The organism is Archangium sp. (assembly GCF_036277355.1).
GTDB lineage: Bacteria > Myxococcota > Myxococcia > Myxococcales > Myxococcaceae > Archangium.
Window position 1 is genome coordinate 1 of sequence record NZ_DASUNC010000077.1, and the last position, 56907, is coordinate 56907.

51 protein-coding genes (1 of these 51 only partly in view) are annotated in these 56907 nt (G+C 68.9%); 25 read left to right on the forward strand and 26 right to left on the reverse strand.

Annotation, left to right across the window (positions count from 1 at the left end; genetic code table 11):
* From VFZ09_RS20985 to VFZ09_RS21005, 5 genes are all read right to left on the reverse strand, one after another.
* Nucleotides 1-205 (reverse strand): transposase (locus VFZ09_RS20985; RefSeq protein WP_329729408.1); only part of this gene is annotated, 205 nt, incomplete at its 3' end.
* 36 nt (nt 206-241) lie between these two features.
* Nucleotides 242-730, reverse strand: coding sequence for a hypothetical protein (locus tag VFZ09_RS20990; protein ID WP_329729409.1), 489 nt, complete (start codon nt 728-730; stop codon nt 242-244).
* A gap of 6 nt (nt 731-736) precedes the next feature.
* Nucleotides 737-1321: an imm11 family protein gene (locus tag VFZ09_RS20995; RefSeq protein ID WP_329729410.1), complete on the reverse strand. Its 585-nt coding sequence runs from the start codon at nt 1319-1321 to the stop codon at nt 737-739.
* A gap of 77 nt (nt 1322-1398) precedes the next feature.
* Nucleotides 1399-1809 (reverse strand): hypothetical protein, encoded by a 411-nt coding sequence (locus VFZ09_RS21000; RefSeq protein WP_329729411.1) that lies wholly within the window; start codon nt 1807-1809, stop codon nt 1399-1401.
* A gap of 655 nt (nt 1810-2464) precedes the next feature.
* Nucleotides 2465-2920, reverse strand: a complete 456-nt coding sequence (locus tag VFZ09_RS21005) for an SRPBCC family protein (RefSeq protein WP_329729412.1) — start codon at nt 2918-2920, stop codon at nt 2465-2467.
* 217 nt (nt 2921-3137) lie between these two features.
* Here VFZ09_RS21005 and VFZ09_RS21010 point away from each other — a divergent pair, with 217 nt between their 5' ends.
* Nucleotides 3138-4853: a DUF885 domain-containing protein gene (locus VFZ09_RS21010; RefSeq protein WP_329729413.1), complete on the forward strand. Its 1716-nt coding sequence runs from the start codon at nt 3138-3140 to the stop codon at nt 4851-4853.
* Here the strand turns inward: VFZ09_RS21010 and VFZ09_RS21015 are convergent.
* Entirely contained in the window at nt 4834-5283 is a 450-nt protein-coding gene (locus VFZ09_RS21015; protein WP_329729414.1) for an inorganic diphosphatase, read from the reverse strand. The genes VFZ09_RS21010 and VFZ09_RS21015 overlap by 20 nt on opposite strands.
* Before the next feature lie 160 nt (nt 5284-5443).
* On the opposite strand from VFZ09_RS21015, the gene VFZ09_RS21020 reads away from it, so the two are divergent.
* From VFZ09_RS21020 to fliB, 4 genes are all read left to right on the forward strand, one after another.
* Nucleotides 5444-7141, forward strand: coding sequence for a S8 family serine peptidase (locus tag VFZ09_RS21020; protein WP_329729415.1), 1698 nt, complete (start codon nt 5444-5446; stop codon nt 7139-7141).
* Nucleotides 7142-7905: 764 nt separating this feature from the next.
* Nucleotides 7906-8754, forward strand: a complete 849-nt coding sequence (locus tag VFZ09_RS21025; protein ID WP_329729416.1) for a hypothetical protein — start codon at nt 7906-7908, stop codon at nt 8752-8754.
* Nucleotides 8748-9104, forward strand: coding sequence for a DUF2019 domain-containing protein (locus VFZ09_RS21030; RefSeq protein ID WP_414640724.1), 357 nt, complete (start codon nt 8748-8750; stop codon nt 9102-9104). Before VFZ09_RS21025 ends, VFZ09_RS21030 begins: the two co-directional genes overlap by 7 nt.
* A gap of 313 nt (nt 9105-9417) precedes the next feature.
* Nucleotides 9418-10659 (forward strand): flagellin lysine-N-methylase, encoded by a 1242-nt coding sequence (gene fliB / locus VFZ09_RS21035; protein ID WP_329729417.1) that lies wholly within the window; start codon nt 9418-9420, stop codon nt 10657-10659.
* A gap of 5 nt (nt 10660-10664) precedes the next feature.
* On the opposite strand, the gene VFZ09_RS21040 is transcribed toward fliB, so the two are convergent.
* The 11 genes from VFZ09_RS21040 to VFZ09_RS21090 form a co-directional block, all read right to left on the reverse strand.
* Nucleotides 10665-13787, reverse strand: a complete 3123-nt coding sequence (locus tag VFZ09_RS21040; protein WP_329729418.1) for a poly(A) polymerase — start codon at nt 13785-13787, stop codon at nt 10665-10667.
* Between the two features lie 93 nt (nt 13788-13880).
* Entirely contained in the window at nt 13881-14375 is a 495-nt protein-coding gene (locus VFZ09_RS21045; protein ID WP_329729419.1) for a hypothetical protein, read from the reverse strand.
* A gap of 36 nt (nt 14376-14411) precedes the next feature.
* Nucleotides 14412-15107: an ABC transporter ATP-binding protein gene (locus VFZ09_RS21050; protein ID WP_329729420.1), complete on the reverse strand. Its 696-nt coding sequence runs from the start codon at nt 15105-15107 to the stop codon at nt 14412-14414.
* Nucleotides 15104-15853, reverse strand: coding sequence for an SH3 domain-containing protein (locus VFZ09_RS21055; protein ID WP_329729421.1), 750 nt, complete (start codon nt 15851-15853; stop codon nt 15104-15106). The genes VFZ09_RS21050 and VFZ09_RS21055 overlap by 4 nt, the downstream gene beginning before the upstream one ends.
* On the reverse strand, nt 15850-17742 hold the full coding sequence (locus tag VFZ09_RS21060; protein WP_329729422.1) for a BatD family protein: 1893 nt from the start codon (nt 17740-17742) through the stop codon (nt 15850-15852). Before VFZ09_RS21060 ends, VFZ09_RS21055 begins: the two co-directional genes overlap by 4 nt.
* Nucleotides 17726-18721: a tetratricopeptide repeat protein gene (locus tag VFZ09_RS21065; protein ID WP_329729482.1), complete on the reverse strand. Its 996-nt coding sequence runs from the start codon at nt 18719-18721 to the stop codon at nt 17726-17728. Before VFZ09_RS21065 ends, VFZ09_RS21060 begins: the two co-directional genes overlap by 17 nt.
* 11 nt (nt 18722-18732) lie before the next feature.
* Entirely contained in the window at nt 18733-19782 is a 1050-nt protein-coding gene (locus tag VFZ09_RS21070) for a VWA domain-containing protein (protein ID WP_329729483.1), read from the reverse strand.
* A gap of 35 nt (nt 19783-19817) precedes the next feature.
* Nucleotides 19818-20828 carry a VWA domain-containing protein gene (locus VFZ09_RS21075; RefSeq protein ID WP_329729423.1) on the reverse strand — a complete coding sequence of 337 codons (1011 nt, stop codon included), beginning with the start codon at nt 20826-20828 and terminating at the stop codon, nt 19818-19820.
* Complete coding sequence (locus VFZ09_RS21080; RefSeq protein WP_329729424.1) at nt 20803-21819, reverse strand: hypothetical protein; 1017 nt, start codon at nt 21817-21819, stop codon at nt 20803-20805. The genes VFZ09_RS21075 and VFZ09_RS21080 overlap by 26 nt, the downstream gene beginning before the upstream one ends.
* The gene (locus VFZ09_RS21085; RefSeq protein ID WP_329729425.1) at nt 21816-22697 is read right to left on the reverse strand and encodes a DUF58 domain-containing protein; all 882 of its coding nucleotides are present in this window, start codon (nt 22695-22697) and stop codon (nt 21816-21818) included. Before VFZ09_RS21085 ends, VFZ09_RS21080 begins: the two co-directional genes overlap by 4 nt.
* A gap of 30 nt (nt 22698-22727) precedes the next feature.
* Nucleotides 22728-23717, reverse strand: coding sequence for a MoxR family ATPase (locus VFZ09_RS21090; protein WP_329729426.1), 990 nt, complete (start codon nt 23715-23717; stop codon nt 22728-22730).
* Between the two features lie 245 nt (nt 23718-23962).
* Here VFZ09_RS21090 and VFZ09_RS21095 point away from each other — a divergent pair, with 245 nt between their 5' ends.
* The gene (locus VFZ09_RS21095; RefSeq protein WP_329729427.1) at nt 23963-24766 is read left to right on the forward strand and encodes an alpha/beta hydrolase; all 804 of its coding nucleotides are present in this window, start codon (nt 23963-23965) and stop codon (nt 24764-24766) included.
* A gap of 89 nt (nt 24767-24855) precedes the next feature.
* Entirely contained in the window at nt 24856-25896 is a 1041-nt protein-coding gene (locus VFZ09_RS21100; protein WP_329729428.1) for a retroviral-like aspartic protease family protein, read from the forward strand.
* Here the strand turns inward: VFZ09_RS21100 and VFZ09_RS21105 are convergent.
* Both VFZ09_RS21105 and VFZ09_RS21110 read right to left on the reverse strand, forming a co-directional pair.
* Nucleotides 25890-26519, reverse strand: a complete 630-nt coding sequence (locus tag VFZ09_RS21105; protein WP_329729429.1) for a hypothetical protein — start codon at nt 26517-26519, stop codon at nt 25890-25892. The genes VFZ09_RS21100 and VFZ09_RS21105 overlap by 7 nt on opposite strands.
* Before the next feature lie 11 nt (nt 26520-26530).
* Nucleotides 26531-28192, reverse strand: a complete 1662-nt coding sequence (locus VFZ09_RS21110) for a hypothetical protein (protein ID WP_329729430.1) — start codon at nt 28190-28192, stop codon at nt 26531-26533.
* 245 nt (nt 28193-28437) lie between these two features.
* On the opposite strand from VFZ09_RS21110, the gene VFZ09_RS21115 reads away from it, so the two are divergent.
* The 3 genes from VFZ09_RS21115 to VFZ09_RS21125 all read left to right on the forward strand — a co-directional run bounded on the left by VFZ09_RS21115 (nt 28438) and on the right by VFZ09_RS21125 (nt 31028).
* On the forward strand, nt 28438-28869 hold the full coding sequence (locus VFZ09_RS21115) for a hypothetical protein (RefSeq protein WP_329729431.1): 432 nt from the start codon (nt 28438-28440) through the stop codon (nt 28867-28869).
* Nucleotides 28870-28941: 72 nt separating this feature from the next.
* Complete coding sequence (locus tag VFZ09_RS21120; RefSeq protein WP_329729432.1) at nt 28942-30246, forward strand: DNA polymerase beta superfamily protein; 1305 nt, start codon at nt 28942-28944, stop codon at nt 30244-30246.
* The gene (locus VFZ09_RS21125; protein ID WP_329729433.1) at nt 30243-31028 is read left to right on the forward strand and encodes a nucleotidyltransferase domain-containing protein; all 786 of its coding nucleotides are present in this window, start codon (nt 30243-30245) and stop codon (nt 31026-31028) included. Before VFZ09_RS21120 ends, VFZ09_RS21125 begins: the two co-directional genes overlap by 4 nt.
* Here the strand turns inward: VFZ09_RS21125 and VFZ09_RS21130 are convergent.
* Complete coding sequence (locus VFZ09_RS21130; RefSeq protein ID WP_329729434.1) at nt 31017-31820, reverse strand: DNA alkylation repair protein; 804 nt, start codon at nt 31818-31820, stop codon at nt 31017-31019. The two genes, VFZ09_RS21125 and VFZ09_RS21130, sit on opposite strands and share 12 nt — an antisense overlap.
* A gap of 49 nt (nt 31821-31869) precedes the next feature.
* Between VFZ09_RS21130 and VFZ09_RS21135 the strand changes: the two genes are divergently transcribed.
* Genes VFZ09_RS21135 through VFZ09_RS21145 form a run of 3 tightly spaced genes read left to right on the forward strand, consistent with a single transcriptional unit; the run spans nt 31870 to nt 34483 of the window.
* The gene (locus tag VFZ09_RS21135; protein WP_329729435.1) at nt 31870-32862 is read left to right on the forward strand and encodes a DUF2157 domain-containing protein; all 993 of its coding nucleotides are present in this window, start codon (nt 31870-31872) and stop codon (nt 32860-32862) included.
* A 2-nt stretch (nt 32863-32864) separates the two neighbouring features.
* Nucleotides 32865-33938: a DUF4401 domain-containing protein gene (locus VFZ09_RS21140; RefSeq protein WP_329729436.1), complete on the forward strand. Its 1074-nt coding sequence runs from the start codon at nt 32865-32867 to the stop codon at nt 33936-33938.
* Nucleotides 33935-34483 carry a GDYXXLXY domain-containing protein gene (locus VFZ09_RS21145; RefSeq protein ID WP_414640725.1) on the forward strand — a complete coding sequence of 183 codons (549 nt, stop codon included), beginning with the start codon at nt 33935-33937 and terminating at the stop codon, nt 34481-34483. Before VFZ09_RS21140 ends, VFZ09_RS21145 begins: the two co-directional genes overlap by 4 nt.
* Here VFZ09_RS21145 and VFZ09_RS21150 read toward each other — a convergent pair.
* Genes VFZ09_RS21150 through VFZ09_RS21160 form a run of 3 tightly spaced genes read right to left on the reverse strand, consistent with a single transcriptional unit; the run spans nt 34476 to nt 39635 of the window.
* Entirely contained in the window at nt 34476-34997 is a 522-nt protein-coding gene (locus VFZ09_RS21150) for a DUF6484 domain-containing protein (RefSeq protein WP_329729438.1), read from the reverse strand. The genes VFZ09_RS21145 and VFZ09_RS21150 overlap by 8 nt on opposite strands.
* Before the next feature lie 17 nt (nt 34998-35014).
* On the reverse strand, nt 35015-37417 hold the full coding sequence (locus tag VFZ09_RS21155; RefSeq protein ID WP_329729439.1) for a type VI secretion system Vgr family protein: 2403 nt from the start codon (nt 37415-37417) through the stop codon (nt 35015-35017).
* A 4-nt stretch (nt 37418-37421) separates the two neighbouring features.
* The gene (locus VFZ09_RS21160; protein WP_329729440.1) at nt 37422-39635 is read right to left on the reverse strand and encodes a type VI secretion system Vgr family protein; all 2214 of its coding nucleotides are present in this window, start codon (nt 39633-39635) and stop codon (nt 37422-37424) included.
* Between the two features lie 279 nt (nt 39636-39914).
* On the opposite strand from VFZ09_RS21160, the gene VFZ09_RS21165 reads away from it, so the two are divergent.
* From VFZ09_RS21165 to VFZ09_RS21205, 9 genes are all read left to right on the forward strand, one after another.
* Nucleotides 39915-41030 carry a DUF2169 domain-containing protein gene (locus VFZ09_RS21165; protein WP_329729441.1) on the forward strand — a complete coding sequence of 372 codons (1116 nt, stop codon included), beginning with the start codon at nt 39915-39917 and terminating at the stop codon, nt 41028-41030.
* A gap of 44 nt (nt 41031-41074) precedes the next feature.
* Nucleotides 41075-42049: a beta-ketoacyl synthase N-terminal-like domain-containing protein gene (locus tag VFZ09_RS21170; protein ID WP_329729442.1), complete on the forward strand. Its 975-nt coding sequence runs from the start codon at nt 41075-41077 to the stop codon at nt 42047-42049.
* An 8-nt stretch (nt 42050-42057) separates the two neighbouring features.
* Entirely contained in the window at nt 42058-43134 is a 1077-nt protein-coding gene (locus tag VFZ09_RS21175; protein ID WP_329729443.1) for a DUF4150 domain-containing protein, read from the forward strand.
* A gap of 2 nt (nt 43135-43136) precedes the next feature.
* On the forward strand, nt 43137-44042 hold the full coding sequence (locus tag VFZ09_RS21180; RefSeq protein ID WP_329729444.1) for a hypothetical protein: 906 nt from the start codon (nt 43137-43139) through the stop codon (nt 44040-44042).
* A gap of 57 nt (nt 44043-44099) precedes the next feature.
* Nucleotides 44100-45410 (forward strand): TIGR02270 family protein, encoded by a 1311-nt coding sequence (locus tag VFZ09_RS21185; RefSeq protein ID WP_329729445.1) that lies wholly within the window; start codon nt 44100-44102, stop codon nt 45408-45410.
* A gap of 127 nt (nt 45411-45537) precedes the next feature.
* Entirely contained in the window at nt 45538-47007 is a 1470-nt protein-coding gene (locus VFZ09_RS21190; protein WP_329729446.1) for a hypothetical protein, read from the forward strand.
* A gap of 137 nt (nt 47008-47144) precedes the next feature.
* On the forward strand, nt 47145-50990 hold the full coding sequence (locus VFZ09_RS21195; protein ID WP_329729447.1) for a serine/threonine-protein kinase PknK: 3846 nt from the start codon (nt 47145-47147) through the stop codon (nt 50988-50990).
* A gap of 38 nt (nt 50991-51028) precedes the next feature.
* Nucleotides 51029-51523 carry a hypothetical protein gene (locus tag VFZ09_RS21200; RefSeq protein ID WP_329729448.1) on the forward strand — a complete coding sequence of 165 codons (495 nt, stop codon included), beginning with the start codon at nt 51029-51031 and terminating at the stop codon, nt 51521-51523.
* A 21-nt stretch (nt 51524-51544) separates the two neighbouring features.
* Nucleotides 51545-52597: a hypothetical protein gene (locus VFZ09_RS21205; RefSeq protein ID WP_329729449.1), complete on the forward strand. Its 1053-nt coding sequence runs from the start codon at nt 51545-51547 to the stop codon at nt 52595-52597.
* Here the strand turns inward: VFZ09_RS21205 and VFZ09_RS21210 are convergent.
* Nucleotides 52594-53013 (reverse strand): hypothetical protein, encoded by a 420-nt coding sequence (locus tag VFZ09_RS21210; RefSeq protein ID WP_329729450.1) that lies wholly within the window; start codon nt 53011-53013, stop codon nt 52594-52596. The genes VFZ09_RS21205 and VFZ09_RS21210 overlap by 4 nt on opposite strands.
* Nucleotides 53014-53114: 101 nt before the next feature.
* Here VFZ09_RS21210 and VFZ09_RS21215 point away from each other — a divergent pair, with 101 nt between their 5' ends.
* The gene (locus VFZ09_RS21215) at nt 53115-54638 is read left to right on the forward strand and encodes an ArnT family glycosyltransferase (RefSeq protein ID WP_329729451.1); all 1524 of its coding nucleotides are present in this window, start codon (nt 53115-53117) and stop codon (nt 54636-54638) included.
* 9 nt (nt 54639-54647) lie between these two features.
* Here VFZ09_RS21215 and VFZ09_RS21220 read toward each other — a convergent pair whose 3' ends face one another.
* Complete coding sequence (locus tag VFZ09_RS21220) at nt 54648-55082, reverse strand: hypothetical protein (protein ID WP_329729452.1); 435 nt, start codon at nt 55080-55082, stop codon at nt 54648-54650.
* A 45-nt stretch (nt 55083-55127) separates the two neighbouring features.
* Complete coding sequence (locus VFZ09_RS21225) at nt 55128-55694, reverse strand: hypothetical protein (protein WP_329729453.1); 567 nt, start codon at nt 55692-55694, stop codon at nt 55128-55130.
* A 349-nt stretch (nt 55695-56043) separates the two neighbouring features.
* Between VFZ09_RS21225 and VFZ09_RS21230 the strand changes: the two genes are divergently transcribed.
* Together VFZ09_RS21230 and VFZ09_RS21235 are read left to right on the forward strand one after the other, a co-directional pair.
* Complete coding sequence (locus VFZ09_RS21230) at nt 56044-56868, forward strand: hypothetical protein (protein WP_329729454.1); 825 nt, start codon at nt 56044-56046, stop codon at nt 56866-56868.
* A gap of 10 nt (nt 56869-56878) precedes the next feature.
* Nucleotides 56879-56907: the start of a hypothetical protein gene (locus VFZ09_RS21235; protein ID WP_329729455.1), read on the forward strand. 100 nt of this gene lie beyond the right edge of the window; the window shows 29 of its 129 coding nt (coding positions 1-29); the start codon lies at nt 56879-56881; the stop codon falls past the right edge of the window.

Below are 56907 nucleotides of genomic sequence, written 5' to 3' on the forward strand. Positions count from 1 at the left end.
CTCCCTCCTTCCCTTCACGCCTGCGCGTCCAGAAGCGCAGCCTCTCGCGCGGCAACCCGTGCTTGCGCATGAAGGCCGACTGCGTGCCTCCTTCCTCCTCCCACGCTCTCACCACCTCCGCCGCTATCTCCGGTGTCCACCGGGGCCGCCGTGCTGCTTCCAACCACGCTGGCTCCGCCTTCGTCGTCGCTGTGCTCGTCGTCATCGCGCCGCGCACTCTGCGGCTCCTCGAGCACCTGCACTACCTGGGCTGGATCGGACGCTTACGCTCCTGAAGCCTCGGAGTGGGGTCTTCACCGCGCGTCGCGTGCAGCACCAGCCCGGCCAGTGCGGAGGCCCAGGCGAACTCCGCCGCGTACTCCCCCGTGTCCTTCTGCCAGGACTTCGTCATCCGCTCCACCACCTGGGAGGCGAGCTCCCACTGTCCCGCGGCCACCACGCCGGACAGGGGGACGAGCCCCCACGATGCGGGCGGTGGCGGCAGGTTGCGCCGCTCCAGGTGGAGGAGGAGGCGGCGCCAGTTCTCCGCAGCCCGGCAGAGGTTGAGGAAGAACGGCTGCGGACGGCCCTCCAGCAGGAGCGTGGCCGCCGCGATGTTGACGAAGCAGCGGCACAGCTCACGCACCTCCTCCACCAGCCGGTCCCGTTCCCCATCCGGGTCAATGTGCGAGATGAGGACCGGCGCCGCCGCTCCCGCATTCTCCCGCAGTTGATGGAAGTCGATGTCCATGTGTCCTCAGCGGTACTTGCCGTTCCAGCCGTTGGCGGGGAGGAACTTCACCCCTGTCAGCTTCGCGGCGGTCAGGGCGGCTTGGACGGCCGGGTCCACCATCGTGTAGCTGCGCAGGTGTTGCGGCCGGAAGACCTTCGGGCCCTCGGGCGGAAGGTCTTCCTTGAGTATCAGCTCCGACACACGGCTGATGTTGTCCTTGAGGATATGGCTCATCCGGACAGTGGAGCGCTCAAGGTCGATGACGTCCCGGTCTGCGACGACGTTCATGATGAAGTAGTCGCGAGACACGACGTCCTTCTGATGGTCCACGAGAGTGACGGGGAGGAACTCCACGTCCTGTGGCGTCAGCTCCAGGATGATGCGTCGCACCCGGCCGGAGACAATACGGATGTCCAGGATGCTGTCCATGAAGTCATAGAGCTTCCGCCGGTCCGGGTAGTTGGGCGAGAAGCCCATGCTGAGGCCGTCGGAGGGGTACTCGGCTGCCAGGCGTTGGGACACCAGGTAGCGCCATCCTTCAGGGCCGCCCTGCGGGTAGGCATCGAGCAGGGCGCCGTCGTTTCGGTCACAAAGTAGCGAGAAGCTCACAGGTTCTCTCGAAGTCACGGCGCTCCATCGCCTGCCGGGCGGACTCCAGCGCGAGCGCGAAGCCCGCGGAGCCGCCGCTAAAGAACCTCCATCGATCTTCCGGCCAGGACACGCCGAGTCCCTCTAGCGCCCGTCCCAGCACGCGCCGTCCCAGCCGCCGCCGCCAGCTCCGCGGGCCCCGAGCCATCCGAGAAGTCGGGCAGGGACAGGAAGATGCCTGCCTTGCGGCCCAGGTCCTCCAGCGACACATACGTGCGCAGGTCTTCCAGCGCCTCCATCGCAATCGCCACGAGCCTGCCTTCACCCGAGAAGCCGAAGGTCGACCCCAGCACCTCGCGGACGAAGACCGGCTGCGGCTTATCGTCGCCAGGAGCGAAGGTGGTCACCGACTCGGAGGGCTTCGACCGGACGATGCCCGCGCGGAAGGCGGCGCAGGCGGTCGTCGTGGGACCGAGGCTGGAGCACATCCCCACAGCAACCACTCGCATCTGCGCGTCCTCCGGTTCGAGCAGCCTATGCTACACGAATGCCGCTACCGGAATCGACGCCGCGCCTCTCACATCCCTCCGAGCTGCGCCTCCGGCTGCGCCGCGCGTAGTTGCACCAGCGAAGCGAGGCGGCTCTGCCATTCGTCCTTGGCCAGTGAGCTGGTGAACTCGCCCAGCACGGGCGCCACCACCGCTCATCCCGGCGGTAGGCCGAAGAGCATTCTCCTCAAGAAGGTGCGCGGCGCGCCCACGTTGGCGAAGCGCCTCCGTGGCGGCCAGGGGGCCTCATTCGCGCCTGCGGGCTTCCAGCCATAGAGGAGCCATCAAGGGCAGTGCTTTCAAGCTGGCTTCGCTCATCTCGTTCATTGAAGAGCACAGGGCATTGTGACGGCTATTCCCTTACCATTCAGAGCCCCCGTGCCCGTTGAGAGCGGTGCAACTTGTGCTCGTTCCGCTCGTCGCATGGCCCGGCCCCTCGTGGCTTCGGCTCTGCCTGTTGCACGTATGTCGCAGGAGCCTGCGGAATGGGGTGGAACAGGACGGGACCACACGGGATGCGGCGGGATGACGAACCTGAATCCTTTAATAGCCCGGGGACGATGGAGATGGTTGTCGGAGGCTGGACAAGCTCGGGCTTCCGCGCCGGACCTGAACCTCACGTCACCTGGAGCGGCTGCGAGAAGGACGCGGACTCCAGCAGCCGCCGCAACTGCCCGAGGTCCTCCTCCAGGTGCTTCCTCGCGGTGCGGACGAAGATCGGCGTGGTGAGGGTGAACAGGCCACTGAGCCGGGCCTGCGTGCGGAACGTCACGCGCGTCCCGTCCGGCGCCGGCTCGAACAGGCGCCAGCCCACCACCTGGATGTGCGGGATGCTCGCCCGGAGCACCACGCGCGTGGGAGGCAGGTACTCGAGCACCTCGACGGGCACGTGCGCGCGCCGGCCGAGCAGGTGCACCCGCTGGATGAGGTGGACCCCGGCTCCCAGCGGCCCCGTCGCCTCCACCTGCTCGACCACCGCGCTCCAGTCCGGGTCGTTCTTCGGATCACTCGCCAGCGCGAAGACCTCGTCCAGAGGACGCCGGATGAGCACGCTCTGCTCCAGTTCGACCATCTCGCCTGCCTGCCTCCCCGAGCGGATCCGAGCCCCCGGAAAGATGGGCCGTCCGCCGTGTCCTGTCCGAGCGCCACGCCAGGTGGCCTCCTCGCATGGTGTGCATCCAGGCGCTCGTGGACCGGCGCGCACCGCCCGGGGAGCATGCAACGGCTCCCGGACCGTCCATGGGCCAACAGTCCACCCGCCCCCGGCGCGATGACTAACTTCAGGGGCCATGAACAAGGCCTCCTCGCCCGCTCTCGAGACCTTCCTGCGGCTCCGAGCCTCGTTCTTCGAGCGCTACCTCGAGACGCAGCCCGAGGAGGCCACCACGCTCGGGCTGCACCACCTGGATGACCGGCTGAAGGACCTCTCCCCTTCCGCGCTGGGCGACGAGTACGCCTTCCACCGCGAGGTCCTCGCACGGCTCGAGCACCTCGACCCCGGGGAGCTCCCTCCCGAGGCCCAGCTCGACCGATGGGCGATGCTCGACGTCACCCGCTTCCACGTCCACACCTACGAGGAGCTGCGCGGCCACCGGCGCAATGTCGAGCTGTCGACCTATCCGCACACCATGTTGCAGTACCAGATCGGCCAGGCCGAGTCGTCCGAAGACTGGTCCGCCATCGCCAGCCGGGCCGCGCGCATCCCCACCTTCCTCCAGCAGCAGGAGCAGCTGCTCGCCGAGGGGCTCGCCACCCGGGAGCCCCCGGACCCGCACATCGTCCACGACTTCGCGGAGGACCACCTCCCCGTCATCGAGCGCTACTTCGAGCACCTCCCCGCCCTGCCCGGCGCGCACCAGGTGACGCTCTCCCCCGCGGAGGCGCGGCAGCTCCAGCAGGCGTCCCGCGAGGCGCAGCGGGCCTTCGCCGCCCACCGCCAGTTCCTCCGCGAGCACGTCCTGCCGCACACGCATACGCCCGTGGTGCTCGGCGCGGACGAGTACCAGTGGCGGCTGCGGCACATGTTCGGCCTCACCGCCTCGCCCGAGGAGCTGGTGCGCCAGGCCGAGGACGTGCTGGAGCGGGCCCGGGAATCCATCCTCCAGCTCTCCGGCCCGCTCGCCCGCGAGCTCCCCGGCGCCCCGTCCACCCTCTCCAACCTGGGAGAAGCCCGGGCCCTGCTGCTCGGACTGGAGACGGAGCACCCGGAGCGGGACGAGGACGTCATCCCCCTGTACCGGGAGCTCATCGCGCGCGCCGAGCAGTTCATCCACGAGCGGGAGCTGTTCAACGTGCCCGAGGGCCTCCGGCTGGGCCTCAAGCCGCTCCCCCCGGGCATGGTGGACGTGCGGGGCACCAACTGGCCGGCGCCGCTGTTGGATCCGCGCAAGGTGGGCTGGTTCGTGCTGGCGCCCATGGCGGCGGAGCATCCCATCGTCTGGGCCACGCTGCTGGCGGTGCACGAGGGCATCCCCGGCCACTTCCTCCAGAGCATCGCCTGGCAGCGCGCCTTCTCCGGGCACCCCGCGCCCGTGCGCTTCCTCCTGGTGACGGACCACGTGGCCATGGCGCGCGGCCACTTCGGGCCCATGCTCAACATCGAGGGCTACGCCACCTACGCCGAGGAGCGGATGCGGCGCGCGGGCTTCTACACCGCCGCCGAGGCCCTCACCGCGCTCGTGGCCCGGGCCCTGCGCGCCGTGCGCGTGGTGGTGGACATCGGCCTGCACACCGGGCGCATGACGGACGAGGCCGCCGTGCGCTACCTCGTGCACCACGCCTGCATGCCGGAGCCCAACGCGCGCCGCGAGGTGCTCCGCTACAAGCGCATTCCCCTGCAGGCCATCACCTACCTGCTGGGCGCGCTCGACTTCGAGCGGCTGGAGGAGGACTGCCGGCGCGAGCGAGGCAGCCGCTTCGACGAGGCCCGCTTCCACGACGAGCTCTTCTCGTTCGGCCCGGTGGCCCCCGCGCTCCTGCGGCGCTTCATGCTGACGGAGGCGTGACGTCCGGGAGCCAGCCCAGGAAGCGCGTGTCCGCGCCCCGCCTGCCCCGCGCGAAGTGCAGCACCCGCTTGAAGAGGGCATAGACGCGGAAGAAGGTCTCCAGGCCCACCCGGTCCACCGGCCGCAGGGGCCGGGCACTGCAGATGACCTTGGGGTCCGCGCAGCCCGCGTCGAGGAAGGCGATCACCCCCACCACCGGCACACGCAGCCGCTCGCCCCGGCGCAGCCGCGGGCCGAGCACCACCACGTCCAGCGGATCTCCATCCCCCGAGCCCAGCCCCGGAATGCAGCCGTAGTTGTAGGGACACGGCAGCGGGGAGATGAAGTCCACGCCCCCGTCCGCGCGCCGCTTCACCACGGAGAAGCGGGGGGACTCGATGAGCACTTCCGGCTCGCGCGGGAGCTCCGGAGGGAGGGAGAAGTCGGCCACCCGCGCTGTGTAGCACGACGGGGCGGACCGCCCGTCCTGCAACCAACGTCGTGGACCGGACTCTGTGCACCCGGTCACTCCGTGGCACGGGAAAATCCAGGTTCCCCTGGCCGCGGGCCCCGCCCCTGCCCACCTCACCCCGAAGCGGCAAAGGAGGGCGATGATGAGGCGGGGGTGGGCATTTCTCGGGCTTCTGGCCCTGGCGGCGTGTACGGGCGAGGAGGACGTCTCGAAGTTGCAGAAGACCGCGTGCGGGGACGTGCAGGCGGGCGCCCTCCCCACCCGGCCCGAGACGAACGATGGCCGCGAGTCCTTCCTGGTGCGCTACCGCTCGGGCTCGCGGGTGAGCGCGGCCGCGGTGCGGCGCCTGGGCGGCCAGGTGACGGCGCAGTACCACTCCGTCCCGGCGGTGGCCGCGCGCCTGACGCCCGAGGAGCGGGCCCGGCTCGCCGCGGATCCAGACGTGGAGCGCATCGAGCCGGACGTGCAGCTCGAGGCCCTGCGCCTGCCCACGGCGACGGCGGGCTCCGTGGATGAGTACACCAGCTCGGTGCGCATGGTGCAGGCGCCGAAGGTGTGGGACGCCAACGAGGACGGCGTGCTCGACACGGGAGCGCCCGTGGGCGAGGGCATCCGGGTGTGCGTCATCGACAGCGGCCTGGACCGGCGGCACCCCGAGCTGACCATCCCCTACGCGGGCGGCTACGACTTCGTGGACAACGACGACGACCCGAGCGACGAGACGGACGGCGTGAGGGGCATCGGCCACGGCACGCACGTGGCGGGAATCATCGCGGCGCAGCTCTCCTCGGGAGGCACGACCCTGGCGGGCATGAGCCGGGGCGGCATGGTGGGCGTGGCGCCCGGCGTGGAGCTGCTGATCGCCCGGGTGCTCAACGTGCACGAGACGGCCAGCATCGGCGCGGTGCTCTCCGCGCTCGAGTGGTGCGCGCAGAACAACGCCCGCATCGCCTCGCTGTCGCTCGGGGCCTCCACGGACCTGGGCAAGACGGCGCGAGAGGCCTTCCAGGCCGCGCAGGACAAGGGGATGCTGCTCGTGGCGGCATCGGGCAACGACAGCACCCCGGACCACGAATCACCCCTGAGCTACCCGGCGGCCTACCCGTCCGTGCTGGCCGTGGGCGCGGTGGACAAGAACGAGGAGGTGGCCACCTTCTCCAACCGGGGAAGCGGGCTGAGCCTGGTGGCGCCCGGAGTGGACGTGCTCTCCTCCATCAGCATGCAGGGGGCCACCGTGTCGTCGCTCGACGCGGAGGGGACGGAGTACACCTCCCGCTCGCTCTTGTTCTCGCCACCGGGGGAATACACGGGGCCGCTCGTCGACTGCGGCCAGGGCGAGTCCTACAACTGCAAGGGCTCGAATGTCTCGTGCGAGGGCTTCGTGGCCTACGTGCGGCTGACCGCGGACACGAGGGCCTCGCGCGCCGCGCAGAACGTGATGAAGCAGGGCGCGAAGGCCATCATCTTCGGCACCGACTACTCCGAGAACGAGCCCTGGATGAAGTTCCTGGACGGACCGGGGCTCCCGTGGGTGCCGTCGCTGGCGGTGGGCCGCGAGTCGCGAGCGGCCGTGCTCAACCACATGGGCCAGCCGGTGCACGTGAACCTGCGGGGCGTGGACTACGCCGAGTTCCCTGGCACCTCGATGGCCGCGCCGCATGTGTCGGCCGTGGCGGCGCTCGTGTGGAGCGCGCGCCCGGAGCTGACGGCGGCCCAGGTGCGCACGCTGCTGGAGCGCACCGCGAAGGACCTGGGCGACACGGGCCACGACGCGCGCTACGGCTACGGGCTGGTGCAGGCCAAGGCGGCGCTCGACGCGCTCCAGCAGCTGCCGTGACGGAGAGCGGACAGGGGCGCGCACCAGCGTCACATCCAGCCCAAAGGCAGCGCGATGGGCGTCCAGCACCTCACCAGACCCAACGGCTTGACCTGACCGTCAGCCACTCCCTGTAATAGGCGGGTTTGGCTTCCAACCCGGGGGCGGCCCGCCCGGAGAGGTGCGGCAATGTCGAGGCATTCTGTTGATACCCGCCGCGTGGACACGCGGCGGCCCTTGCGCGTGGGCGCGCTGGCCCTGGCGGTGTTGATGCTGGTGACAGCATGCGCCACGGGGGCTCCCATGGGTGGAGGGTTGACGGATTCCCGTTACCCTTCGCCCGTGCCGCACGACTCGCCCGAGTCGTGGGAGTTGGAGTTGGAATTGGAAGCCGACGACGGGAGCGCGAGAGAGGCTATTTTCAGTAAGCTTCCCACGGACTTCGCGCCAGTGCGGGTGAGTGACGCGGAGTTTTCGGCTGCCATGGCAACGCTTTGGCTGGAAACCCCGCTGCGGGTGGCCACCTCCCGCCCCCCGTTATATGTCGGCCGTAGATTGGCGTTGGCTTCCACCCCCTGAGCGGTGAAGCGTGGCAATCAGACCTGGCCCGCTCGTATGGGCACCACTGCGAGCGATGCGGCACCCCGGGAGACTGTCTGACGCTGTTTGAAGACGGGCCCGGCTTCCAGGATGACGACAAGCGCAGCCTTGCGCTTGCCCTGGCGGTGGGCCCTGCCCTGGAAGGAGTCAAAGCGGAAGTGGGGGCCATGCTCGACCCTACGCGAATGCTCGCGATGATCAGCATCAGTATTACGGCTTACATGGCGCTATTGTTGGCGCCAGTACCCGAGCCAATAACAAAAGGCGCGGCCCTGGTGTTTAGCGCCGCACTCTGGGGTTATCTCGGTTATGAATTCTTCGATCTGCTGCGGGCCTATGCGCGGCTTTACGAAGACGCACCCCGGGCCTCTTCCTTTGCGGAGTTGCGCGAGATTGGGGAGCGTTTCGGGCGTGTCATCGGTCCCAACAGCGTGCGGATTCTCGTGATAGTCGGGACGGCGGCGATAGGTGAAACTGCCGCCCTTGCATCCAAGGCCCCCAAACTCCCCGGATTCGCGCAAGCGTCGGAGAGAGTCGCAGCCGGTACCGGTTTGGGCCTGCTGGAGACAGCAACCGAAGCCGAGCGCCTCATTGTCTCCATGCCCGAGGAGACGCTCCGAATGGTGGTGGCGCCTCATGTCGTGGCCATGGCCTCTCGAGGCGTTGGCGCTGGGAGTCCCGCGCCCACTCGGGGTAAGCTCCTCCCCAACGGACACAGGGCGTGGGGGTCGTTCAATGGCTTCAAGTCGGCCATGGGGCCAGCGGGCAAAGGCAAGGAGTGGCACCACCTCGTTGAGCAGACAAAGGGAAACGTCAAGCGATTTGGCGGTGAGGCCATCCACAACACCGAGAATATCATTGCTCTAGACAAATCGCTGCACGACGAGGTGAGCGCCTTCTATTCGTCGATTCAGTGGATGGCCACCAAGTCCTCACGCCTGACGGTGAGACGATGGCTCAGCACTCAATCCTACGAAGCGCAGCGGGAGTTTGCCTTGCTAGCAATTGAAAACATCAAGAATGGGGTATGGTGATGGATCTGGGGAGCATCGCCGAGGACTTCGCCCAGAACGTAGCCGCGCAGACTGACGCGATCATGCGCGGCGACCGAAAGGGCGGGAACAAGTATGCGAAGCGCTACATCGCCGCTTACAAGAAGCTACGCGACCACGGCGAGGCGGGGCGGGATGCGCTCGCGGGCCTGTTGACGCATCCGCGTATGGACGTTCGGGTCAACGCGGCAGCCTGTCTGCTCAGTGATAGACCGGAGCAGGCCAGGCCCGTCCTCGAGGAAGCAGCCAAGGGGAAAGGCATGGTCCCGTTTCTGGCAACACGGGTTTTGAAGTATTGGGAAGAGGGCACCTGGAGCCTGGATGTCGATTAGCACCAATTCAGGGGAGACGTTCCCCTCGGGGGGAGCCTCATCCACCGTGGCTGCAATTCGAGAGGGGCTCACGCCCATCAGCGCGTCGGACGAGATGCCCAGGACGATGCTGATTCGCTTGAGGCGCGGAACGGACGGCATCACGGGGCTCTGATGCGAGCCCGCGCGCGTGTGTCGACGTGGGAGTCCGTGGCCCACACCGTGAGCCACGGGTTGAACAACGGGCCCGCTCAGAAGGGGGTACCGTTGACGCCTGTCTGGAATGCGCCATGCGTCTTCCACGATAATGGCCGGGCGAATCTCCCCGACTCCCATGCCCACCGAGCCCACCCTGCTGCGCTACATGACGCGCTTCCGCTGCATCGCGGAGCGCTGCGAGGACACCTGCTGCACGGGCCTGCGGGTGCCAGTGAGCGAGCCGCAGTGGGCGCGGATGCGGGCGGCGGTGGCGGGCAGCGCGGTGGAGTCGGAGCGCCTGCGCCAGTGCATCACTCCGAATCCCGGAGGCGCCTCCACGGAGCACGCGTTCATCCAGATGCGCCCGGATGGGCACTGCCCCCTGCTGGACTCGGAGCGGCTCTGCTCGCTCCAGCGCCGCCATGGGGACGCGGTGCTGCCGGACATCTGCGCCACCTTTCCGCGCGTCGTCACCCGGTGGGGCGAGCGGATCGAGGTCTCGGGGACGCTGGCCTGCCCGGAGGTGGCGCGCCTGTGCCTGCTGGAGGAGGACGCGGTGGAGCCCGTGCCCACGCCGCTCGAGGCCTCGCACGTTCCGCGGCCGGAGACGGCGAGACACATCGCCCTCGACGCGGAGGACGCCTGGGCCCGCCACGCCGAGACGGTGCGCGAGGCGCTGCTGCGGCTGCTGCACCGGCGCGAGTATCCCCTGCCCTCGCGGCTCGCGATGCTCGGGCATCTGGCGCAAGGGCTGGACGGCCGGGGCGAGGTGCTCCAACACTTCGAATCACCGGACGTGCTGGAGGCGGTACACCGGGACTTCTCGGGGCTGGCGCTTCCGGGAGGCCCGTGCGTGGGCCTGTTCAGCTCGGTGCTGAGGGCGCGGATGGCGGCGGGCCGGGGCGAGCGCTTCTCCACCCTGGCCCGGAGCGTCCTCGAATCGCTCGGGCTCCAGGAAGGGGCACCGGGAGACCTGGACGCGGCGTGGCGCACCTACGCCGAGCGGTGGCGTCACCTGGAGGCCCTGCACGGCGCGCGGGTGCACCAGTACTTCGACAACTACGCCGCGCACTATGTCTGGCGCAGCCCGCTCATCGACGCGCCGAGCCTGCTCGCGTACGTGTTCCGCCTGGCCCTGCGGGTGGGGCTGCTCCGCCTGACGCTCGTGGGCCATCCCCGGGTGGCGGAGCTGTGCCAGGAGCCCTCTCCCACCGCCGGCTCCCGGGAGCAGTTGGACCGGGCGGCGGTGGAGACGTTCCAGCTCGTGGCGAAGCACGTGGAACAGGCGCCGGACTTCCTGGCGCTCGCCGAGGGCCTCGTGGGCCCGGGACGCGGCGCGGACACCCTGGGCAAGGTGCTCGTCTTCGCGACGTTCTGAGCGGCTCAGCGCGGGACGAGCTCGAGGGCGAGCGCCGCCCCAGGAGGCCGGTGGCTCCACTCCTGGAAGGACGCACGGAACTCGTCCATCGTCCGAGCGAGCGCGCTTCCGGGACGCGGCGACAGGGCCTCGTGTCCCCCCGGGTCTCGCGAGGCGAGGCCGATGAAGAAGGGACCCTCGGGCGCCGTGTTCGGGAAGGGTCGCGCGAAGAGCCCGCGGTCCGCTTCCAGCCGGTACACCAGCGCCGTGAGATGCCCGAGCACCCAGCCCGAGGCCATCTCGCGCGACTCGGTTGAAGGCGCCTCGACGGAGACCCGGAGCCGCACGGGCAGCTCCGTCTCGAGGTCCACCGGCTCGAACAGCGCGGCCCAGGACGCCTCCGTTCCCTCGGCCCGAGCCCGCCGCACCACCTCGCGCGCCCGGGAGAGCTCGTCACGCAGCACCTGGAGCGTCGAGCGCGACACGTTGCGCGCGGTGTTGCGCGGCGGCAGCGCGGGAGCCACCACCGGCATGAGGTCCCTCCGGTCGCTGGCGCGGTAACCCGCCGTCTCGGAGGTCAGCGTCACGGGCCGGGGCCACTGCCAGGCGGAGAACGTCTCGAAGAAGTACGCGAGCAGCCCGCTGTCCGAGCGGGTGGCCTCGCGAGGCGCGTGCGTACACGCCCAGGCCACCAGCACCGACCACGACAATCCGCCCAGGTAGCCCAACGCGTGCGAGTACACCCCTCGCGCCTTCGCCCAGGAGCGCACGGCGCGAAGCACGGTGCGGAAGCGCTCGGCGCCCGCGCCTTCGTGCCCCACGCAGTCGAGCAGTGCCTGCGTATCCCTCCACCCGTTGAGCGAGCGGAAGCCCGGGGCATCCAGCCGCTCGCCGTACCGCGTCAACAGCTCCGTCGGAGGACAGGGCTCCACACCCTCGGGCCGGCGCGCGTAGGACACGTCGAAGTGCACCCCCTCGAGAGACAGCTTCACCAGGGGGAGCGCGGCATCGGCCACGAAGCGCGCGGCTGCGGGTCCCCCCTGCTCTGCCACGAGCCGGGTGAGAGCGTGGGCAAAGTCCTCGCGGGAGAGGCTCGCGGGCCCGACCGCCACCGCATCCACGTCACTCCCGGCGTTGTCCGTACCGAGCAGGTACGAGCCATACGGGAGGAGCTCCGCGCCAACCCGGGCACACAGGGCCGCGAGCCTGCCCACCACCGCCTGACGCACTTGCCGGGTCTCGGCGGAGGGACACACCCCGCGAGCAGACAACACGTCGCGGAGCACGTCCTTCTCCTCGGAGGAGGAACGGACATTCCTGGAGGGGCGAGGCCTTCCACCGAGCGGCACGCGCCGGCGGATTTCGAACGGGCCATCGCCGCGCTTGCTGGTGAGGCACACGTCGCTCACCTCGAAGCGAATCGGGCGCCAATCCCGCTCCCAGGAGGCCAACGTGCGCCGGATGGTGGCGGCCGGAGCACGCGGGAGCTGCCCGACGGTCAGGTGCGGAGTGAAGTCGAACTCGGGCTCACGGCCCCTCGACTCTCCTTTGGGGAACACCTTCACGAGCGCGGCGTGCAGGGCCTCGAGTGCACCGTGCGGACGAGCCTCCGGACGGAGCCAGGCCGTCACATCGCTGTTGTGCTCGAAATACCCGAAGCCCGAGAGCACCACCTCGAAGGGCTCGATGCCCCGGAGCGCCTCCGTGATGAGCGCTTCCGCCTCGCCGAAGGAGTCCTCGGGTACGAAGGGGAAGAGCAGCGTCACGTGGGGCATCCAGCGCTCGAACTTCGAGTCATGCACCGCACGCAGGGCCTGGATGGGAGCCCACACCTCCTCGGGAGGGACGAGCACCAGACACGACTGGCGGACGAGCGGCACCGTCATCGGCCGAGGCGTGGCCCTGGGGAGCGCGGGAGCCGGAGCCTGGGCGGAGGCGGCGTTACGTTTCAGCACGCAGCTCAGCCCGAAGTGGTCCGACGCGAAGAGCGCATCGCCTCCAGGACCCGGAGGGCCCGAGAGCGGCGCCTCGGCGAAGAGCTCCACCTCGTGCGGGACGAGCCGTCCGGAGGCCGAGCGCACGAGCACGCGGTCGAGGCGCTTGCGCTGACCGGAGGTGGTCGTGAGCGCGGCGAGCGTGTTGCGGGAGGGATCGAACGTGTACCCCGCGTCACCGGGCCGCAGCGCCGACCAGGCATCGACGAAGCCCGCCCTCGCGAAGTCCTGGACCTCGGGGGCGCCGTCGCCGAAGTTGAAATCACCCACGAGCGCGATGTCGGGCGGCGCGTGTCCCTCGTCTCCGAGAGAGCGGGCCCACTCGAGGAGCGCCTGGACCTGGACCGCGCGCGCCTTGGCTCTCACGGGGTCGCGGTCGCTCGTGAGGTGCGGCGTGACCACCCAGAGCGAGCCCCCCGGGAGTGCGAGCTCCCCCGCGATGATGCGCTTGTCACGGGAGAAGACGCACTGGCTCAGCGAGGCGAACGGATACCGGGAGAGAAGAACCTGCCCATAGGGCTCGACGGTGGAGGCCTCCGGTCCGTCCGAGACGAAGTAGTGCTCACGCACCCACTGCTTCTCGAGCAACGCTTGGAGGAAGGGCGCGGTGACCTCCTGCAGGGCGATGACGTCGGCATCGACCGAGCGCAGCAGGGAGATCGTCGCGGCGGTGCGCCGGTGCGTGGCGAGCAACTCCGGGTCGTACAGGTCGAACAGGACGTTGAACGTAGCGACCGTGAGCTCCGCGGGAGCGGACCGGGCGTCGATGGCGGCAGGCTGTTCCGCTTCGACCCAGGCATTGACTCGCGCGTCGTAGCGATGGACCGGCAGCGGCGTGAAGCGGGGAGCCGCCTCGCTGGTGGCAGCGGGCGGCGGTGGAGGCACAGGAGCAATCGGCTCCGAGTCCTTGAAGGTGAGGGAGGACAGCCGGTCGATGCGTTCCCGTCGGTCCCACACCCTCTCGTGACCGCGTTTGAAGTACCAGACGCGGTGCCAGGGAATTTCCCCATCGGGAGCGAACGCCCCGAAGGGCATCTCCTCCATGGTTTCGCCATGCGCGTCGTAGCCGATGACGAACTCGCGCGCGTCGAGCCGGGGGTCCCACCGGATGCGGTGGTACACCTCGCGGCTGGTCTGGAATCTGTCCTGAGACATGGAAGCAACCCTCGCGTCAGCGGGAAAAAGGCTCCCACGCGCCCCACCCGACGCCCTGCCCTCGCCGGTCCTGACATCCAGCCAAGCCGCCTGCTACTGGCCGCGAGAGAACAGCCGCCGCAGGTTCCGATGCCGCCAGCGGAAGGCCAGCCGGAAGAGCCCCAGTTGCAGCGCTCCCAAGGGGCCCAGCCGGGGGATGAACCGGACCGAGTCCGTGAGCCTGCACCCCATCTCCGTAGGGGTCACGATGCGCTCGTGGACCCATTGCCGCTGGGAAAGCATCACGGAGCGCTCGAGGAATCGGCGGCCGGACTCGAACTCGACGAAGGTCAGGTCGTCGTAGTCCATGGGCAGCAGCCCGAAGAGCAGGATCCAACTCCGGAACAGCCGCTCGCCGAACGGGGGCGGAGAAGGCAACCGGCCATCCGCTCCGGGCCACGTCATGCGCACCAGCGGGAAGAACTCCCGATTCACGCCCCTCATGTGCGTCGAGTGGGACCAGACCTCCTCGGGTGGCGCTCGGAGCTCCGAGGAGAAGGAGAAACCGTACTCCCGGTTCGACGGTGCCATGCCCTCGATGACCCTCACCCTGACCCTCTCCCAGAGGGAGAGGGAAACCTGTGCTCAGGCGGCCTGCTCGTGGACCACCCGCTCGTCACCGACGATGAGCCCGTCCGCCAGGCGCACGATGCGGTCTCCCACCTCGGCGGCCTTCAGATCGTGCGTCACCATCACCACCGTCAGCCCCCGCTCCCGCGTGGCCTCGCGCAGCATCCGCAGCACCTCGGCGCCCGTGCGCGAGTCCAGGTTCCCCGTGGGCTCGTCCGCCAGCAACACCGCCGGCTCCATCAGCAGCGCCCTCGCCACCGCCACCCGCTGCATCTCTCCACCGCTCAGCTCGTCCGGCCGGTGGTGCGTGCGGCCTCCCAGCCCCACCGTCTCCAGCAGCGCCTCGGCCCGCCGCCGCAGCTCCGTCTGCTCCCGGCCCGACAGCAGACCCGGCAGCATCACGTTCTCCAGCGCCGTCATCGTGGGCATCAGGTTGAAGAACTGGAACACGAAGCCCAGCCGCTCGCGGCGGAACGCGGACAGCTCGTCGTCCTTCATCCGCGACAGCTCGCGCCCGTCGATGCGCAGCGACCCCGAGCCCGCCACGTCCAGCGCGCCCAGCAGGTTCAGCAGCGTGCTCTTCCCCGAGCCCGACGGCCCCATCACCGAGAGGAACTCCCCCTTCGGCACCGTCAGCGACACGCCCGCCAGCGCACGCACCTCCGTGCGCCCGCGCCGGTACACCTTCGCCACGTCGACGGCTTCGATCATATCTCCGCCACACCCTCGCGCTCGGCCCAGCCCTCCAGGCCATTGGGCAGGCGGATGCGCACGTAGCGGCCCGTCTCCTCCATGACGCGCACCTTCAACCCGGGGTGCACCTCGAAGGCCACCTTGGCCTCCTCCTTGGGGAACTCCCGGGCGCGCAGCGTGGGCGCGAGCACCACCGCCTCGTGCAGCGTCTCGTGCACCCAGACGTGCGCGGCCAGCAAAGCTCCGGACGGCACCGACGCGGCCAGCAGCAGACCACCCACCACCGCCGCCCAGGCCCGGTTCCCCGGGCGCAGCACGCGGAAGAGCAGCAGGAAGGCGAAGCCCGTCAGCCACGTCCCGAGGAAGAGCCACGCCACCAGGTTGCCGCTCGTGGCGGCCACCACGCGCTGCACGAAGGGCTCCTCGGGCGCGGCGCCCACCACCTTGTCGAGCTGCTGGGCGCGAGCCATCGACAGGTTGGCGTCCAGGTCGGGCCCCTCACCGCCGGCCCTGCGCGAGCGCTCGAAGGCGAGCACCGCGCGTCCCAGGTCTCCCTGCGACAGGTACGTGGTGCCGAGGTTGTAGTGGATGTCCGGGCCCCCGAAGCCGCGCGAGAGCAGCTTCTCGTAGCCCTCGCGCGCGGCGGCGTAGTCCTGCTTCAGGTAGGACTCGTTGGCCTGCTGGAAGAGGAGCTGGGCCTCCTCGGGCGAGTAATAGGCCTGTCCCAGCAGCGTGGCCACGAGGATCGCGGTGATGGCGCTCACTTGTCCCAACCCTCCATGACGGCCGCGGCGTCATCCAGGATGCGCTCGCGGGCAGCGGCCTCGGCACCGGGGGCGAAGCGTCCGGCGTCACAGGCCTCCAGCACGAAGCGCACGCGCTGGCGGCGCTCGGCATCCACCCCGGCCTCGGCCAGCTTCGCGTCCAGCGCATCGCGCGTGAGTCCACCCACCGGCGCGCGCAGCCGGGCCTCCAGGAAGTGCAGCACGGCCTTCTCCACCTCGCCGTAGAAGGCGCTGGAGCTGCCCTCGCGCAGCTTCTCCGCCTCGGCCAGCCGCTTGCGCGCCGCCTTGGCCCGCTGCCGGTTGCGGCTGCCCTCGTCCGGGTTGGAGATCCGTCCGCGCACCAGCCCCACCAGGCCCAGCGCCAGCATCAGCCCCAGGGGCGACAGCAACGCCGGCACGAAGAAGGGCCGCTGCCACACGGCGGACGCGGGCTCCTCGAAGCGCGCCTGGTAGCGCAGCGGGCGCAGGCCGTTCGCGGTGAGGACGTTCTTCTGCTCGGCCGCGGCGTCCGTCACGTGCTGGGACGAGGGCGCCACGGGCGCGGAGGACACCCCACCCGCTCCGGGCTCCACCGTCAGCTCCACCGGCTCCGTGCGCGCCACCTCGTAGCGGCCCGTCCGCGGGTCGAAATAGGGGAACTCCAGCGCGGGCAGCGTGAAGGAGCCCGTGCGCTGCGGCATCACCAGGTACTCCTGCACCCGGCGGCCCTGGATGCGCCACTTGTCCGGTATCACCTTGTCGGTGGTGCTCGGGTCGTACACCTTGAGCGCGGGGGGCGCCTCCAGCTTGGGCGGGGTGACGTTCTTCACGTTGCCCGCGCCCTCGAGGATGACCTTCACCGTCACCGGCTGGCCCAGCTCCACCCGCGTCTGGGACACCTCGAGCGACAGGTCCCACTGGCCCACCTGGGCGCTCGACATGCCCTTGGGCCCGCCCGGCGGCAGCGGCTTCACCTCCACGTCCAGCGCGTTGGAGACGCGGTGCACCCGGTGGCCGGCGAAGAGGAAGCCGGTGGTGATGTCCGCCTCGGCGGCGGTGACGGCGAGGGTGCCGCTCTTCACCGGGAAGAGCGCGCGGCGGCGCAGCAGGTAGGTGCGGTAGGGAATGCCGTTGACGACGCGCTGCTCGCCGGTGAGCTGCGTGGGGCTCTCCACGTCCTCGCTCCAGAAGCCCTCCAGCTTGGGCATGGTCACCGCGTCCACGCTGGACAGGTCCACGCGCGAGTAGATGTAGAGCGACAGCGTCACCTGCTCGCCCACGTACACCTGCTTCTTGTCGATGGTGGCGCGCAGGAAGAGGTCCGAGTCCCCGCGGGGAATCCGCACGTCCTCCTGCTGGCGCCGGTCGTTCGGATCCTCGTTCTCCTCGTCGGCGAACGGGTCCGGCATGCCGCCAAAGGGAGCGGGGAAGTTGCGGAACGGATCCGGCGGCTGGCGGCTGGCCTGGGAGCGAGGCGGCTCGACATGGCCCCGGCGCGCCGTGATCTTGATGGGCTCGGTGCGCTGGGTGCGGCCGCCCGTGGTGAGCACGGCGGGCGGGATGGTGAGGGTGCCCGGACGGTTGGCGCGCATCAGCAGCACGTGCTTGCGCACCGTCTGGATGACGGGCGGACCGCCGCCGCTCATCTCGATGGAGCGCTGGGTGCTCTGCGAGGACGACAGCACCTCGAAGTCCTCGGGGGACGGGAACTGCACCTGCGCGTTGTCCGGAGGATCCACCACCACCACGGTGAGCTGGAACACGTCCTCCGTGCCCACCTCGTTGCGATCCACCGTCTGGTAGAACTCGATGGACGCCCACGCGGGCATCGCCACCAGCCACAGGGCGAGCGCGGCCAGCGCCGCGTGGCCGCTACCAGTCCTTCTCATTGGGATTCCTCGGCCTCTTCTTCTGCTGGAAACGCCACAGCTGGAGATTCTTCTCGTTCTGCTTCATCGCATCCAGCAGGCGCTCGGCCTCCTGGCGATCGATCTCCGCCTGACTGACACCGGCATCCACCGAGTCCATTTCACCCTCGGTGCCACCGTCCGATTCGGTGCCTTCCTCTTCGCTCGGGCCGCCATCACCCTGGCCGCCATCGCCCTCGCCGCCGTCACCCGGGCCGCCATCCTCGCCGCCATCGGCGCCACCATCCTGCTGGCCACCGTCGCCCTGGCCCGCATCGCCCTGGCCGCCATCCGGCTGGCCCGCGTCACCCTGCCCACCATCGGGCTGGCCACCATCCATGCCGCCGTCCATGCCGGCATCCTGGCCGCCGTCACTGCCCCCATCCTGGCCCGCGTCCGCTGGCGTACCACCATCCTGCTGACCCGCATCCGGACCCGCGTCCGGGCGGCCGCCATCCTGCCCGCCGTCCTGGCCACCATCCGAGCCTCCATCCGGGCTGCCCTTCTGGGGCGGAGGCAGGTTGCGCAGCAGCACCTCGTAGTTGTGCCGGGCCTGGGCGTCCGAGGGGTCCATCGTGAGCGCGCGGCGGTAGGCCTTGAGCGCCTCGCGGGTGTTGCCCGTCATCGCGTGGACGTTGCCCAGGTTGTAGGTGGCCTTCTGGCGCAGCTCCGGCTGGTTCTGCGTGTCCGCCACGCTCTGGAAGGCCCGCTGCGCTTCCTCGTAGCGGCCCAGCTTCATCAGGGCGTCGCCCCGGTTGAACTCCACGGCCGGGTCGTTCGGACGCTCCTTCTTGGCCTCCTCGAAGGCCGCGAGCGCCTCGTCGTAGCGGCCGGCGGTGTACGCCTGGCGGCCCTTCTGGATGAGCGGATGCTCCTTCTCCAGGAGCCCCGCGGCCCCCGCGCCGGACGGCAGCGCCAGTCCCAGCGCGAGCAGCAACCCCACTCCCACGCGCATGACCATGACTCCCCTGCTCACGACGGCCTCCGGCGCGCGGACGGCAGCAACAACATGCCCATCACCAGCAGCACGAGCCCCGGCAGGGCGAACATCTGGAAGCGCTCGTCGTACCGAACGGTGACGCGGCTCTCCAATTCGCTCTTCTGCATCTGCTCGATGCGCTCCAGCACCTGGGCCATGGCCACGCCGCGCGGCTGGTAATAGAAGGCGCCGCCGGTGGCCTCGGCGATGGAGGTGAGACCCGCTCGGTCCAGGCGGGTGATCACCGTCTCGCCGCTGCTGTCCTTCTTGTAGTCCACGAACTCGCCGCGGCGGTTGTAGAGGGGGATGGGCTCGCCCTGCTCGGAGCCCACGCCCACGGTGAGCACCTGGACGTTGGCCGCCTTGAGCGCCGCCACGGCCTCGTCCACCTCGCCCACCAGGTCCTCGCCGTCGGACAGCAGCACCACCACGCGCTCCTTGGCGCCGCGGTCCGCGTTCTCCAGCACCTGCTTCGCCAGCACCAGCGCATCGCCGATGTTGCTGCCGCCCTGGGGCATCTGCTCGGGGTCCACCGCGCGCAGGAAGAGCTTCACCGCCGAGTAGTCCGAGGTGAGCGGCGACTGGATGAAGGCATCCCCGGCGAAGGCGACCAGGCCCACCCGGTCTCCCTTCAGCTCATCCAGCAGCGTGGTGAGCTCCAGGCGGGCGCGCTCCAGGCGGCTGGGCTGCACGTCCCGCGCGAGCATGGACTTGGAGGCATCCAGCACCACCACCACGTCGATGCCGCGGCGTTTCGTCAGCTCGCTCTTGGTGCCACACTGGGGCTGGGCCAGTGCCAGGCCGAAGAGCAGCAGGCCCATGCCGTAGAAGCCGCCCTGCACCGCCGGGCGCCAGCGCGAGGTCCCGGGGGCCAGCTTGTCCACGAGCCGCTCGTTGAGCAGCGCGCTCACGCGGGAGCGGCGGCGCAGCGCCGACAGCAGGGCCAGGGTGCCCACCAGCCCGCCCACCACGCACAGCGCGAGGTAGCCGGGCTTCGCCAGGCCCATCTGGTAGCCGAGGAAGAGGAAGCGCAGGGGCTCCATCAGCTTCCCGAAGAAGTCCGTCAGGAAGGTGGGCGTCACGGAAACACCCTCAGGAAGGTGGCGCGCAGGAGCAGTTCCAGCGCGGCCAGCCCGAAGGCCAGCAGCAGGTACGGGTGGTAGTCCTCGCGGTAGTTGGCCGTGGCCCCACCCTCCATCAGCTTGGAGCGCTCCAGCGAGTCCAGCACCTTCTGGAGGCCCAGCTTGAGGCCCTCCGGATCCGTGGCGCGGTAGTACTCGCCGCCCGTCTGGTCGGCGATGTCCTGGAGCAGCTCGGGGTTGATGGGAATCTCCGTCTCACGCCAGACGGTGTTGCCGAACAGGTCCGTGCCCTGGGGGAAGGGCACCTTGCCGCCCTTGCCCACGAGGATGGTGTAGATGGGGATGTTCAGCGACTTCGCCATGTTGGCCGAGTCCAGCGGCGAAATCTTGCCGGAGTTGTTGTCGCCGTCGGTGATGAGCACCACCACGCGGCTCTTGGCCTCCGAGTCGCGCAGGCGGTTGAGCGCGGTGGCGAGCGCGTCACCAATCGCGGTGCCGTCCTCGAGCACGCGGGTGCGCAGCTGGCGCAGCACCTCCTTGAGCACGCCGTAGTCGAGCGTCAGCGGGGACTGCGTGTAGGCCGCGCCGGCGAACACCACCAGGCCGATGCGGTCATTGACGCGATTGCCGATGAACTCGGCGAGCACCTCCTTGGCCACGTGGAGGCGGTTCTGCGGGCGGAAGTCGCCGGCCTCCATGGAGGTGGACAGGTCGAGCGCGACGACGATGTCGATGCCCTCGACGCTGGAGTCCCGCACGCGCGCGTCGCGGGACTGGGGCCGGGCGAGCGCGACGACGGCGGCGGCCACGGCGAAGACGCGCAGGAAGGGCAGCAGCGGCAGCAGGTACGTGCGCAGGCCGCGGCCGTGGCTGGCGAGCACGTGCGCCGCGGAGAAGCGCAGCACGGCACGGGAGCGCCGCTCGCGCCAGGCCCACCCGAGGAGGACCGGGATGAGCAGCAATCCCCACAGCAACTCGGGGTTATGAAACGCGGGGACCGGAGGCATGGGACACGGGAGCGGCCTCGGGGAGAGGCGGCACGAGAGGGGGCCAGGTCTTGTCCAGCAGCTCGTAGCCGAAGGCGAGCGCCTCGCGGCACGACTCCGGCGACGACTCGGCGCGGGCGTATTTGACCAGGTCGGACTCGGAGACGAAGCGCATCAGTCCGTCCTCGGGGAACTGGAGGGGCTGCTTGCGCCGCAGCTCCACCATCAGCTCCGAGCTGGTGCACTCCAGGGCGTCGAAGCCGTAGCGCTCGCCCAGGTAGCCACGGATGATCTCCGACAGCCGGAAGTAGAAGTCCTTCACCCGGCCCTGGGCGGGCAGGTTCTCGGCCTTGAGCCCCTCCAGCGCCTGGCGGGTGCGCACGTCCAGGGGCAGCAGCGGCTTGACCTCGGCCAGGGGGCGGTTGCGGTACTTCTGGAAGAGCCGCCACGCCACCATGCCCACGGCGATGGCGGCCAGCAGCCCCAGCAGCGCCCACACGAGCGTGAGGGAGCGGACGGCCACCTCGGTGGGCGGCTGGATGTCCTTGAGGTCCGCGCCCTCCGCCTGGGCGTCCTCGGGCAGCGTGCCGGCCACCTCGAGGGTGCGGCCCGGCGCCATGTAGCGCTTGGGGCCCTCCGGCGTGGTCACGAGGAAGGGCAGCTCGGGCAGCGTGAGCATGCCGAGGTTGAAGGCGGACAGCTTCAACCGGAAGGTGGTGACGGCGGGCTCCTTGCCCGTCTCCGGAGGCGTGCGCGCCTGGGACAGCAGCTCGAAGTCACCCAGGTCCGGCGGCAGCTCCAGCTCGTAGCGCTGGTCCGCCGGGTGGGTGATGACCAGCTCGTAGACGAAGGGCTCGCCGAGCAGCACCTGCTCCGGCTGCACGCGGGCCTGGAATCCCTCGGGCTCCACGGCCGGCAGCTTCGCGAGCGCCTGCTGGGACGGAGCGGGTGCCGGCTCCTGGGCCAGGGCCGGCGAGACGAGGAGGAAAGCACCGAGAGCCAGCCACCTCATGCCGCCATCCTCCGGGAGCGGGCGCGGAAGAAGCGCACCAGGGCCATGCCGTGATCATCGCCGGTGCTCAGTTCCACGTGGTCCAGCTCCAGCTTCTTGAAGAGCCTGCGCCGCTCCTCGCGTTGCGCCTGCATGGCCCGGGCGAAGCGGCCGCGGACGAGCGGGTCGCTCGTGTCCACGATGAAGCGCTCGCCCGTCTCGGGGTCCTCCATCTCCACGAGACCCAGCCGGGGGAACTCCTGCTCCAGCGGATCCTCGATGACCACGGGGACGAGGTCGTGCTTGCGGCCCACCAGGCGCAGCGGCGGCTCGTACCCATCCGCGAGGAAGTCCGAGATGAGGAACGTCACCGTCTTCCGGCGCGCCAGGCGGCTGAGGTAGGTGAGGCCGGCGGCGAGGTCCGTCCCCTTCCCCTTGGGCTGGAAGGTGAGGATGTCGCTCACCAGGCGCATGACGTGCGTGCGGCCCTTGCGCGGCGGCACCACCTTCTCCACCTGGTCCGAGAAGAGGATGAGGCCCACGCGGTCGTTGTTGGCGATGGCGCTGAAGGCGATTTGAGCGGCCACCTCGGCGGCCACCTCCGACTTGGAGCGCTCGCGCGAGCCGAACTCCTTGGAGGCGGACACGTCCACCAGGAGCATCACCGTGAGCTCGCGCTCCTCGGTGAAGACCTTGACGTAGGCCTCGTTCATGCGGGCGGTGACGTTCCAGTCGATGATGCGGATTTCGTCACCGGGCTGGTACTGCCGCACCTCGGAGAAGGCCATGCCCCGGCCCTTGAAGACCGAGTGGTACTGGCCCGCGAGCATGTCCGACACCACCTTGCGGGTGCGGATCTCCAGCTTGCGGATGCGGCGGATGATGTCCTTGGCGAGCACGGCGCGCCCCCTGGGCTGTCCCGGGTGGGGTTACGGGACCTCGACGCGATCGAACACGCGCTGGATGAGCTTCTCGGTGGTGAGCTCCTCGGCCTCGGCCTCGTAGGTGAGGGCGATGCGGTGGCGGAGCACATCGAAGGCCACGGCCTTGACGTCCTCGGGCGTGACGAAGCCGCGGTGGCGCAGGAAGGCGTGGGCGCGCGAGGCCTGGGTGAGCGCGATGGTGGCGCGCGGGCTGGCGCCGAACTGGATGTAGTCGGCCTGGTCCTTGAGGCCGTAGCGGCCCGGCTCGCGCGTGGCGAAGACCACGTTGAGGATGTAGTCCTTCACCTTCTCGTCCATGTAGATTTGAGTGACGAGCTCGCGGGCGCGCACGAGGTGCTGCAGGTCGATGACCTTCTGGGCGGACGGGGGCTTGCCGCCGGCCATGCGGTCCATGATGACCTTCTCCTCCTCGCGGGTGGGGTAGCCCACCTTCACCTTGAGCATGAAGCGGTCCACCTGCGCCTCGGGCAGGGGGTAGGTGCCCTCCTGCTCGATGGGGTTCTGGGTGGCGAGCACGAGGAAGGGCGAGGGCAGCGGGAAGGACGTGTCACCGATGGTGACCTGGCGCTCCTGCATGGCCTCGAGGAGGGCGGACTGCACCTTGGCGGGGGCGCGGTTGATTTCGTCGGCCAGCAGGACGTTGGCGAAGACGGGGCCCTTGCGGACGGTGAAGTTGGCCGCCTGCTGGTTGTAGATCATCGTGCCCACCACGTCCGCGGGCAGCAGATCCGGGGTGAACTGGATGCGCATGAAGGAGGCGCTGATGCTGTCGGCGATGGTGCGCACCGTGAGCGTCTTGGCGAGGCCGGGCACGCCCTCGAGGAGGACGTGGCCGTTGCACAAGAGGCCGATGAGGATGCGCTCCAGCATGTAGCGCTGGCCGACGATGACCTTGCCGACCTCCTGGTTGAGGAGCTCGACGAAGCTGCTCTCCTGCTGGACGCGCTCGGTGAGCGCCCGGATGTCCGTGTTCATATGTGCCGTCTCGACTGTCCCTGGAGGAGGCGGGCAGCCTAGGAGGTGTAGGTACGCCGCTCAACACCCCATCACGCCCGACATTCCAGTAATTTCAGGGGCCCATGTCCCCGGAACCCTCCAGGAACGACCCTCGGGAGTACCCCAAACCACATCGGGGCGAAGAACGCCAACCTTCTGGAGGGGTCCTCCCCCGCGTCCCAGGGCCGGTCGAGGCGGAGCTGCTGGGGGAGCTGGCCCCCGGGGTGGCCTCCCGGGAGTGCCCCCTGCGAGGGGGTGGAGGGCTGCGGCTGTTGGAGGGGGGAGCGGGCCGGGCGGTGGTGTTGCTCCATGGCCGGGGGAACGCGGCGAGCATGTGGTTCCCGCTCCTGGGTGAGCTGGCCCGGGAGCACCGGGTACTGGCGGTGGATCTGCCGGGATTCGGGTGCTCGTCGGTGTCCCAAGGGCCCCTGGAGACGGCGGAGGACGGACTGCGCTTCTTCGTCGAGCCGGTGGAGGAGGTGCTGGCCACGCTGGCGCCGGGGCCGATGACGCTGGTGGGGCACTCGCTGGGAGGGCTGGTGGCGCTGGAGCTGGCGCTGCGGGGGCGGGTGCCGGTGGAGCGGCTGGTGCTGGTGGACGCGATGGGGCTGGGCCCGGAGATGGCGCGGGACGCGCGGCTGTTCTTCCGGGTGGGCCCGGAGCGGATGGCGCGGGTGCTGGGGCCGAGGCTCTTCGGCCGCATCGCGCCGCTGCCGGACACGCCGTTGAACCGGAGGCTGGCGGCATTGGGGTACGAGCTGATGACGGTGCCCGGGGGGAGACCCGAGGCCACGCGGGCCTTCAACACGCTGGTGCCCTTCACGGGCGGCGTGTTCCACCGTTACGAGCGGCTGGGCGAGGTGAAGCAACCCACCCTGCTCTACTGGGGCGAGCACGACACGGTGCTGCCCGTGTCACTGGCCGAGGCCGCGGCGAAGGTCATGCCCGATGCGCGGCTCGTGCGGGTGCCCGCAGGACACAGCCCGCACCTGGAGCAACCAGCTGACTTCCGCGTCCAAATACACTGACCTGCGAATCCAGATACAACGTCTGACCCATCGGCCCGTCACGAGCGGATTGAACTCCGTCAAGGGGCTCGTGATAGAAGCCCCGCCCCATGCCATTGTCTACCCGCGTCCGCGTTGTCCTGATGAGCAGTGTCTGTCTATGGGGTTGCGAGCAGGCGAAGACGGAGCCCACGTTCGACTACGGGCCCAAGCGCGGGCTGGTCGCGCAACTGCGGAGTGCGCTCGAGAAGGAGCCCTGCGACCGAACGAAAGCGGTGCAGTACATCCAGGCCGTGTTCTCCGCCGGGGACTGGCGCGGAAGCATCCAGTTCGCCGACGGCTTCAGCGCGCGGTGCGGGAAGTTCCCCCAGCTCCGGTCCATCAGCTACTCGGCGCACATGCAGCTCAGTGAGTTCGACCTCGCCATCCAGGATGCCACGGAGCTCATCGACAGCGCGCCGGGCAATGCCGGGTATTGGGTGTGGCGAGCCCTGGCCCACCAGTCCCGTGAGCAGTCCGAGCAGGCCCTGGGCGATTTCCAGCAGGCCTTCCGCCTCCAGCCAGAGCAGTTCCAGGTGGCCAACCAGCTGGCCACTGCCTACGAGCGGCTGGACCGGCCGTGTGACGGCCACCTCGTGATGCTGGAGCATCAGCAATCCAGCATCGAGTCCGTCGGACGGCCCGAGGTGACGAAGCGGATCGCCCAGTTGGCCGCCATGGGGTGCGAGTCCGGGAAGGGCAAGGCGGTGGTGGCGGTCAGCAAGACGGGCACCATGTGGGTGGAGCCGCTGGTCAATGGCAAGACGCGCGGCCGGTTCATCCTGGACACCGGAGCGAACACGGTGGCCGTGTCTCAGGCGTTCGCGGACCGGCTCGGATTGAAGCTCGAGGGCGCCCGGAAGCTCTCGTTTCGCACGGCCCAGGGCCTCATCCAGGCTCCGGTGGTCCGGGTCCCGAGCATCGCGCTCCAGGGAGCCCAGGCCGAGAACGTCGAGGTGGCCGTCATGTCCACGCTGCCTCCGGACGTGGATGGACTGCTGGGGCTCGGTTTCCTGGCACGCTTCGAGATGAGGCTCGATGCGCAGGCGGGCCGGCTGGAGCTCTCGGAGCACAAGCGCTCGCGAACCTCGAGCAGCCGCACGCGTCAGTGAACGATGAAATCGAATTGCTCGATGACGGCTTTGAGCTCTTCCGGGGTGGTACCGAACTGCCTGGCAACGGTAGGAGCATGGTCGGCCAATGCCACGGTGGAGGGCGGCCATTTATAGAAGTTCTTCACGAGGATATTGCTGGAGCCTGGCCACTTGACACTGTTCAGCTCATGGCTGTGGCCAATGGGGTCCAAGATGGTGAAGCTCGGCCATTTGGGAAACCGCAGGGTATGAGGGTCACAACCGTGGAAGCGGCAACCATCCAGACGGGCTTCAGTGAAGTCGCAGTCCTCGATGGAACCCAGTTGGTACTCCGGTTCCGTCCCGTACTCGGGCCAGTATCCGAACTCACACCCAGACAAGCGCCCTTTGAAGCGGCAGCCCTTGAGAGAGGCCTTGATCCATTGCTGGTGGTTCTTCAACTCCTGCTTCACCTCGAAGGTGCAGTCGGTGAAACGTGCCCCGATGATGATGAGGTTCCTGGCGGAGACATTCAGGACAACGGTGCAGTTGCGTAGCGTCAGGTTGGGTCCAAGGAAGTAGAGCGAGTTCTTGTCCGTCAGTTCCAGCCGCTCGTTTTCAACGGCTTTGTTCTCGATGAGAACGCTGGTGAGCCACCCCATGGCCGCCCCTTTCAGAAGGTGAGCATCCGGAAGAACTCGCCCGCCATGCGCCGGCCATGCCGCGCCAGGTTCGACGCCGTCCCGGAGAGAATCTCGTACTGTCGGTTGTTGCTCAGGTCAATCACGTCGGCTCCTTGCTGGTTGAACTGCAGGCGCCCTCGAAACTGGGCCTTCACCGTTTCGTGTACGAAGCGGCCCCGGGCCTCGCGCTCCAACAAGTGCGCCAGCCAGTACTTGCCTTCTTTGAGGGCCTGGTCGATGGCCCTTTCTTCTGCCGGAGTGAGCCTGTGTGGCCCCCAGAGCCGGGCCGCCTCGGTCACAGCCTTCTGGAGCATGTCACCCACCTCGTCCTCGGCGGGGATGTCGTGGATGGACTTGCCAGGAGGCAAGTGCCACCTCTGGCCATTGGGCAGAATGACCTGCAGGTTGCCGCCCCGGTGGCGGATGGCGACGATGCCCGAGGAGCCGCCCCCGGAGGACGCCCCGCCGCCCCTGCCCTTCTTGAGCATCACCACCGCCAGGGGGCCGTGCGGCGTGGCCGCCACCGTCTCCACCGCCGCCACCGCCCGGGCCAGTACCCCCTCCGCGGCCACCATGACTTCCACCCGTCCCAGCACCGCCGCCCCACCCTGCGCCTGCCACCGCGCGTTGGCCACGCTATAGCCTGGTAGCGCGCGCACCCGCGCCGCCACCTCCGCCACCGTGCGCCCCGTCAACGCCCCCACCGCCAGAATCATCGCCCGCGCCGCGTCCGTGCCCAGCACCCGGGCGAAGCCCTCACCCGCCTCGCGCAACTCCTCGAAGGTGGTGGCCTCGTGCGCCCTCATGGCCATGGCCGCCCAGCCGTCCATCAGCCCCCAGAGCGTGTCCACCCCCAGCCACGCGACCAGCACGACGGACAGCCCAGCGGCCAACAGCTTGGTGGTCGGCTCGGGCACCAGCCAGAGGGCCAGGTACGCCCCGAGTGTCCACATGCACGAAGCCACCAGCACCTGCGGGTCCAACTCCCGCCCCAGTGCCGCCTTCGTCTCCTCCAGCACCGAGCCGAAGGACAGGGCGAGCGCCAGCGTGCGCCGGTCATCCGCCTTCAGGTAGGGAGCGTCGTCCAGCAGGCGCAAGCAGTCGCCCCCGCCCTGGCCCCGGGCGCACCACTCCAGGTAGTGGCGGCGCAGGGCCTCGTTCGCCTCCGTCGTCAGGTGGCTGTCCTCGTCCACCGGCACCAGCGACAGCACGCGGCCCTTGTACACCTCGGCCACCCATGTCCCACTCCCCTGCGCCCATTCCGGGTGCTGCTCCACCTGGTCCTTCAGCCACTCGAGCGCGGCCTCGCGGGGGCTCTTGCCGTTGAGCTGTGTCCGCCGGGCGTTCTCCCGCACCGCGCGCAGGAAGTCCGCCCTGGGCACCGCCACCGGCCGTCGGGGGCCACCACCTCCCGGCTGCAGCACCACCACCTCGTACTCCACCGCGCCCTCCAGGCCAGCACCTGAATCCGCGAAGGACTCCTGCATGGGCGCCGGCGGGGGCGTGAGCGATAAGGGGCGCCCGCTGCCCGTCAGCGTGCCGCCCGGCGGGTGGCTCGTGGTACACGCCCCGAGGAGCAAGAGGACGGGCAGCACCCAGCAGCGGTGCGGCAGCGGGCCTGCCAGGTGAGAACTCTTCAGACCGGGGAGCATACCGCACCTCTTCCGCCAACCCTGGGGGCTGGCGCGGATTGTTTCCGGGAGTACACGGAAGCCCGAGCGCGGACGTCAAGCCCTTGGGTAGGGAGAAGGGTGGAAGACGCAAGAGGTTGGCGGGAGGCGTGCGCGTCAAGGGAAGGTGACGTTGCCACTGTCTTCCGACGGAAGGGTTGGATTATCTACTTCCCAGGTCATGCCGTGGTAGGGTCCGCACCCGGCAACAGCATCGGAGCGCCTTCATGCAAGTCACGACCTGGTTCATCGCGAAGGAAGACGAGGCGGAGGCGATCGAGTCGATCGTCACCACCGAGGAGCACGCCCCGGAGGACTGGACGTATCTCGAGCTTCCGCTCATCGAGATGGAGCTGATGGCGCTCTCCGCCGCCCTCCGGGGGACGGAAGACATCACGGACGAGCGCACCCTGGAAGATCCACTCATCTTCCGGGAGGAGGACGGGCTCATCATCGCGCGCGTGGTGGAGTCCTTCATCCAGGCACTCGCCCGGGTGAAGGACGAGAGCGTGCCCGGCCTCGTCAACGCCTGGGTGGAACGGATCGACGAGGAGAATCACTCTCCAGAGGACCTGCGTGAATTCCTCTCCGAGATGGTGAAGTTCGCCCGGCAGGCGGTGGCACGCCCCAGCCCGGTGCTGTCGCTCGCGACGTTCTGAGTCCGGATTGGAGTCAGGAGTCCGCGCCAGTAACGTCCATGGGAACCCTGTACTCCCCACCCGGAGGCGCCCATGACCCGCGGATCCAAGACTCCCGAGCAGGACCGTACCGAGGGCACCGCCCGTCCCCGTGGCTACGAGCAGGTGGACAAGCTGTCCGTCCCCCTCCCCCACGGCACCGAAGTCACGACGCGCGTGGAGCGCGTGGCCGGTGACCGGCAGATCCCCCAGGGCGTGGTGGGCCGCGTGGTGCGTGCCCGGGGCGGCGGCTTCGACGTGCAGATCGTCGGCGTAGGCGAGCTCTGGTACGCCCGGGACGAGCTGGTGCCTCGCAAGCCGGGCCAGCTCCAGTTCGCGCTCCGGCGCGCCGCCACCTGGGACGCCCTGCGCCCCTGCGTGGTGCTGGAGACCGTGGTGGGCTCGCAGGCCTGGGGCCTCGCCAACGAGGCCTCCGACGTCGACATGCGCGGCGTCTTCGGCCTGCCCCTGCCCTGGCACTTCGGCCTCGCCGACAAGGCGAGAGATCTCGTCAGCGCCGATGGCAGCCATACCTTCTGGGAGCTCTCCAAGGCGGTGGAGCAGGCCCTCCGCGCCGACCCCAACACCCTGGAGATGCTCTTCGTCCCCAGCGCCCGCGCCTCGGACGAGCTGGGGCAGTGGCTGCTCGCCGAGCGCGAGGCCTTCGTGTCCAAGGCCATCTTCGGCAGCTTCGGCCGGTACGCCATGAGCCAGCTCGACAAGCTCACCCGCAGCCAGCGGCTCGCCGAGCACCGGGATCTGGTGCTCGAGTGGCTGTGCGAGGAGCCCGCGCCCAACCTGGACGAAGTGGCCCGGCGGCTCGCGGCCATCTCCCCACGCTCCGCGCCCTCGCCCGAGGACGCGCTGCTCGCGGCGAAGACATACCTCAAGCAGCTCTACCGCTCGCTGTGGGACCAGGGCCTCATCGAGGCCAACGACTTCGCCGCCCTCACCCGCTATGCACGCGGAGGCGGTCAGCGGCCTCCCAGCGCTCGCGAGCTGCGGCCGAAGAACGCCTACAACCTGCTGCGGCTGGTGGTGCTCGCCACCGGATGGCTGCGGGAGGGGGTGCCCACCTTCGAAGTCACCGGCACCTACAAGGCACGCATGTTGGACATCAAGGCCGGACGTGTCCCGCTGGAGGAGGTGCTGCGGGACGCCGAGGCCCTCGCCCCGGAGTTGGAAGAGGCCCACCGCACCAGCAAGCTGCCGCAGCTCCCGGACTACGGGCGCGCGGACCGTCTGCTGCGCCGCGTGGGCGAGGAACTCGCACGGCGCTGGGTGATGAAGGAGCCCGGGCCGCTCGGCCGTGATGCCCCCGCGCCTCCGGCCGTCGAATGGAAGGAGGAGGAGTCATGACCCACACGCTGATGACGGAGCACCAGGCCCGGGTGGCCAACGCCGTGCTCGACGAGGAGTCCACCCGGCGGTGGCACCTCGTCGTGTCCCTCTCGGGCGCGCACGCGTATGGCTTCCCGTCGCCCGACAGTGACCTGGACCTCAAGTGCATCCACGTCACCCCCACCGCCCACCTGCTCCGCCTGGAGCAGCGCGGCCCCGGGGCGTCCGCCGAGCGCCTGGAGGTCATCGACGGTGTCGAGGTGGACTACTCGTCCAACGAGCTTGGCCCGGTGCTGTTCGGTGTCCTCCAGGGAAACGGCAACTACCTGGAGCGGCTGCTCGGAGCGCATACGCTGCGCGGCTCGCCCGAGCTGGAGGCCGTGCGTCCGCTGGTGCGCGGCGTGCTGTCCCGGCGGCTGCACCGGCACTACCGCGGCTTCGCCCACGGCCAGTTGCGCGAGTGGGAGAAGACGGGCTTCCGCTCCACCAAGAAGCTCCTCTACGTGCTGCGCACGGCGCTCACCGGCACCCACGCGCTGCTCACGGGAAAGGTGGAGGCGGACCTCACCGCGCTGATGGACCGCTATGGCTTCAGCGAGGCGGGTGAGCTCGTCGCCTGGAAGCGGCGGGGCGAGCGCAGCGAGCTGCCCGAGGCCCTGTCCGAGCACTGGCGCGGCCAGGTGGAGCGGGCCTTCGAGCGGCTCGACTCCGCCTGCGAGCGCTCCGTGCTTCCGGAGGAGCCCCAGGGCACCGAGGCGCTGGAGGCGTGGTTGCTCGAGCTCCGGCGCTCACGGTTCTGATGCACGGCGGGGAGGACGGGGACGGGCACCCTCACCCCGTCCCTCTCCCGGAGGGCGAGGGGATGTTGACGGAGTGGGTTTCAGGTTCAGGTAATGCTCGCGCTTCGCCTTGGGGAACTTCTCGATGGCATAGCGCAGCAGGGTCCTCGGCATCTCCCGCGCATGGCGGTCGAGGAAGGCCTCCTCGCTCGCCAGGTCCCTGTTTCCGACCTCGCGCAGCATCCATCCCACCGCCTTGTGGATGAGGTCGTGCTCGTCGTGGAGCAGCAACTCCGCCAGCTTCAGCGTGTCCTTGAATTCTCCCGCACGGATGAAGGCCTGGGTCGACATGATGGCGATGCGCCGCTCCCTGAGCACCGGTGAGCGCGCCAGCTCGTAGAGCCACGGCGTGAGCTCCGGGTGCTCGAGCAGGTACGCGCCCAGGACCCGCGGTGCCACCGTGTCCACCAGATCCCAGTTGTTCAGCCCCGCCAGGTGCTCCCGGCAGAACTCGAAGAGCCGGTGGCGTCCAGCCTCGTCCGCTCGCTCGAACTGCGTCACGAGGATGAGGAAACCCGTGAGCCGGTGCTCGTGGACCTCGCTCCGCAACAGCGCTCCCAATTGCTCCAGGGGAAGGTCCTTGTGACGCCGGGCGATCCTCCGCTGCTCCGGCACGGTCACACCGAGGAACACGTCTCCTTCGGCGTACTCGCCCGGGCCTGTCTTGAAGAACCTCGGGTAGAAGGCGGCCTTCTCGGGGTCGGCCGCCCGCGCCAGCTCGTCCCGGATGCTCTTGGCGGAGGGAGTATTCACGGCCGGGAGTCTGGCGGGGACGCGGCCCGGAAGGCTAGCGTCCTCCGCCGTGTCCCATGACCTGCTAGACCTCGCCGCCACGCCCGAGCGCCTCCGCACGCTCGCCGATGCCGGTGTTTTGACTCCCCAGGGCTTCGAGCATGCCCTGCGGCTCGCCGTCGCCACTCCGCAGCGGGCCGCCTGGAGGCGCTTCCTGTCCGCCGTGCTGCTGGGCTTCGGCTCGCTGCTGGTGCTCTCCGGCGTCATCTACTTCTTCGCCTACAACTGGGCGGCACTGCACCGCTTCGGAAAGATGGGGCTGCTGCTGGCCGCCATCCTCGGGGCCTGCATCGCCGCCTGGCGCCTGGGCGAGACCCTCGCGGGACAGTTCGCCCTGCTCTTCGCCGCGGTGCTCGTGGGTCCGCTGCTCGCCGTCTACGGGCAGGCGTACCAGACAGGCGCGGACCCCTATGAGCTGTTCCTCGGGTGGAGCCTCCTCATCCTTCCCTGGGTGGTGCTCGCCCGCTTCGCGCCCCTGTGGCTGCTGCTGCTGCTCCTCGTGAACACCGGGCTGAGCCTCTTCTGGTTCCAGGTCGCCGATGGCGAGGGCACCACGCTCATGTTGGTGCTCGCACTGGTGAACGGCGTGGCCTGGGGGGCGCACGAAGCACTCGCGGCGCGCGGCATCTCCTGGTTGACGGGCCGGTGGATGCCCCGGGTGCTGGCGATGATGACCATGGCGCCGCTGCTCGGCCTGGGGGAGCTCCAGGTGGCGGTCCCCCGGGAGGGTGACAGCGCGAGCATCGTAGGGCTCGGCCTGCTCCTGGTGGTGATGGTGGCGGCGTACGTCTTCCACCGGCAGGTGCGCTCCGAGCTCTTCCTCCTCACGCTGGACGCGGTGAGTGCGATGACATTGGTCACCACCCTGGTCGGCCGCTTCCTGTTCAAGGCGAGCAGCTTCGACGCGGGCGTCTTCCTCTTCCTGGCCCTGCTCATCATCGGTGAGGTGGGGCTCACGGTCTGGTGGCTGCGCGCCGAGGCTCGCGGTCCGGAGGAGGCATAGCCATGGCGTTCAAACCCTCGCTACGGGACGTGTTGCCCACCTCATTGCACGAGCCGGCACGCGCCGCGCTCACGTCCAGCACCGAGGCCACGGCGAGCATGCCCTGGTTCGTGCGCATCCTCACCGGCTTCGGCGCATGGCTGGCCTCGTGGTTCCTGATCGCCTTCATCGCGATGGGCGTGCTCGGAGCGGGCGAGGAAGTGGGCGCCATCGTCCTGGGCTTGATTCTCACCGGAGGCGCCGTCTTCGTGCGCCACGCGGGAAGCAACGTGTTCCTCACCCAGCTCGCGCTGTCCACCGGGCTGGCCGGACAGGGCCTCTTCATCGGCGGCGTGGGAGCCGCCTCGGACGAGAAGGGCGCGGCCCTCGCCACGGTGGCCATCCAGGCGGTGCTCCTCTTCATCTACCCGGATCTCATCCAGCGCTTCCTGTCCACGTTCTTCGGAAGCCTCGCACTGCTGTACCTGCTGCGAATCACCGCGCCCGCCGTGCTGGCGGATGTGACGCTGGTGGGCATCACCGTGCTCGCGCACCTGCTCTTCCTGAAGCAGGCCAGGCTCCAGAGCGGACGCTGGAGCGCACTGGTGACGCCCGCGGCCTTCGGGCTCGTCACCACGCTGCTGTCCTCACTGGTGATGCGCTCCTGGTTCCATGAGCTCTACCGGGAGCTCTTCCGCAAGGGCGCGGTGGAGCTGCCCGCCGGGGTGCTGACGCTCGGGCTCGCCGTGGTGACGCTGTACTCGGCCTGGCGCGTGCTGGAGGAGACGGACTCCGAGCCCGGGGGCCCCGCGGGTGTGACGGCCTTCGCCTCGCTGGCCCTGACGGCCCTCCTCACACTCCACACGCCTGGAGTCATCGCGGCCCTCGGCGTGCTGCTGCTCGGCTTCCACCGGCGCAACGTGGTGCTGCTCGGCATGGCCGTGGTCTTCATCCTCGTGTTCGGCGTGGGCTACTACTACGACCTCCAGTTCAGCCTGCTGGCCAAGTCGCTCGCGCTGCTGGGCAGTGGACTGGTGCTGCTCGGCCTGCGGCTCTTCATCCTGCGCCGCTTCCCCGCGGCCGAGGAGGTGCGCTGATGCGCGCCCGCGTCATCTTCGGTGGTCTCCTGCTGGTGGTGGTGGCCCTGGTGGTGCAGGTCGTCCGCAAGGAGCAGGTGCTGGCCCATGGCACGCCGGTGCTGCTGGAGCTCGCCCCGGTGGATCCCCGCTCGCTCATGCAGGGCGATTACATGGTGCTCGACTACGCCATCAACCGCGAGGCCCGGCTGTCCAACGACACGGACTGGGGCGCGAGCTCCAGCACGGACTCGGGCCCGAAGGAAGGGCGCCTCGTGCTCCGGCTCGACGAGAACGGCGTGGGGCGCTTCGTCCGTCACGACACGCCCGGCACGCCTCTGGCCCCGGGGGAGTTCCTGCTGCGCTACAAGGTGCGCCAGGGCCGCGTGCGCCTGGGCGCGGAGTCCTTCTTCTTCCAGGAAGGACACGCGGACCGCTACGCGGGGGCGAAGTACGGCGAGCTCCGCGTGACTGGCGATGGCACCAGCGTGCTCGTGGGCCTGCGAAACGCCGAGCGCCAGCCGCTCGGCCGCGACACAGGAGACGCACCCGCCCGGGTCAATTGATCTGCACGGAGCCGCCCTTGATGCGGTTGACTCCGGCCGCGCTCGACTCGAGCTGCACGCCCTTGATGATCACCTTGCCGTTGCGCCGCAGGGTGATGCTCGCCTTGCCACACGACAGGACGATCTCGTCCTGCCCCTCGATGACCACGCGCTTGCCGTCCACCCGGGCCTCCACCTGCTCGCGTGGGACACGGGCCTCCAGGAGCTCGTCGATCAACGGCGTGCTGCTCGTGGTCTGCACCAGCCCCACCAGCAGGGGGCGCGTGGGGCTCCCGTTCTCGAACAGGAGCACGGCCCGCTGCCGCGAGGCGACCGCCTGGTCCAGGCTCTTCGCATCGAGCGGCACGGTGGACAGGGCCGGCAGCGGACCCGCCGTATTGCCCTCGTAGTCCACGAGCACCCCGCGTCCCGGATCAACCCCCACCACCCACCCCACCCGGCTGCCGACGATGGGCTCCTGGGGGGCGGGGTCGTGCGCGGACAGCGGGGCCTTCTTGCCAGAATTCATGCTCATTCCTTCTACCTCCCAGCTCACTTGCTGGAGTCGCTGGCCTTCGTGCGGCCGGGCGAGCTGGCCAGGGGCTGCGCCGACAGGGACTGGAGCTCGGACTGGGCCGAGGACAGGTCGATGTCGGGCGGATCCTTGTGCTCGACCGGTTGCACATCCGGAAGTTCCAGCTTGGAGACGGACTTGCTGCTGAGCGAACCCGCTCCCAGCATCTTCACCTTACCGCCCTTCACCTTGATGTTCGAGCCGTCGATGGTCAGCGACTTCGCGAACCACTTGACGGCGCCGGACTTCTCCATGCTGACGATGAGGTTGCCGCCGACGATGAGCGAGAACTTGTCCGCCTTGAATTGAAAGGCCTTGGCCATCGAGGCGGCGGCCTTCCCGACCTCGGTGTGCGCCTTGGCCCCGACGTCGTCCTTCTGGTCCTTGCCGGCCGCCAGCGACGCCGAGCCCTTGACCTGGGACTCGAAATCACTGCCCACCTTGGTGGAGCGATCCTCGGCCACGCTCTCCTGACGGACGCCCGCGACGTACTCGAAGCTGGCGCCGCCCACCTGGATGGACTTGTCCCCCTCCACCGACTCGCTCTTCATCAAGGCGACGTTGATGGAGTAGGCGGCCCCCACGTTCAGCGCCGCCGCCAGGGACACGGAGGTGTCGGCGGTCTGCACCACGAAGACGTTCTGCATGCCGCTCACCGCCACCGACTGGTTGCCCTCCACCTCCTCGTCATGGCTCCCGCGGATGCCGGTGGTCCGGTTGCCCGTGACCTTCAGCGTCTGGCTTGCCTCCACGAGGCCCGTGTCCTCCTGAAGGACGCTCAGCGTCTGGTTGCCCTCGATGGTGCGCTGGCGATCCTTCTTCACGAGCAGCGCCTCGTTGGCCCGGATCTCCTGCGTCTTGTCGTTCCGGGTGTGCAGGTCATCGTCCTTCTGGGCGTGGAAGAAGACCTGCTCCTCGCCCGCGGCATCCTCGAAGCGCAGCTCGTTGAAACCATCGCTGTTGGGACTGGAGGAGGTACGCAGGGTGGAGCGCGTCTTCTCGTCCGGCAGCGAGTAGGGGGTGGGGTTCTGCCCGTTGTAGACGGCCCCCGTGATGAGGGGCCGATCCGGGTCGCCCTCGAAGAACCGGATGACGACCTCCTGCCCCACCCGTGGCAGGAAGAGCCCACCCCAGGCCGGGCCGCCCCAGACCTGGCCCGGGCGGATCCAACAAGAGCTCTTGTCGTCCTTCCCGCCCTCACGGTCCCAGTGGAACTGCACCTTGATGCGGCCGTGCTCGTCGGGGTGGATCTCCTCGCCGGGAATCCCCGTCACGGTGGCGGTCTGGATGCCGGAGATGACCGGGCGGGGCGTGCTCCGGCGCGGCCGGAAGGGCACGTCCGAGGGCATGCAGCGGAACTCGTTCCGGTAGCGCCCCTGCCCCAGCGCCTCGTGCCGCGAGTGCACCTCGGGCTGGTGGCCCACGTGCTGGATCTCCACCACCAGCAGCTTGCCTCCCGCGACCGCGTCCAGCTCGAAGAAATGACCGGGGCACAACCGCGGGCTGACACTGATACCCGACTGGGTCCGCTCGGATTGGAGCTGCTCCTCCAGCCGCACCTTGCCGAGCCGCTTGCCCTCCGAGGGCTCCACATAGCTGGCGGGAAAGTCGTAGAGCTCGAGCGCGTCGAAGTCACCCGTCTTGGAAGGCCGGGCCGACAGGTCGAGCGCGGGCTTCTTGAAATCGAAGTCGCGCAACATGACCTTGCCGGGGCGCAACCGGTGCACCTGGGCCAGGGCCGAGGCGTGCTCCGCGTCCGACACGCGGCCATCCTCCTCGCGGAACGGCAGCAGCGAGCCGCCCGCCATCTCCAGGTACGCCCCGGAGCTGTCGCCCAGCAGCAGCTCGTGCGCGTCCTCCGAGTGCGTGAAGAAGTAGAAGATGCCCTCCTCCTCCAACAGCCGGGAGATGAAGTCGAAGTCCGACTCCCGGTACTGCACGCAGTACTCGCGAGGCGCATAGCTGCCGGACAGGACGAGGCGGTGCTCCACCTGTCCCTCGTTGAGCACCTGCTTGACGATGTCCGGGACGGCCTTGTGCTGGAAGATGCGGCTGCGCCGCACGTGCTTGAGCCGCTCGAGCGCGGGCACCACCCGCAGGCGGTAGCGGAGCCGACCCCCTTGCAGGCCCAGGGCCTGGGCGCGATGCACCTGGCCATTCACGTAGCGCACCGGCTCGCCCGCGTGCTGGAAGGTCAACGTGGCCGGCTTGCCCATCAGCTCCGCCAGGGCCAGCGGCTCCTCGGCGTGGGTGTAGAGGTCCAGGTTGAACTCGAAGGGCCGAGACAGCCCCTCCACCCCGGAGAGCTGCGTGACCACGCCGTCCTCCGGGGCGAGGCCGCCCACCTGGAGGCCAAACGCCATCTTGTCCGTCCATGCCATGGCGTCAGTTCTCCGCGATCTTCGAGCCCTTGATGACCACGTCGCCGCTGGCGGTGATCTCCACCTTGGCGCCCTTGATGATCACATCCCCGTTCTTCTTCACCTGGAGGGTGGCGGAACCGACCTTGAGGGTGAACTGCTCCTCGGCCACCAGGGAGATCTCCTTGGCGGACAGGGTATAGGAATCCTTGACGGCGTGGGTGTGATTGCCCCCCACGCTCACCATCAAATCCTTGCCCACCTTGAGGTTGCGTGACTTCTGGACCTGCTCGGACAGGTCTCCGCCCACCTGGAGGCTGCGCGAGCCCAGGACCGTCTCGGACTTCTTGGCGCCGACGGTCTCCGACTTGGCCCCGCCCACCTGCTCGGCCTTGAGGCCACCCACCAGCTGGTTGAGGGCTCCGCCCACGCTGACGGAATAGGCACCGCCAACGTTGAGCATCTTCCCCAACCCCACCGTCTCGAGGGAGGCCATGCTCACCGTGACGCTCTGGTTGCCGCCCACGCTGACGGACTGGTTGCCCGCGACCGTCTCGGTGTGGTTGCCGCCCACGGACGTCGAGCGATCCTTGTCCACCCGGAGCGACTGGTTGCCGCCGATGACACTGTCGTCGTTCTTCTTCACCTCCAGGGACTGGTTGCCCTCGATGGTGCGGCTGCGGTCCTTCTTGACGAGCAGCGTCTCGTTGCCGCCCACCTGCTGGGTCTTGTCGTTCTCGACGACGATGTCCAGGTCCTTCTGGGCGTGGAAGTAGACCTGCTCCTGGCCGGCGGCGTCCTCGAAACGCAGCTCGTTGGAGCCATTGCCGCCAGGACTGGAGCTGGAGCGCAGGGTGCTCCGGGTCTTGTCGTCCGGCAGGGAGATGGGCGGGGGATTCTCGCCGTTGTAGACGCTGCCGGTGACGAGGGGCCGGTCCGGGTCTCCCTCGAGGAACTCGACCACCACCTCGTGACCGATGCGAGGCAGATAGAGGGCGCCCCAGCCGGGACCGGCCCAGGACTGGCTCACGCGAATCCAGCAGGAACTCTTGTCGTCCCGGCCGCCCTCGCGGTCCCAGTGGAACTGCACCTTGACGCGGCCGTGCTCGTCGGTGTGGATCTCCTCGCCCGAGGGCCCCACGACGATGGCCGTCTGGGCGCCAGGGATGAGGGGACGCGGGGTGGTGCGCGCCGGACGGTAGGGAACCTTGGCGGGGAGGCAGGTGAAGGTATTGCGATAGCTCTCCCGGCGGCCCTCGGACTGGCCCTCGAAGAGGAGCACCTCGGGCTGGCGGCCCTCGTGACGGGCGGAGAGGACAAGGTAGCCCCGGTTGAAGGAGTCCACCGGGTGCTCGTCCAGCTCGAGCGTGTGGCCGGTGCGCAGACGACGGCAATTGCTGGCACCGGAGGCGAGCTCCACCCGGGCCCGCAGCTCCTCCAGGCGAACCTTGGCGAGCGTCTTGCCGACGCCGGGCGCCTCGTAGCAGCCCGGGTAGTCGTAGACCTCGAGAGAGGACTCGGCCTCGGCGTCGGTGCTGGTGGCGGTGAGGTCCTGGGTGGGGCGGACGAAGTTGTAGTCGCGGAGGGCCACGGCGCCGGGCTGCACCTGGAGCTGCGAGGAGAACTCGTGCACGTACTCGCTGTCGGCCACCATCTGGGTGGTGTTGCGGAAGACGAGCCGCGCCTCACCGGGCATCGCGGGGCAGCCGAGCGAGGTATCCGCGAGCACCAGGGTGTGAGCGTCCTCGGTGTGCTCGAAGTAGTAGAAGATGCCCTCTTCCTCGAGCAGGCGGGAGACGAAGTCGAAGTCGGACTCGCGGTACTGCACGCAGTAGGTGCGCGTGGCGTAGGAGCCGTTCAACTCCAGCCGGTGCTCCACGAAGGCATCGCCGAGCACCTCGTGGACGATCTCGGGGACGGTCTTCTCCTGGAAGATGCGGCTGTTGCGGGTGTGCTTGAGCGTCCACCAGCGGGGCACGACGGTGATGCGGTAGCGCAGGCGCTCCTCGGAGGCGCCCGCCTCCCAGCGGGTGACACGTGAAACGACGCCATGGAAGTAGCGCTCCCCGTCCTCGCCGAGGTGTACGGCCAGCAGCGCGTTCTGCCCCAGGAGGGCGCGCTCATCCACGGACACGTCCGACGGGGCGGCGAGGAGAGCTTCCAGCGTATAGGGCTGGGAAATGGCCTCATCGGCCTCGAAGCCAATGACGGCCAACTCGCCCAGAGCATGTGGGCCCACCTGGAAATCAAACTCAGCCTGATTTGCCAGGAGCGCAGCGGTTGCGACCATAAAACCCCCCTTCCGCGAGAGTATGCGCCGAGCCGGGTCCACAGTCACGATCCCACGTGGAATACCGTCTGCTTGAATTGTTCGAAGGTACTTGAGCGGTGTATGTGTGAAGCGCTTCACAGCGCTCCGCATCACTCTGCTGAAATACTCGGCCGGACAGCGCACCAGCCCAGAGGAAATCCTGGTGCCAGGCGCATGTGGTAGCACGGACAGCGGCCACACGAACGCATGCAGATCTCACTCAACACGACAGGCATGCAGGCCGGCATCTCCGTTGCCGCGGACAAGGACGCTCGCGACTCCTGCGTGGTGGTGGTGAAGGGAACGTTCGAGACGAATCCACGCGGAGAGATGACGCTCGCCAGAGAGCAGCGACCCCTCGTGACGGCCGATGAGCACCATGGCGATCCCGCCACGACCAGCATCCGCTACGAGTGCGACTTCGCGCTCGAGAAGCCACTGACGGACGTCATCGTGGTCGGCAAGGCGGTCTCGCCCTCCGGGCAGCGCGTGACACAACTGCCCGTCAGTCTCGAAGTCCAGGGCACGAAGAAGAGTCTGCAGATCCTCGGGGAACGACGCTGGGTTCGCTCGCTGGGAAGCATGTTGCCTTCAGAGCCCGTCCCTTTCCTCGAGATGCCCCTGACGTTCGAGCGGGCCTTTGGAGGCACGGATGAGAGCCGCGGGCCGGGACACGCCTCGGTGGAACACCGGAATCTCGTGGGCGTTGGGTTTCATCCGCATCGCGGCGCGGCCCAGATCGAGGGTACACCCCTTCCGAACCTGGAGCGTCCGGGGCAGACGATCTCCTCGCCCCGTGACCGGCCGGAGCCGATCGGAGTCGGGCATGTAGGGCGTGCCTGGGCGCAACGCATTGCCTACGCAGGCACCTACGACACGCGCTGGCGTGATGAACGGACGCCGTTCCTCCCAGCGGACTTCGACTCGCGCTACTTCCAATCCGCACCGGCGGATCAGCAGTTCCCGCATTTCCAGGGGGGCGAGCGGATCCGTTGCATCCACATGGCCGCGGAGCCCATCGTTCAATACGTCATTCCCTCACTGCGCGTTCCAGTCAGGTTCCACTTCGTCGATCGAGAAGTGGAGCAGATGGGTGTACTCGATACAGTGGTTCTCGAGCCCCATCTCTCGCTGGCCATGCTCGTGTGGCGCGCACGCGTCCCCATTGGGAAGAAGCTCAACGCGCTCCGGGAGATCTCCGTGGGTGAGAAGCCACGCAGCACATCGGGTACACCCATCGGCTATCGACATGGCAAGCCGGTGTTCAGCGGCCTTGCCGCGGCGATCCGCTGGATTCGTCAGCACCGGGGCAGCAAGCGATGAGTACGTCACCCGTCTACGTTCACGCCGCAGGAATGGCCTGCCCCGTGGGCCTGCGCTGGACGCCTGCGTGCGCGGCCTTGCGAGCCGGAATCAATCGCAAGCGGGTCTCACCCTACATGGACAATCAAGGCCGGGAGATCGTCATCTCGCACCTGCGTGACATCCTCGACCTCGAGGCGACCCCAACGCAGCGCTGGCTGTTCTTCCTGACCCACGCACTCCAAGATGTCCTCGAGCAGATCGGCGCAGCCGCGTTCGAGCAACTCCCGCTGCTCATCGCATTGCCGGCCTCGACGGCGAACACGCCCTACTCCGCGGATTTTCTCGTACGCGAACTCTCGGCGCGACTGGGGGTCGTGCTCCATCCGCGCAGGGTACGCATCTTCACCGAGGGTTCTCAGGGAGGCTATACCGCCCTGGCCGCCGGTCGCGAGCTGGTCCGCCGCCGCGAGGTCCCGGCCTGCCTCGTCGCCGGAGCGGAGTCGATGATGTGCGCTCGCACGGTGCTTCGGCTGTATGAGCAGCGCCGGCTGCTGACCGAAGACAACTCCGATGGTGTCATCCCCGGCGAGGCCGCCGCCTGCGTGCTTCTTTCCTCACACAAGCAGGGGCTGGCCGTCATTCGAGGCATGGGGTTCGCCCAAGAGCCCTCCTCCTTGGAGAATGATGTGCCGTTGCGCGCCGACGGGCTCACGGCTGCCGCACGAGCGGCCCTGGAGGAGGCGGGGCTCGCCCTCCACCAGATCGACTTCCGCTTCTCCGATGCGGCGGGTGAGAGCTTCTATTTCAAGGAACAGACACTTCTCGTCTCCCGGGTGCTGCGAGAACGAAAGGAAGACTTCCCGCTCTGGCTGTGCGCCGAGGTGCTCGGCGACACCGGCGCGGCGGCAGGGCTTTGCGGCATGGTCTGGGCCATCGCGGGTTGGGCACGCCGCTATGCGCCAGGACCTCGAGCCATTGGCCTGGCTGGCAACGCGCAGGGCAGGCGTGCCGCGGTGATCATCGAAGCCATGGAGTAGGAGGTATCATGGGCAAGAAGGTCTTCGCGAACGGGATGGAGATCGCGCACAAGGCAGGAGACGCCAAGGTCATCTCGGCCTTCCCCGACGTATGCCTGAGCCCCCCGCCTCCGCCCACGGGCCCGGTTCCAGTGCCCTATCCGAATACGTCCTCCGCGAAGGACCTGAAGCAGGGCAGCACCAGCGTCACCATCGGAGGCGAGCCGCTCGCGCTCAAGGGCAAGAGCTACTACCAGAGCTCACCGCTGGGAGACGAGGCCGCGACCCGTAATTTCGGCGGGAGCGTGCTGACACATACCCTCACGGGCAAGACGTACTTCCAGGCCCACTCGATGGACGTCATGGTCGAGGGGAAGAACGTCTGCAGACACCTCGACATCACCACCAGCAACCACGCGAGCTACCCTGGAAGCACCCCTCCCATGCCAAATACGGAGGCCATGGTCCAGCTCGCACTGCAGCGCGCCGCCGAGAAGAAGTGTCCTTGCTGCGGGAAGCCTGATTGCCCTGCGGCCTTCCAAGATGGAGAGACGCCGCAAAGCCTGGAAGATTTCTACGGCTTGAACCAAAAAGGCCCGGACGGAAATCCAACCCCTGAAGCGGCCGACAAGATGAAGGTCTACCAGATCCTGCTTGGAATGAAGGCCAGGAATTGCACATGCAGCGGGCGTCCTTTCCCAAGTGCCCCTTGCGATGTTTTCAGACCTCCCGACCCGGAACGGACTGTCGAAATCGAAAACAGGTGGAATGAATCCTCAACGGACTTCTACACTTTCTTCACCACCACCAATCCAAATGCAATCGCCGATTTCCGCTCAGCCAACCCGGCGGCTCCTCCTCCCAGTGGGGGACCAAGATTCAGCAAGACCGATCACTTGACGCCGAAAAGCGCAGGAGGCTGCCCCGACAATCCGGGCAATCTGCAACCGAGCGACTTGCTGTGTGCCACTTGCAAGCTCATCGACAGCGTCTTCACCAAATGGCAAGGGAACGACAAGCAATGGAACAAGTGGTGGCGCGATTCATTCCGGGCATCTGGCATCAAGCGGCGTAGGGTGACTGGATTCACTCCAGGTTGGTGGTAGACATGAACGAAACACCTATAGAAGATCGCCCGACACTGAAAGACGCGGGTCTGGACTTCCAACGCTTCGCCTACTTCACCCGGCCATTTGCTGCGATCCCAAGGCCACTTGCCAAGGACCTATCTTCGCGATTACCCGCAGATGAGGACCTACACTGGGTACGGTTCGAGATGCTGCTCGAAAGACTCAAGTCGGGGGATTTCTCCGCTGCCGAGGATATCTTGAGCATGTGTCGCAAGACCGAGAATTGGCGAATGAAAGACGTCGCGACGCGGGTACTGGGGCATGCGGGCACCGTCGCATGCTTCAGACACATGCGGGAGGAACTCGAGCAGCACCCGATGCGCAGGCAAGAGCGTATCGATGTAGCGTATCGTGAGAGCGTCCTGCTCTATTGCCGCGCCTTTGCGCTGTGGGGTCGGCTCGATGTCGTACCGGTGTTGATGGATCAATACCTTACCTTGCGACTAAAAAAGACACCGGAGATCTCGTCACTGCCGATCCTGATGGCGGAGTTACTGATGGATGACAGGAAAACCATGATTGCGCATGAACCGCCGGAAGACAGCCTTGAGGACTATCTCAACCTGGTCATGAACCAGTACGATGAAGTCACCGCGAAGCACGGGTCCGAAAAAGTATTTATCTATCGTGGTGATATATTCTCCGTCCGCGCAATCGCGGAGCGCATGCGGCACCTCACCACGCGATACCCTGCCGCGGAACTGGCCAGGCTACGTGAACGCTTCGAGCCAGCCACTGGAATCGACTGCAGCGTGATTTTCAGTGGAGAAAGGGTATCTACACTGGCTGCTGCCACCATCGCTGAATCGTTCCTGGAGTCGGACGAGGCGAAGAAATTCGAGCCAGGCAAACGCTATTTCTTCGGCCATCCGCTCCCCGAATAGAGCGCAACGCACGCGCTACGCGCGCAGGCCCTTCACCACCCGATACGCTGGGAACACATGAGCCACCTGTTGATGGATGTGCTGGAAGAGCACCTGGACGAGGCGGCCTTCCTCTGGCTGCAGTGGGAGCGCAGCCTCGTCGCTCCCCACTTCGTGCTGCATGAAGTGGCCGGGCTCGAGGAGCGGCTGCTGGCCCATGTGGATGGCCTCGTCATTGGTGGCGCTCCCGCGGCCGACAAGCTGCTGATTCCAGCCCTGGAGGCCCAGGAGGACGTGGAACGCGTCACCGCCGCGGCCTACACCCTGCTGGGCTCCGAAGACCCCTCACTCGCCGGAACGGTACGAACGGCCCTGGAGAGCGCATCTCCCGAGGCCCTCCCCGCCTTCCAGCGAGCGCTCGAGCTGAGAGGATTCGACGCCCTCCCCTCCTGGCTCTCCACGCTGCTGAAGCAGGAGGAGCCCGCACGATTGGCCCTCGCGCTGGAAGTGCTCGCCACCCATGGGGTGGATCCGGGCCCCGTGCTCCCGGACCTGCTCCGGCACGAGGAGCCACATGTCGCGGCAGCCGCCCTCCGGGTGGCCGCTCGCCTCCGATATCCCCTGGACCGCCAGGTGCTCCAGGCCGGCCTGACGTCATCCGTCTCCGCCCTCCGGGATTCCGCCATCATCGCGGGGTTGCAGAAGGGTCATCGGGCCGCCTGGACCGCCTGCCAGGCAGCCGTCGACAGCAAGGCTCCCGAGCCGCGACTGCCCGCGCTGGTGCTGGCATTGAGCGGGGATGCTCGCGAGGTGGAGCGGCTGAAGCGCCTCCTCGAAGAGCCCCACCACCGTCCGGATGCGCTCTGGGCCCTGGGCTTCAGCGGCCAACCCGCCGCCGCCGAGCTCTGCCTGCCATGGATGGAAGATGAAGCCACGTCCCACCTGGCGGCCGAGTCCTTCTGCGCCATCACCGGCCTGAGTCTGGAGGGCCGTCTCGTCTCACCGCGTACCGAGGAGGAGCCCTTGCCTCCCCTGGAGGAGGAGGCGCTCGAGGTCGAGCTCACGCCCAGACCGGAGGACGACCTTCCCCGGCCGGTCGCATCGGAGGTGCTCGCGTGGTGGAAGGAGTCACGCAAGAACTTCGAGCCGGACCGGCGCTACCTGCACGGAAGGCCCTTCGGAACCGAGGCGCTCCTCGAGTCGCTGCAGACGGCTCCGATGCGCCGGCGCCATGCACTGGCGTTGGACCTGGCGCTGCGCAGCCGAGGGGAACTGCGAGTGCCAACACGGGCCTTCACTCCCTACCAGTGGAAGGCCCTGGAGACCGTCCGCACGGCAGTTCCCTCCGCACTGAGCCGCCCCTTCACCGATGGGCTCCATTCCTCATGACACACGGAGGAAACGGCTCGTCCCGGTCACACCAGCAGTGCGCACCGGACAGACCCGTGGCCTCACCGCCAGGGTTTTCACTGTCGCTCATTTGATCGATTCACCGCCCTCCAGTTAGCTGATCTCCATGCGCAACCGAAGGCTCGCCACATCGCTGCTCTCCCTGGGTCTCCTGAGTGGAGCCTGGCCACTCGCCGCGAACGCGCAGGGCAGGAAGCCACCGTCCCGCCCGCAGCCTGTCGTCGGCTACAACATCCCCATCGACGTCAGCGCTCCGTTCCAGAAGCCCGAAGACAACCTGCCGTACTTCGACGACTTCTCGTGGCGGGAGTTCATCGCGCTCACCTGGCCGGTCAAAGTCAGCACCGGCGCGCCGTATTCTCGCGGTGTTCCGGACGTCTCGAAGAAGTACGGCGATGTCTCGGTGCCGGGCGTCTGGGAGACGTGGAAGGCGGATTACGAGCTGTTCCTCCCCGAGGGCGCGGCCCCCACGGAATGGAAGAGCTTCGCGACTCCCTCCCCCTGCGGCGGCCCTGACACCCTCGTGCCCTACGAGAAGGTGCTCGGCTCGTTCAACAAGTACCACGGCTTCAACCAGGCCAGCATGACGGACGCCGCCGGTCCTCTCGTGAGCCAGAACCGCCAGTACGTCCGCTATGAGACCCGGCTCAATCAGACCGAATACAACTACATCATCAAACCCGGCGACTCCTACCCCGGGCCCCTGTACCTGCTGAAGAACCTCCCGGGAAATGGCTCGTCCAATCCCGCGCTGAAGTTCCCGGCCGGCTCGGTGGAGGTCAAGGCCTCCTGGCGTGTGATGACGGGCGTGCCCGACAAACAGCGCAAGCGCTATTACGTCACCCGGGCCCGGGTGCTCGATCCCGTGAGCGGCACGTGCACCCTGACCGATGTCGGCCTCATCGGGCTGCACATCGTGAACAAGACCGCCGCCTTCCCCCAGTGGGTCTGGTCGACCTTCGAGCACGTCGACAACGTGCCCGCCCTCACCGGGGAGAAGACCCGGGGCGCCCCTCCCTACTCGCTGAACGACAACAATCCGAAGACTCCGCCCTCGGAGATGGGCCCGCCCATCAGCCAGTGCAACCCGCCGGGCAAGGACCCCGTGCCCACCCAGGTGGTGCGCAAGCGGCCCATCGCCGCCTCGACGCAGCGGACCAATCAGGACTACCACCAGGCCAAGGACGTGAAGGGAACCGTCTGGGAGAACTACCAGCTCGTGCTCACCCAGTGGCCCGTCGGCGACACCGACACCTTCCCCAGCACGACACAGCCCCTGCCCCAGACGAATACCGCCAACGTGGCCACCGAGACCTGGGTCCAGGACTCCACCGCCACCTCGTGCATGGGCTGCCACAGTGTGGCGAACAGCCACCAGTACGACTCCGTCTGGTTCCTCCCGCTCGGCGCCTGGCCCCAGACGCAGACCCCCTGCACGCCCCAGGTGGCCTCGGCTCCACCGGCCGCCCCGCCCCCCGAGAGCAACCCCGCAGCCGAGCGCCGGGACAAAGCCATCCTCGACCTGCGGGATCTCCTGAAGCGGACGAAGCAGGGCCAGGCCGCGGCGGGGGAGTGAGCGTCGCTTCACAATCGCCGGACTCTTGCCGATAATCCCTCACGTGACACGCGGCGTCAGCGGCTCCTCCTCCCGGAGGGCCCCTGGCGCCCGGCCCTGGCAGGTGCCGTGCCGGTCGTTCGTGAAAGGAACGGAACGTGAGGGTCCCCGCGAGAGCCGACTTCATCGGCAATGAGCGCTTCCAGGTCCGCCGTCCCCTGGGCCAGGGCTCGTTCGGCCATGTCTACGAGGTCTTCGACACCCTCTACAACACGGTGGTGGCCCTCAAGCTCCTCCACGAGCCCCGGCCCATCGCGCTCTACCGCTTCAAGCAGGAGTTCCGCCTGTTGGGGGACCTGGTCCACCCCAACCTGGTGACCCTCTACGAGCTGCACTCGGAGGGCAACCAGTGGTTCTTCACCATGGAGTACGTGGAGGGCGCTCACTTCACCACGTACGTGCGCTCCATGAGCGCCTCCCTGTCCCTGAGTGACTCGCCCCAGGACAGGACCGAAACGGTGATTCCGAGCCAGCGGCGGACCGACCCGGGCGCGAGCGGCCCCCACGACGCGACGGCCACCTTCTCCTCGGCGGAGCCCTCGGGCGAGGTGCCCCTTGCGCGCGACCCCCGGCCCACGGCGTCGCCCTTCCTCGTCGACCCCGAGCGCCTGCGCGCCGCCTTCTACCACCTGGCCCAGGGCGTCCGGGCCCTCCACTCCGCCGGCATCGTCCACCGCGACCTCAAGCCGTCCAATGTCCTGGTCACCCCCACCGGCCGCGTCGTGCTGCTCGACTTCGGGCTCGCCAAGGAGCTGACTCCCGCCCCGCAGGATCAGGCCCCCGAGGGCGTCGCCGGCTCGCCCTCGTACATGGCGCCCGAGCAGTGGTCCGGCGAGGGCATCTCCGAGGCCACCGACTGGTACAGCGTCGGGGTGATGCTCTACGAGGCCCTCAGCGGCATCCGCCCCTTCTACGGAAACTCCTCCGAGCGGCGCGAGCAGCAGAACCACGGGCCCGTGCCCCTCTCGCAGGTGTCGCAGGACATTCCGAAGGATCTCTCGGAGCTGTGCATGCGCATGCTCGAGCCCGAGCCGAGCCGCCGGCCCGGATTCGAGGAGATCCTCGCCTGCTTCGCCCCACGGGGTGAAGGCACCAGCTCGCGCGGCGCCATGGCGCTGCCGGAGCGGGGACGCACGCTGGTGGGCCGCGAGGCGGAGCTGGCGGTGCTCGAGGAGGCCTTCCAGCGCAGCACGGCCGGAAAGCCCGGCATCGTGTACCTGCACGGCCCGCCCGGCATGGGCAAGAGCACGCTCCTGCGCGGCTTCGTGGAGTCCGTCCACCAGCGCGGGGCCGTGGCCCTCATGGGCCGCTGCCACGAGCGCGAGTCCGTGCCCTACAAGGCCCTGGACAGCCTGTTCGACTCGCTCGTGCGCTTCCTGCTGCGGCTCCCCCCCGAGGAGGCGCGGGCGCTCCTCCCGGAGCGGTTCCACGAGCTGCTGCCAGTGTTTCCCGTGCTCCGGGTGGTGGCGGAGCGGCTCGAGCCCACGCCAGCCCCGGCCGGGCCCCAGGAGCCCCAGCAGGCCCGCTGGCACGTGGCCACCGTCCTCAAGGAGTTGCTGCGGCGCATCTCCGGCCGGGGGCCCCTCGTGCTCTGCCTGGATGACCTGCAGTGGGGTGACGTGGACAGCGCGCAGTTGATGGCGGAGCTGCTCTCGCCGCCCGACATGCCCTCGCTCCTGCTGGTGGCCAGCTACCGCAGCGGGGAGGCCGGGAACAGCCCCTTCCTGCGCGAGCTCGAGCGGCTCCTGGCGCACTCGCTCGTGCTGGAGGCGCCACGGGAAGTCGTCCTCGGGCCGCTGCCGGCGGAGGAGGCCACGCGGCTGGCGCTGTACCGGATGGGTGCCTCCTCGCACGAGGCCCGGCTCCAGGCCGAGCGCATCATCCGCGAGGCCGAGGGCAACCCGTTCTTCATCGAGGAGCTCGCCCGCCCCGAGCCGGGCAGCGGCCCCACCGCCACGGACTCCGGAGCGCACGTCACCCTGAGCGGCGTCCTGGCGCGGCGGCTCCGCCAGCTCCCCGAGGGCGCCCGCCGCCTGCTGGAAGTGGCGGCCGTGTCCGGACGGCCCACGGAGGAGGCGGTGGTGCTCGAGGCGGCCCGGCTCGGGGACACCGCGCTCTCCTCGCTCGTCCTCCTGCGCGCCCAACACCTGCTCCAGGGCCGCACCGGGGACTCCTCGCGCCTCGAGGTGGCCCACGATCGCATCCGCGAGAGCGTGCTGGCCCAGCTCGAGTCCACCACGCTCGCCACCCACCACCGCCGGCTCGCCGAGGTGTGGGTCCAGCGGCCCGAGCCAGACCCCGAGCTGCTCGCCCTGCACCTGCATGGCGCGGGTGAGCTGCGCGAGGCGGCCGTGCAGGCCTTCCGCGCGGCGGAGCGGGCCTGGAAGGCCCTGGCCTTCCACCGTGCCGCGGATCTCTTCGGCTCGGCGCTCGAGTGGAGTGGGGGCGCCGCGAACGCCGCCCTGCCCGAGCCGGGCGTGCTGAAGCTGCGCCGCGCCGAGGCGCTCGCCAACGCGGGCCGGGGTGGCGAGGCGGGACCCCTCTTCCTCCAGGTGGCCGAGGAGGGCCCCGAGGAGCACGGGTTGGACCTGCGGCGCCGCGCCATCGAGAGCCTGATGCTCAGTGGCCGCATCGACGAGGGACTGACGCTGGTGCGGCCGGTGCTGACGCGCGTGGGCCTGTCCTACTCGGACTCCAACGCCGTGGCGATGGGCGGCGTGGCGTGGAACATGATGCGCCTGATGGCGGGCGGCGCGAAGCTGCGCCAGCGGCCGGACCCCATCCCCGCCGAGCTGCGCGCGCGCATGGACGTGACGTGGGCCCTGGGCAAGTCCCTGGCGAGCATCGAGTCGCTGCGCGCCATGGGCTTCCAGATCCAAAGCCTGCGCATGGCCCTCGAGTCCGGAGATCCCGCCCGGGCGTCCCGCGCGCTGACGGCCTTCGGCGCCTTGTGGCTCTGGCAGGGCACCGCCGGCTCGGTGAAGCGGGGCGCGCGCTACCAGGAGCAGGGCAAGGCGCTCGCGCTCGAGCTGAAGGAGCCCGCCCTCATCGGCTTCGCGGAGACGTACCAGAGCACCCACTCGTACGTGCTCGGCGAGTGGCGCACCGCCCTGGCGCAGGCGGACCACGGAATGAAGCTGCTGCAGGAGCACGGCCTGGACGTCATCTGGGAGACCAACGTCGGGCGCACCCAGGCGTGTCTGGTGTTGCAGGCCACGCACGGCCTGCGCGAGCTGGGGCAGCGCGCCTCCGAGTGGTTCCGCGTGGCCAACGAGGTGGGGGACCTCTTCTCGCGCGTCACCGCGTCCTTCTCCACGGCCCTGTGCCTCATCTCCCAGGGCCAGACGGACGAGGCCCGCGCGCTCATGACCGAGATGATGGCGGGCTGGAGCCGGCTCGGCGCCATCCAGCACGGCTTCCAGGTGCTGCGCGAGACGCTGGCCGAGCTGTACGAGGACAAGCTGGCGCAGGCCCTGGAGCGGCTGGAGAAGGCCTGGCCCTCGCTGGTGGCCGGACAGTGGCTGCGCGGACAGCTCGGCCGCTTCGAGCTGTACGGGCTGCGGGCCCGCATCTGCCTGGCCCTGGCGGAGCGGGAGCCCCAGCGGCGCGCGGAGCTCGTGCGGCGCGTGAACAAGGACATCGCCCTGCTCGCCCAGGAGCTCCGGCGCGACGCACCGTCCCTGGTGCACCTGCTCCAGGCGGGTGCGGCCCGGCTCGGAGAGCAGCCCGAGCAGGCGCTCACCCACCTGTCCGCGGCCATCGACGGCTACGACGCGGCCGGGATGCCCACGCTGGCCGCCTGCGCGCGCCTGTGGAAGGGCGAGCTGGTGGGCGGCGACGCGGGCAAGGAGCTCGTCACCCGCGCCACCGAGACGCTGAAGGGCGAGGACATCCGCGAGCCTCGCCGCTGGGCCGCGGTCCTGGCCCCTGGCTTCGGCGCGTAGTTCGAGGTATCCCAGCACCACCCACGAGGGAGGGGACCGTGCTTCTACACTTCATTTCCGATCTGATCCGCAACCCGGAGTTGCAGCGGCAGTTCAGCAAGGATCCGGATGGCGCGATGGCCAAGGCCAACCTGTCCGAAGCGCAGCGGGAGGCCTTGCACAAGGGCCACCTCGACTCGGTGATGAAGCATCTCAAGACGGAGCTCGCCTCGCTGGAGATGTTCGCCGTGGTGTGGGTGAAGGCCGTGGTGCAGGTGAGCTCGGCCACTCCGAGCACGGGCTCGTGCGGCAACGCGGTGCAACTGCGCGTGGCGGGCGACTTCTTCACCACGGGCACGTTCGCCGCCCTCAAGCTGAGCGGTATGGATCTGCCCGCGGTGACGCAGAGCGTGGAGAACCCCGGCGGCCGCGGCTCCGTGCTCACCTGCACGCTCAACCTCCCCTCCAACGCGCCCATCGGCGTGTACGATCTGGCCGTGGTCAACCCGGACGGGCACTACGGCGTCCTCCCGCAGGCCTTCACCATCGAGTGAGCGCGGCTCCAGGACTTCCCGATGATCGTCCCCATCGATGAGTTGATGAGCCGTCTGAAGCCGTTCCTCTCCAAGGACCTGGTGGGAGAGGAGGAGTTCGGCCACGTCAACGCGGTGGCCCGGCTGCTTCCGGAGGTCTCGGGAGGCTTCTGCTTCGAGTGCCGCATGGAGGCGGGCGCCCCCCGGGTGGACTACATGGTCTGCTGCATGCGGACCGATGGTGGCCACCAGGCCCTCGCGGATGCGCTCGAGAAGACGCGCGAGCCACTGACCGGGCCCCTCTGGGACGGCGTGCGTGAATTCTCGCGGCAGTGGGTGGACCCCCAGTCGCCGCTGGCGCGCGTGCCCGTGCTGTGGATCGAGTACGACGTGGAGGGCCCGACCACGACCCCCAAGCCCTTCGCCTTCGCCTGCGTGCAGCCCGAGTTCGGGCAGAAGCCACCCGGCTCGCGGCGGGAGACCGGGGCCACCGTGGACGAGTCGCTCCAGCTCACCTGGCGTGCGCTGGAGTCCTTCCAAGGGGGGCCGGTGCGCCCGGCCATCGCGCGCACCGTGGAGCGCTGCTTCGAGCAGCTGCCCGACTTCGCGGAAGTGGAGCACGTGGCCTCGCTCGCCTGCCGCGGCTCGGACGCGGTGCGGATGATCATCGGCATGCCGCGCGAGGAGGTGGGCGGGTACCTTGAGCGCATCGGCTGGCCGGGCTCCCGGGCGCAGGTGGAGGAGCTCACGAAGACGTGGCTCAACTACCTGCACTTCGCGGAGGTGAACCTGGACGTGGGCGAGACGGTGGGCCCCACCATCGGGCTGGCACTCCCCTTCCCCGAGAAGCCGCACGAGCCGTGGGCGAAGGAGTTCCTCCAGCGCATGGTGGACCTCGGGCTGTGCACGCCCGAGAAGCGCGAGGCCATCCTCCAGTGGCCCGGGCGCGAGCGCGTCCCCCTCACGGGGCACCGATGGCCGAGCAACCTGTGCCGGACCGTCGGTGCCAAGCTGGTGGTCCGGCCGGACGCGCCGGTTTCGGTGAAGGTGTATCCCTACTTCGAGTGCCGGTTCTCGCTCTGGAGCGACGTCTAGGCGCCCTTGCCGGGCTTGGGTTTCCCCCCGGCCGTGCCCACGGTGAAGAGCCGCTGCAGCATGAAGGAGCTCGAGCCCAGGCTGGTCTGGACGTACCCGAAGACGATGGAGCGCACGGTGTTCCCGTGCGCCTTGGGCTCGTACAGGTACGTCTGGGAGAAGCCGGTCATGGCGTTGCCCGAGGGCGGGGAGCCATGCACCGCGGTGACCGAACCCGAGCAGTAGAATTTCGACGTGTCCGTGGGGCTGGTGAGGCCCACGTACAGGTTGGTGATGGCATCCGTCCACGCGTTCTTCGGTGCCACCGTGCAGGAGACCGCGAGCTGGCCCTCCACGAAGGTCACCGTCCAGTTGCTCGGCACGACCAGCTCGTTGTCGCCATAGCCGTACCCGGGATTGTCCTCGCTGATGCCCATGTCGTTCCCCTCCGTTGCGCTCCGGGGCGGATGATAACCGGTCGAGCGCCCGTCCGAGGCCGGACTGAGGCCCCGCCGCGCCGTTATGGCAGGCTCGCCCCATGACCCCGGCGCCCCCCCACTCCCCGCCCCGCTGGCTCCTACCAGGGCTCGCGCTCGCCACGGCGGCGCTGCACCTGCTCTTCGCCCACCGCTACGGCTACTTCCGGGACGAGCTCTACTTCATCGCCTGTGGCCAGCGGCTCGACTGGGGCTACGTGGACCAGCCCCCCTTCATCGCCGTGGCCGCCCGGCTCGCCACCACGCTCTTCGGCCATTCCCTCACGGGCCTGCGCGTGCTGCCCGCGCTCGCCGCCGCGGGGCTCGTGGCCCTCACCGGACACCTCGCGCGGCGCTTCGGGGGTGGAGGCTTCGCCGTGGCGCTCGCCGCCCTCCCCGCCGCGCTCGCCCCCATCTTCCTCTTCCAGGGCCACACCCTCACCATGAATGCCTTCGAGCCCCTCCTCTGGACGGGCTGTGCCGCCCTGCTGGTGCACCTGGTGCGCACCGGGCAGACCCGGCTGTGGCTCGCCCTGGGCGCGCTCGCGGGCGTGGGGATGCTCAACAAGTACTCCATGGCCTTCTTCACCGTGTGCCTCGTGCTCGGCATCCTCCTCACGCCCGCGCGGAGGCTGCTGGCCAGCCGCTGGTTCGGCCTCGGCGTGCTGCTCGCCACCGCGCTCGTGCTGCCCAACCTCCTCTGGCAGCACGGGCACGGCTGGCCCATGCTCGAGCTGCTGCGCAACGGCCAGCTCTACAAGAACACCCCCTTCCAGCTCGGCGACTTCGTGGGCGGGCAGTTCCTCCTGCTGCACCCGCTCTCCGCCCCCCTGTGGCTCACGGGGCTCGGCGTCCTGTTGTTCTCCCCCTCCCTCCGGCCCTACCGCGCGCTCGGCTTCGCCTACGTCCTGCTCTTCGGCCTGCTCGTCTTCCTGCGCGCCAAGGACTACTACCTGGCCCCCGCCTACCCCATGTTGCTCGCCGCGGGCGCCGTGCACGCCGAGCGCCTCATCCAGCGCCCCGTGGCACGCGCCGCGGTGCTCGTCCCGGGCCTCGCGGGCTTCGCCGCCCTCGCGCCGCTCACCCTGCCCGTGCTGCCCGTGGACACCTTCATCTCCTGGCAGCGCACCCTGGGCATCGAGTCCTCCCCGCAGGAGCGCCACGAGTACGGCGTCCTGCCCCAGCACTACGCGGACCAGCACGGCTGGGAGGAGCTCGTCGCCTCGGTGGCCGAGGTCTACCAACGCCTGCCTCCGGAGCAGCGGGCGCGCACCACCCTCTTCACGCAGAACTACGGGGAGGCCGGGGCACTCGACTGGCTCGGCGCGGCCCACGGCCTTCCTCCCGCGCGCTCGGGCCACAACCACTACTTCCTCTGGGGGCCCGGAGACGCGGACGGGAATGTCCTCGTGGTCGGGGGCAAACAGGAGGACCTCCAGCCCGTGTGCGCGCACGTCGAGCTCGCCGCGCGCGTGCCGCCCAACCCCTACGTCATGCCCTACGAGAACAACCTGCCGCTCTACCTGTGCTCGGGGCTGAAGGTGCCGCTGGCCACCCTCTGGCCGCGCGTGAAGCACTACGAGTAGGCGAGGCGCTCACCCCGGCTGGACGAGCCCTTTCAGCGTGCGCCAGGCGCGCTTGACGGGCACGGGCGCGAGGGTGCTCGCCGTCTTGCGGAGCAGCTCCCACCCTTCTCCGGAGAGGGTGATGCGCCGCGCACGGATGTCCTCCGCCATGCGCTGGAACAACCGCGCCCGGTGCATCAGCGCCGGTCCGGGCAGCAGGTGGCACGTGCGCGGCTGGACGGCCCGCGGGTCCCGGCAGAAGACGTAGAACGAGCGCACCGAGTGCGGGAAGAACAGGTCGAACACCGCATGGAGCCTCCGCTCCACGTCCGTCAGGCGCTCCAGCCCGTGCTGGGCGAACTGCCGCTCCCACCACTCCGTGTGCGCCCAGATGAGATGCCCCGAGGCCGGAATGGGCGGCTCGAGGCGCTCGTCCGCCAGGTAGTGCGACTTCACGAGCCTCATGGGCGCCCACCCTACCGGAACAGGAGCCGCCGCCAACCCGCTGTCTCAGGAGCCGCCCATCCGCGGGCTCAGCCACTCGACGATGCGGCTCAACGTAGCCGGGCGCGGGTTCTCCAGCGAGATCTGCCCCGTGTCGTTCCCCGTCACGGGGACTGGCGCGGGGAGGGTCTCGATCCTGCCTTCCATCTGCAGGTAGGGGGACAACCAGAGCCGGTACGAGAGCGGCATGAAACCGCTGAACGTCTTGTAGGCCAGGATGTACTGACGCCCCTTCTGCACCGGGTACCGGATCATCGCCGTCCCGGTCTCGAGCGCGTTCTGGACGTATTCGCCACCGATCTGGGTCAGGACCGCGCCCTCCTCGATGGGCGCGATGGTGAGCGGATAGCCGTACCCGTGGACGTAGCCGTTCGGCCCCACCTCGATGACATCGGACATGATGGTCACCGGGCCACTCTCGCGCGCGGTCACCACGAAGGCGTCGTAATGGAAGTACTGAGGCGCCTGCAGCGAGTGCGTGGTGAGCACGCCGCGGAAGGCTCGGTCCTGCGGCGCCAGGCCGGCGGCAACCTCCAGGTCCTCGGGAGCCGCGGTCAGGGTTTGGGAGGACATCCCGGCCGCAGCAGGAGCCGGCGCGGAGGGGGGGTGGAGGGTTGGGCTCGGTGGGACCGGGCTCCGGCTGGCAGCCGGTAGCGGCCACTTGAGCCGAGTGCTCGACACGAAGGGATTCAATACCTTCGTCTGCTCGCGGACCCAGAGCGCGCGAGGGGCTTCCGTCGAGATGCAGTCGCTGCGCTCGGGCACCCTCCCGCCGGCCCCCTGAGCCAGTACCATGGGTGCGCGCCGGACAACGCATGGGGCGCTGACGAAGCGCGCACGGTCCTCCAGCACGAAGGGGCAGCTTGTCGCGGTCCCGCCACATGGACAGCCTGCCGCCAGCGATTCGAGCGAGGAGACCACCATGGCAGCCGAGCAGGGAGCGAGTACGCAGGAGAAGTTGGCGATGATACGAGGCTCGGCCGTCATGCTGGGCCCCGCGGTGGTGGTGGACGGTCTGCTGGCCGCGAGTGTCCTGGCCGCATCGGCGGCGGCCTGGGAGCAGGGGCGCCGGAGTGGACGGCTCCTCTGGAAGCTGGCGGCGGTGGGCGCGTTGACCCCCTGGGTCTACCGGCTCTTCCTGCGCTCGAGCATGATGAGATTGGGCGCTACCCGACAGGAGGAACAGCAATCCCTGCCAGGGGACGAGCTGATTCCCGACCGGAGGGCGACGGAGCTCACCCACGCCCTCACCCTCCGCGCACGCCCCGAGGACATCTGGCCGTGGCTGGTGCAGATAGGGTCGGGAGAGCGCGGAGGCTTCTACAGCTATGACTGGCTCGAGCGGCTGGCGGGGGCGCCGGTGCACAGCGTCGATCGCATCCTCCCGGAGTACCAGCAGCCCAAGGTCGGCGATCTGATCAACCCGGATGGATCGTGGCGCGTGCTGCGGGTGGATCCAGGCCGTGCCTTCGTGTTCGGCGACAAGGACTTCGTCTGGGCCCTCGTGGTGCAGCCGGTCGATGAGGAAAGGAGCCGTCTGCTCGTGCGCTTTCGCGTGAGCCCACGGCAGGCGGGGCCCTTCGCATCCGGCCTCATCGTCCTCCCCCACCTGCTCATGCAGAAGAAGATGATGAAGGGCCTGCGCCGCCGGATCGAACGGGCCGCGCGCCAGCGGGAGGCGGGAGGCGCCATGACACCCGGGATGGCACGTCCGGTGTCCGAGCAGTCCCCGGCGCCTGGCCTCTAGATGAAGTGAAATGAACAAACAGCAAGGGGCGGTCTGCAT

Bases quoted from the DNA above. Each gene is read 5' to 3' on its own strand.
- VFZ09_RS20990 (WP_329729409.1), bottom strand. From the start codon at position 730: ATGGACATCGACTTCCATCAACTGCGGGAGAATGCGGGAGCGGCGGCG.
- VFZ09_RS21000 (WP_329729411.1), bottom strand. From the start codon at position 1,809: ATGCGAGTGGTTGCTGTGGGGATGTGCTCCAGCCTCGGTCCCACGACG.
- VFZ09_RS21005 (WP_329729412.1), bottom strand. From the start codon at position 2,920: ATGGTCGAACTGGAGCAGAGCGTGCTCATCCGGCGTCCTCTGGACGAG.
- VFZ09_RS21010 (WP_329729413.1), top strand. From the start codon at position 3,138: ATGAACAAGGCCTCCTCGCCCGCTCTCGAGACCTTCCTGCGGCTCCGA.
- VFZ09_RS21020 (WP_329729415.1), top strand. From the start codon at position 5,444: ATGATGAGGCGGGGGTGGGCATTTCTCGGGCTTCTGGCCCTGGCGGCG.
- VFZ09_RS21025 (WP_329729416.1), top strand. From the start codon at position 7,906: ATGCTCGCGATGATCAGCATCAGTATTACGGCTTACATGGCGCTATTG.
- VFZ09_RS21030 (WP_414640724.1), top strand. From the start codon at position 8,748: ATGGTGATGGATCTGGGGAGCATCGCCGAGGACTTCGCCCAGAACGTA.
- fliB (WP_329729417.1), top strand. From the start codon at position 9,418: ATGCCCACCGAGCCCACCCTGCTGCGCTACATGACGCGCTTCCGCTGC.
- VFZ09_RS21040 (WP_329729418.1), bottom strand. From the start codon at position 13,787: ATGTCTCAGGACAGATTCCAGACCAGCCGCGAGGTGTACCACCGCATC.
- VFZ09_RS21050 (WP_329729420.1), bottom strand. From the start codon at position 15,107: ATGATCGAAGCCGTCGACGTGGCGAAGGTGTACCGGCGCGGGCGCACG.
- VFZ09_RS21060 (WP_329729422.1), bottom strand. From the start codon at position 17,742: ATGAGAAGGACTGGTAGCGGCCACGCGGCGCTGGCCGCGCTCGCCCTG.
- VFZ09_RS21065 (WP_329729482.1), bottom strand. From the start codon at position 18,721: ATGGTCATGCGCGTGGGAGTGGGGTTGCTGCTCGCGCTGGGACTGGCG.
- VFZ09_RS21070 (WP_329729483.1), bottom strand. From the start codon at position 19,782: ATGGAGCCCCTGCGCTTCCTCTTCCTCGGCTACCAGATGGGCCTGGCG.
- VFZ09_RS21075 (WP_329729423.1), bottom strand. From the start codon at position 20,828: ATGCCTCCGGTCCCCGCGTTTCATAACCCCGAGTTGCTGTGGGGATTG.
- VFZ09_RS21080 (WP_329729424.1), bottom strand. From the start codon at position 21,819: ATGAGGTGGCTGGCTCTCGGTGCTTTCCTCCTCGTCTCGCCGGCCCTG.
- VFZ09_RS21090 (WP_329729426.1), bottom strand. From the start codon at position 23,717: ATGAACACGGACATCCGGGCGCTCACCGAGCGCGTCCAGCAGGAGAGC.
- VFZ09_RS21100 (WP_329729428.1), top strand. From the start codon at position 24,856: ATGCCATTGTCTACCCGCGTCCGCGTTGTCCTGATGAGCAGTGTCTGT.
- VFZ09_RS21105 (WP_329729429.1), bottom strand. From the start codon at position 26,519: ATGGGGTGGCTCACCAGCGTTCTCATCGAGAACAAAGCCGTTGAAAAC.
- VFZ09_RS21110 (WP_329729430.1), bottom strand. From the start codon at position 28,192: ATGCTCCCCGGTCTGAAGAGTTCTCACCTGGCAGGCCCGCTGCCGCAC.
- VFZ09_RS21115 (WP_329729431.1), top strand. From the start codon at position 28,438: ATGCAAGTCACGACCTGGTTCATCGCGAAGGAAGACGAGGCGGAGGCG.
- VFZ09_RS21120 (WP_329729432.1), top strand. From the start codon at position 28,942: ATGACCCGCGGATCCAAGACTCCCGAGCAGGACCGTACCGAGGGCACC.
- VFZ09_RS21125 (WP_329729433.1), top strand. From the start codon at position 30,243: ATGACCCACACGCTGATGACGGAGCACCAGGCCCGGGTGGCCAACGCC.
- VFZ09_RS21140 (WP_329729436.1), top strand. From the start codon at position 32,865: ATGGCGTTCAAACCCTCGCTACGGGACGTGTTGCCCACCTCATTGCAC.
- VFZ09_RS21150 (WP_329729438.1), bottom strand. From the start codon at position 34,997: ATGAGCATGAATTCTGGCAAGAAGGCCCCGCTGTCCGCGCACGACCCC.
- VFZ09_RS21155 (WP_329729439.1), bottom strand. From the start codon at position 37,417: ATGGCATGGACGGACAAGATGGCGTTTGGCCTCCAGGTGGGCGGCCTC.
- VFZ09_RS21165 (WP_329729441.1), top strand. From the start codon at position 39,915: ATGCAGATCTCACTCAACACGACAGGCATGCAGGCCGGCATCTCCGTT.
- VFZ09_RS21175 (WP_329729443.1), top strand. From the start codon at position 42,058: ATGGGCAAGAAGGTCTTCGCGAACGGGATGGAGATCGCGCACAAGGCA.
- VFZ09_RS21180 (WP_329729444.1), top strand. From the start codon at position 43,137: ATGAACGAAACACCTATAGAAGATCGCCCGACACTGAAAGACGCGGGT.
- VFZ09_RS21185 (WP_329729445.1), top strand. From the start codon at position 44,100: ATGAGCCACCTGTTGATGGATGTGCTGGAAGAGCACCTGGACGAGGCG.
- VFZ09_RS21190 (WP_329729446.1), top strand. From the start codon at position 45,538: ATGCGCAACCGAAGGCTCGCCACATCGCTGCTCTCCCTGGGTCTCCTG.
- VFZ09_RS21205 (WP_329729449.1), top strand. From the start codon at position 51,545: ATGATCGTCCCCATCGATGAGTTGATGAGCCGTCTGAAGCCGTTCCTC.
- VFZ09_RS21210 (WP_329729450.1), bottom strand. From the start codon at position 53,013: ATGGGCATCAGCGAGGACAATCCCGGGTACGGCTATGGCGACAACGAG.
- VFZ09_RS21215 (WP_329729451.1), top strand. From the start codon at position 53,115: ATGACCCCGGCGCCCCCCCACTCCCCGCCCCGCTGGCTCCTACCAGGG.
- VFZ09_RS21220 (WP_329729452.1), bottom strand. From the start codon at position 55,082: ATGAGGCTCGTGAAGTCGCACTACCTGGCGGACGAGCGCCTCGAGCCG.
- VFZ09_RS21225 (WP_329729453.1), bottom strand. From the start codon at position 55,694: ATGTCCTCCCAAACCCTGACCGCGGCTCCCGAGGACCTGGAGGTTGCC.
- VFZ09_RS21230 (WP_329729454.1), top strand. From the start codon at position 56,044: ATGGCAGCCGAGCAGGGAGCGAGTACGCAGGAGAAGTTGGCGATGATA.